Source organism: Cellulomonas fengjieae, assembly GCF_018388465.1.
Taxonomy (GTDB): domain Bacteria; phylum Actinomycetota; class Actinomycetes; order Actinomycetales; family Cellulomonadaceae; genus Cellulomonas; species Cellulomonas fengjieae.
On record NZ_CP074404.1, the window covers coordinates 3,547,818 to 3,601,606 of the forward strand.

Annotated in this window: 59 protein-coding genes (1 of these 59 only partly in view); 35 read left to right on the forward strand and 24 right to left on the reverse strand. The window is 72.8% G+C overall.

What is annotated here, in order from left to right:
• Positions 1 to 7 precede the first annotated feature (7 nt).
• Positions 8 to 586, forward strand: coding sequence for a TetR/AcrR family transcriptional regulator (locus KG102_RS16430; protein WP_208212996.1), 579 nt, complete (start codon positions 8 to 10; stop codon positions 584 to 586).
• Between the two features lie 70 nt (positions 587 to 656).
• Here the strand turns inward: KG102_RS16430 and KG102_RS16435 are convergent, their stop codons facing one another.
• The gene (locus tag KG102_RS16435; RefSeq protein WP_208212997.1) at positions 657 to 1,592 is read right to left on the reverse strand and encodes a CPBP family intramembrane glutamic endopeptidase; all 936 of its coding nucleotides are present in this window, start codon (positions 1,590 to 1,592) and stop codon (positions 657 to 659) included.
• Between the two features lie 310 nt (positions 1,593 to 1,902).
• Here KG102_RS16435 and KG102_RS16440 point away from each other — a divergent pair, with 310 nt between their 5' ends.
• Together KG102_RS16440 and KG102_RS16445 are read left to right on the forward strand one after the other, a co-directional pair.
• The gene (locus KG102_RS16440; RefSeq protein ID WP_208290351.1) at positions 1,903 to 3,321 is read left to right on the forward strand and encodes a cellulase family glycosylhydrolase; all 1,419 of its coding nucleotides are present in this window, start codon (positions 1,903 to 1,905) and stop codon (positions 3,319 to 3,321) included.
• A 96-nt stretch (positions 3,322 to 3,417) separates the two neighbouring features.
• Complete coding sequence (locus tag KG102_RS16445) at positions 3,418 to 3,906, forward strand: tetratricopeptide repeat protein (RefSeq protein WP_243885028.1); 489 nt, start codon at positions 3,418 to 3,420, stop codon at positions 3,904 to 3,906.
• Between the two features lie 38 nt (positions 3,907 to 3,944).
• On the opposite strand, the gene KG102_RS16450 is transcribed toward KG102_RS16445, so the two are convergent.
• Genes KG102_RS16450 through KG102_RS16465 form a run of 4 tightly spaced genes read right to left on the reverse strand, consistent with a single transcriptional unit; the run spans position 3,945 to position 7,080 of the window.
• Positions 3,945 to 4,370 carry a pyridoxamine 5'-phosphate oxidase family protein gene (locus KG102_RS16450; RefSeq protein WP_208290350.1) on the reverse strand — a complete coding sequence of 142 codons (426 nt, stop codon included), beginning with the start codon at positions 4,368 to 4,370 and terminating at the stop codon, positions 3,945 to 3,947.
• Between the two features lie 56 nt (positions 4,371 to 4,426).
• Entirely contained in the window at positions 4,427 to 5,125 is a 699-nt protein-coding gene (locus KG102_RS16455) for a hypothetical protein (RefSeq protein WP_208290349.1), read from the reverse strand.
• Positions 5,126 to 5,134: 9 nt separating this feature from the next.
• Positions 5,135 to 5,827 (reverse strand): response regulator, encoded by a 693-nt coding sequence (locus tag KG102_RS16460; protein WP_208290348.1) that lies wholly within the window; start codon positions 5,825 to 5,827, stop codon positions 5,135 to 5,137.
• On the reverse strand, positions 5,824 to 7,080 hold the full coding sequence (locus tag KG102_RS16465) for a sensor histidine kinase (protein ID WP_208290347.1): 1,257 nt from the start codon (positions 7,078 to 7,080) through the stop codon (positions 5,824 to 5,826). Before KG102_RS16465 ends, KG102_RS16460 begins: the two co-directional genes overlap by 4 nt.
• Positions 7,081 to 7,354: 274 nt before the next feature.
• On the opposite strand from KG102_RS16465, the gene KG102_RS16470 reads away from it, so the two are divergent.
• Together KG102_RS16470 and KG102_RS16475 are read left to right on the forward strand one after the other, a co-directional pair.
• The gene (locus KG102_RS16470) at positions 7,355 to 7,807 is read left to right on the forward strand and encodes a hypothetical protein (RefSeq protein WP_208290346.1); all 453 of its coding nucleotides are present in this window, start codon (positions 7,355 to 7,357) and stop codon (positions 7,805 to 7,807) included.
• Complete coding sequence (locus KG102_RS16475) at positions 7,797 to 8,129, forward strand: transcriptional regulator (RefSeq protein WP_249667367.1); 333 nt, start codon at positions 7,797 to 7,799, stop codon at positions 8,127 to 8,129. The genes KG102_RS16470 and KG102_RS16475 overlap by 11 nt, the downstream gene beginning before the upstream one ends.
• Positions 8,130 to 8,209: 80 nt before the next feature.
• Here the strand turns inward: KG102_RS16475 and bsh are convergent, their stop codons facing one another.
• On the reverse strand, positions 8,210 to 9,157 hold the full coding sequence (gene bsh, locus KG102_RS16480; protein ID WP_208213005.1) for a choloylglycine hydrolase: 948 nt from the start codon (positions 9,155 to 9,157) through the stop codon (positions 8,210 to 8,212).
• A gap of 234 nt (positions 9,158 to 9,391) precedes the next feature.
• Here bsh and KG102_RS16485 point away from each other — a divergent pair, with 234 nt between their 5' ends.
• From KG102_RS16485 to KG102_RS16495, 3 genes are all read left to right on the forward strand, one after another.
• Positions 9,392 to 10,660, forward strand: a complete 1,269-nt coding sequence (locus KG102_RS16485; protein ID WP_208213006.1) for a cellulose binding domain-containing protein — start codon at positions 9,392 to 9,394, stop codon at positions 10,658 to 10,660.
• A gap of 99 nt (positions 10,661 to 10,759) precedes the next feature.
• Positions 10,760 to 11,128 carry a YciI family protein gene (locus KG102_RS16490; RefSeq protein ID WP_208290344.1) on the forward strand — a complete coding sequence of 123 codons (369 nt, stop codon included), beginning with the start codon at positions 10,760 to 10,762 and terminating at the stop codon, positions 11,126 to 11,128.
• Positions 11,129 to 11,227: 99 nt separating this feature from the next.
• Positions 11,228 to 11,806 carry a TMEM175 family protein gene (locus tag KG102_RS16495; RefSeq protein WP_208290343.1) on the forward strand — a complete coding sequence of 193 codons (579 nt, stop codon included), beginning with the start codon at positions 11,228 to 11,230 and terminating at the stop codon, positions 11,804 to 11,806.
• A gap of 46 nt (positions 11,807 to 11,852) precedes the next feature.
• Here the strand turns inward: KG102_RS16495 and KG102_RS16500 are convergent, their stop codons facing one another.
• A complete protein-coding gene (locus KG102_RS16500; protein WP_208213009.1) occupies positions 11,853 to 13,007 on the reverse strand; it encodes an AI-2E family transporter in 1,155 nt (384 codons plus the stop codon).
• Between the two features lie 241 nt (positions 13,008 to 13,248).
• Between KG102_RS16500 and KG102_RS16505 the strand changes: the two genes are divergently transcribed.
• Entirely contained in the window at positions 13,249 to 13,851 is a 603-nt protein-coding gene (locus KG102_RS16505) for a flagellar brake protein (protein WP_208290342.1), read from the forward strand.
• Between the two features lie 292 nt (positions 13,852 to 14,143).
• Positions 14,144 to 15,412: a pectate lyase gene (locus KG102_RS16510; RefSeq protein WP_249667369.1), complete on the forward strand. Its 1,269-nt coding sequence runs from the start codon at positions 14,144 to 14,146 to the stop codon at positions 15,410 to 15,412.
• A 48-nt stretch (positions 15,413 to 15,460) separates the two neighbouring features.
• On the opposite strand, the gene yiaA is transcribed toward KG102_RS16510, so the two are convergent.
• Entirely contained in the window at positions 15,461 to 15,925 is a 465-nt protein-coding gene (gene yiaA / locus KG102_RS16515) for an inner membrane protein YiaA (protein ID WP_208213011.1), read from the reverse strand.
• Between the two features lie 159 nt (positions 15,926 to 16,084).
• Between yiaA and KG102_RS18860 the strand changes: the two genes are divergently transcribed.
• The 3 genes from KG102_RS18860 to KG102_RS16525 all read left to right on the forward strand — a co-directional run bounded on the left by KG102_RS18860 (position 16,085) and on the right by KG102_RS16525 (position 17,831).
• Positions 16,085 to 16,561 (forward strand): hypothetical protein, encoded by a 477-nt coding sequence (locus KG102_RS18860; protein WP_243885026.1) that lies wholly within the window; start codon positions 16,085 to 16,087, stop codon positions 16,559 to 16,561.
• Positions 16,558 to 16,857: a transcriptional regulator gene (locus KG102_RS18865; protein WP_249667370.1), complete on the forward strand. Its 300-nt coding sequence runs from the start codon at positions 16,558 to 16,560 to the stop codon at positions 16,855 to 16,857. Before KG102_RS18860 ends, KG102_RS18865 begins: the two co-directional genes overlap by 4 nt.
• A gap of 131 nt (positions 16,858 to 16,988) precedes the next feature.
• Positions 16,989 to 17,831: an SMP-30/gluconolactonase/LRE family protein gene (locus tag KG102_RS16525; protein WP_208290340.1), complete on the forward strand. Its 843-nt coding sequence runs from the start codon at positions 16,989 to 16,991 to the stop codon at positions 17,829 to 17,831.
• A 6-nt stretch (positions 17,832 to 17,837) separates the two neighbouring features.
• Here the strand turns inward: KG102_RS16525 and KG102_RS16530 are convergent, their stop codons facing one another.
• Genes KG102_RS16530 through KG102_RS16540 form a run of 3 tightly spaced genes read right to left on the reverse strand, consistent with a single transcriptional unit; the run spans position 17,838 to position 20,852 of the window.
• The gene (locus KG102_RS16530) at positions 17,838 to 18,947 is read right to left on the reverse strand and encodes an ABC transporter permease (RefSeq protein WP_208290339.1); all 1,110 of its coding nucleotides are present in this window, start codon (positions 18,945 to 18,947) and stop codon (positions 17,838 to 17,840) included.
• Position 18,948: 1 nt separating this feature from the next.
• A complete protein-coding gene (locus tag KG102_RS16535; protein WP_208290338.1) occupies positions 18,949 to 20,064 on the reverse strand; it encodes an ABC transporter permease in 1,116 nt (371 codons plus the stop codon).
• Positions 20,065 to 20,066: 2 nt separating this feature from the next.
• On the reverse strand, positions 20,067 to 20,852 hold the full coding sequence (locus KG102_RS16540; protein ID WP_208290337.1) for an ABC transporter ATP-binding protein: 786 nt from the start codon (positions 20,850 to 20,852) through the stop codon (positions 20,067 to 20,069).
• Positions 20,853 to 20,918: 66 nt separating this feature from the next.
• Here KG102_RS16540 and KG102_RS16545 point away from each other — a divergent pair, with 66 nt between their 5' ends.
• Complete coding sequence (locus tag KG102_RS16545; RefSeq protein ID WP_208290336.1) at positions 20,919 to 21,503, forward strand: TetR/AcrR family transcriptional regulator; 585 nt, start codon at positions 20,919 to 20,921, stop codon at positions 21,501 to 21,503.
• A 15-nt stretch (positions 21,504 to 21,518) separates the two neighbouring features.
• Here KG102_RS16545 and KG102_RS16550 read toward each other — a convergent pair whose 3' ends face one another.
• Entirely contained in the window at positions 21,519 to 22,442 is a 924-nt protein-coding gene (locus tag KG102_RS16550) for a CPBP family glutamic-type intramembrane protease (RefSeq protein WP_208290335.1), read from the reverse strand.
• A 135-nt stretch (positions 22,443 to 22,577) separates the two neighbouring features.
• Between KG102_RS16550 and KG102_RS16555 the strand changes: the two genes are divergently transcribed.
• Positions 22,578 to 23,060: a GNAT family N-acetyltransferase gene (locus KG102_RS16555; protein WP_243885024.1), complete on the forward strand. Its 483-nt coding sequence runs from the start codon at positions 22,578 to 22,580 to the stop codon at positions 23,058 to 23,060.
• Between the two features lie 5 nt (positions 23,061 to 23,065).
• Entirely contained in the window at positions 23,066 to 23,788 is a 723-nt protein-coding gene (locus KG102_RS16560; RefSeq protein ID WP_208290334.1) for a class I SAM-dependent methyltransferase, read from the forward strand.
• Positions 23,789 to 23,868: 80 nt separating this feature from the next.
• Here KG102_RS16560 and KG102_RS16565 read toward each other — a convergent pair whose 3' ends face one another.
• Positions 23,869 to 24,261, reverse strand: a complete 393-nt coding sequence (locus KG102_RS16565; protein WP_208213020.1) for a cupin domain-containing protein — start codon at positions 24,259 to 24,261, stop codon at positions 23,869 to 23,871.
• A gap of 199 nt (positions 24,262 to 24,460) precedes the next feature.
• Between KG102_RS16565 and KG102_RS16570 the strand changes: the two genes are divergently transcribed.
• Positions 24,461 to 24,961: a nucleotidyltransferase domain-containing protein gene (locus tag KG102_RS16570; RefSeq protein WP_249667371.1), complete on the forward strand. Its 501-nt coding sequence runs from the start codon at positions 24,461 to 24,463 to the stop codon at positions 24,959 to 24,961.
• Positions 24,958 to 25,362, forward strand: a complete 405-nt coding sequence (locus KG102_RS16575; protein WP_208290333.1) for a GNAT family N-acetyltransferase — start codon at positions 24,958 to 24,960, stop codon at positions 25,360 to 25,362. Before KG102_RS16570 ends, KG102_RS16575 begins: the two co-directional genes overlap by 4 nt.
• A 161-nt stretch (positions 25,363 to 25,523) precedes the next feature.
• Here the strand turns inward: KG102_RS16575 and KG102_RS16580 are convergent, their stop codons facing one another.
• The 3 genes from KG102_RS16580 to KG102_RS16590 all read right to left on the reverse strand — a co-directional run bounded on the left by KG102_RS16580 (position 25,524) and on the right by KG102_RS16590 (position 29,243).
• The gene (locus KG102_RS16580; RefSeq protein WP_208290332.1) at positions 25,524 to 26,552 is read right to left on the reverse strand and encodes a hemolysin family protein; all 1,029 of its coding nucleotides are present in this window, start codon (positions 26,550 to 26,552) and stop codon (positions 25,524 to 25,526) included.
• On the reverse strand, positions 26,549 to 27,928 hold the full coding sequence (locus KG102_RS16585; RefSeq protein ID WP_208290331.1) for a hemolysin family protein: 1,380 nt from the start codon (positions 27,926 to 27,928) through the stop codon (positions 26,549 to 26,551). The genes KG102_RS16580 and KG102_RS16585 overlap by 4 nt, the downstream gene beginning before the upstream one ends.
• Positions 27,929 to 28,007: 79 nt before the next feature.
• Positions 28,008 to 29,243, reverse strand: coding sequence for an MFS transporter (locus tag KG102_RS16590; protein WP_208290330.1), 1,236 nt, complete (start codon positions 29,241 to 29,243; stop codon positions 28,008 to 28,010).
• A 252-nt stretch (positions 29,244 to 29,495) separates the two neighbouring features.
• On the opposite strand from KG102_RS16590, the gene KG102_RS16595 reads away from it, so the two are divergent.
• Both KG102_RS16595 and KG102_RS16600 read left to right on the forward strand, forming a co-directional pair.
• Positions 29,496 to 30,395: an ABC transporter ATP-binding protein gene (locus KG102_RS16595; RefSeq protein ID WP_208290329.1), complete on the forward strand. Its 900-nt coding sequence runs from the start codon at positions 29,496 to 29,498 to the stop codon at positions 30,393 to 30,395.
• Complete coding sequence (locus tag KG102_RS16600) at positions 30,392 to 31,993, forward strand: ABC transporter permease (protein ID WP_249667372.1); 1,602 nt, start codon at positions 30,392 to 30,394, stop codon at positions 31,991 to 31,993. The genes KG102_RS16595 and KG102_RS16600 overlap by 4 nt, the downstream gene beginning before the upstream one ends.
• Before the next feature lie 9 nt (positions 31,994 to 32,002).
• Here the strand turns inward: KG102_RS16600 and KG102_RS16605 are convergent, their stop codons facing one another.
• From KG102_RS16605 to KG102_RS16615, 3 genes are read right to left on the reverse strand one after another with little or no spacing between them, the layout of a single operon-like run.
• Complete coding sequence (locus tag KG102_RS16605; RefSeq protein WP_208290328.1) at positions 32,003 to 32,674, reverse strand: nucleoside/nucleotide kinase family protein; 672 nt, start codon at positions 32,672 to 32,674, stop codon at positions 32,003 to 32,005.
• A complete protein-coding gene (locus KG102_RS16610) occupies positions 32,671 to 33,312 on the reverse strand; it encodes a transcriptional regulator (protein ID WP_208290327.1) in 642 nt (213 codons plus the stop codon). Before KG102_RS16610 ends, KG102_RS16605 begins: the two co-directional genes overlap by 4 nt.
• On the reverse strand, positions 33,309 to 33,704 hold the full coding sequence (locus tag KG102_RS16615) for a DNA-binding protein (protein ID WP_208290326.1): 396 nt from the start codon (positions 33,702 to 33,704) through the stop codon (positions 33,309 to 33,311). Before KG102_RS16615 ends, KG102_RS16610 begins: the two co-directional genes overlap by 4 nt.
• A gap of 56 nt (positions 33,705 to 33,760) precedes the next feature.
• Between KG102_RS16615 and KG102_RS16620 the strand changes: the two genes are divergently transcribed.
• Genes KG102_RS16620 through KG102_RS16630 form a run of 3 tightly spaced genes read left to right on the forward strand, consistent with a single transcriptional unit; the run spans position 33,761 to position 36,028 of the window.
• On the forward strand, positions 33,761 to 34,906 hold the full coding sequence (locus KG102_RS16620) for a PEP/pyruvate-binding domain-containing protein (RefSeq protein ID WP_208290325.1): 1,146 nt from the start codon (positions 33,761 to 33,763) through the stop codon (positions 34,904 to 34,906).
• Between the two features lie 9 nt (positions 34,907 to 34,915).
• A complete protein-coding gene (locus KG102_RS16625; protein WP_208290324.1) occupies positions 34,916 to 35,524 on the forward strand; it encodes a histidine phosphatase family protein in 609 nt (202 codons plus the stop codon).
• 48 nt (positions 35,525 to 35,572) lie between these two features.
• Positions 35,573 to 36,028 (forward strand): MarR family winged helix-turn-helix transcriptional regulator, encoded by a 456-nt coding sequence (locus KG102_RS16630; RefSeq protein ID WP_249667373.1) that lies wholly within the window; start codon positions 35,573 to 35,575, stop codon positions 36,026 to 36,028.
• Positions 36,029 to 36,035: 7 nt separating this feature from the next.
• On the opposite strand, the gene KG102_RS16635 is transcribed toward KG102_RS16630, so the two are convergent.
• From KG102_RS16635 to KG102_RS16650, 4 genes are all read right to left on the reverse strand, one after another.
• Entirely contained in the window at positions 36,036 to 37,631 is a 1,596-nt protein-coding gene (locus tag KG102_RS16635; protein ID WP_208290323.1) for a hypothetical protein, read from the reverse strand.
• Entirely contained in the window at positions 37,628 to 38,527 is a 900-nt protein-coding gene (locus KG102_RS16640; protein WP_208213028.1) for an ABC transporter ATP-binding protein, read from the reverse strand. The genes KG102_RS16635 and KG102_RS16640 overlap by 4 nt, the downstream gene beginning before the upstream one ends.
• Entirely contained in the window at positions 38,524 to 39,348 is an 825-nt protein-coding gene (locus tag KG102_RS16645) for a MerR family transcriptional regulator (RefSeq protein WP_208213029.1), read from the reverse strand. The genes KG102_RS16640 and KG102_RS16645 overlap by 4 nt, the downstream gene beginning before the upstream one ends.
• Positions 39,349 to 39,415: 67 nt before the next feature.
• Positions 39,416 to 39,766: a hypothetical protein gene (locus KG102_RS16650; protein ID WP_208213030.1), complete on the reverse strand. Its 351-nt coding sequence runs from the start codon at positions 39,764 to 39,766 to the stop codon at positions 39,416 to 39,418.
• Positions 39,767 to 39,864: 98 nt separating this feature from the next.
• Between KG102_RS16650 and KG102_RS16655 the strand changes: the two genes are divergently transcribed.
• From KG102_RS16655 to KG102_RS19005, 9 genes are all read left to right on the forward strand, one after another.
• A complete protein-coding gene (locus KG102_RS16655) occupies positions 39,865 to 40,305 on the forward strand; it encodes a YciI family protein (protein ID WP_208213031.1) in 441 nt (146 codons plus the stop codon).
• Between the two features lie 26 nt (positions 40,306 to 40,331).
• Complete coding sequence (locus tag KG102_RS16660; protein ID WP_456064434.1) at positions 40,332 to 41,492, forward strand: RNA polymerase sigma factor; 1,161 nt, start codon at positions 40,332 to 40,334, stop codon at positions 41,490 to 41,492.
• Between the two features lie 10 nt (positions 41,493 to 41,502).
• Positions 41,503 to 43,173, forward strand: coding sequence for a glycoside hydrolase family 9 protein (locus KG102_RS16665; RefSeq protein WP_208290322.1), 1,671 nt, complete (start codon positions 41,503 to 41,505; stop codon positions 43,171 to 43,173).
• A gap of 169 nt (positions 43,174 to 43,342) precedes the next feature.
• On the forward strand, positions 43,343 to 44,152 hold the full coding sequence (locus tag KG102_RS16670) for an RAD23 family protein (protein ID WP_208290321.1): 810 nt from the start codon (positions 43,343 to 43,345) through the stop codon (positions 44,150 to 44,152).
• 73 nt (positions 44,153 to 44,225) lie between these two features.
• Complete coding sequence (locus KG102_RS16675; protein ID WP_208290320.1) at positions 44,226 to 44,702, forward strand: DUF2975 domain-containing protein; 477 nt, start codon at positions 44,226 to 44,228, stop codon at positions 44,700 to 44,702.
• Positions 44,702 to 44,905, forward strand: a complete 204-nt coding sequence (locus KG102_RS16680; RefSeq protein ID WP_208213035.1) for a helix-turn-helix domain-containing protein — start codon at positions 44,702 to 44,704, stop codon at positions 44,903 to 44,905. The genes KG102_RS16675 and KG102_RS16680 overlap by 1 nt, the downstream gene beginning before the upstream one ends.
• A gap of 128 nt (positions 44,906 to 45,033) precedes the next feature.
• On the forward strand, positions 45,034 to 46,725 hold the full coding sequence (locus tag KG102_RS16685) for a cellulase family glycosylhydrolase (RefSeq protein ID WP_249667374.1): 1,692 nt from the start codon (positions 45,034 to 45,036) through the stop codon (positions 46,723 to 46,725).
• A gap of 65 nt (positions 46,726 to 46,790) precedes the next feature.
• Entirely contained in the window at positions 46,791 to 47,876 is a 1,086-nt protein-coding gene (locus KG102_RS16690) for a hypothetical protein (RefSeq protein WP_208290318.1), read from the forward strand.
• 197 nt (positions 47,877 to 48,073) lie between these two features.
• Positions 48,074 to 49,366 (forward strand): glycoside hydrolase family 11 protein, encoded by a 1,293-nt coding sequence (locus tag KG102_RS19005; protein ID WP_208213038.1) that lies wholly within the window; start codon positions 48,074 to 48,076, stop codon positions 49,364 to 49,366.
• Between the two features lie 225 nt (positions 49,367 to 49,591).
• Here the strand turns inward: KG102_RS19005 and KG102_RS16700 are convergent, their stop codons facing one another.
• A complete protein-coding gene (locus tag KG102_RS16700) occupies positions 49,592 to 50,368 on the reverse strand; it encodes a TetR/AcrR family transcriptional regulator (RefSeq protein ID WP_208290317.1) in 777 nt (258 codons plus the stop codon).
• 86 nt (positions 50,369 to 50,454) lie between these two features.
• Here KG102_RS16700 and KG102_RS16705 point away from each other — a divergent pair, with 86 nt between their 5' ends.
• The 3 genes in view from KG102_RS16705 to KG102_RS16715 are tightly spaced (at most 6 nt apart) and all read left to right on the forward strand, a layout consistent with a single transcriptional unit that may run on beyond the window.
• Positions 50,455 to 51,396 (forward strand): ATP-binding cassette domain-containing protein, encoded by a 942-nt coding sequence (locus KG102_RS16705; RefSeq protein WP_208290316.1) that lies wholly within the window; start codon positions 50,455 to 50,457, stop codon positions 51,394 to 51,396.
• Positions 51,393 to 52,169, forward strand: a complete 777-nt coding sequence (locus KG102_RS16710) for an ABC transporter permease (RefSeq protein ID WP_208213041.1) — start codon at positions 51,393 to 51,395, stop codon at positions 52,167 to 52,169. Before KG102_RS16705 ends, KG102_RS16710 begins: the two co-directional genes overlap by 4 nt.
• Positions 52,170 to 52,175: 6 nt before the next feature.
• A protein-coding gene (locus KG102_RS16715; protein WP_208290315.1) for an ATP-binding cassette domain-containing protein crosses the window boundary here: on the forward strand, positions 52,176 to 53,789 show its 5' portion. 693 nt of this gene lie beyond the right edge of the window; only the first 1,614 of its 2,307 coding nucleotides appear in the window; the start codon lies at positions 52,176 to 52,178; its stop codon lies beyond the right edge, outside the window.

Sequence of the window (53,789 nt, forward strand, 5' to 3'; positions counted from 1 at the left end):
GTGGATCGTGGCGAACGCGACCGAGACGACGACCGAGACGCGCGAGCGGATCGTCGCGGCGGCCGGAGGGCTGTTCTACGCCCGCGGTTTCAACGCGGTCGGTATGGACGAGGTGCGCACGGCCGCCGGCGTCTCCCTCAAGCGCCTCTACGCCGAGTTCCCCGGCAAGGAACAGCTGGTGCTCGAGGTGCTCGCCGCGCGCCGTCGACGGTGGGAGGACGGGCTGGCGCGGACGGCGGCCGGGCTTGACGACCCGCGCCAGCGTCTCCTCGCCGTGTTCGACTTCCTCGAGGAGTGGTTCCGGGAGGACACCTTCCGCGGCTGCGGCTTCATCAACGCCTTCGGCGAGCTCGGTGCGACCTCACCGGCCGTCGCCGCCGCGGCACGCGAGCAGAAACGGGCCTTCCAGGACCACCTCGCCCGGCTCGCCGTCGAGTCGGGGGCCGACGAGTCCCTCGGGGCGCAGCTGGCACTGCTCGCCGAGGGGGCGCAGACGACGGCGGCCATCGCCGGGTGCGCCGACGCGGTGGGGCAGGCGCGCGGCGCGGCGGAGGTGCTGGTCGACGCCGCGCTCGGGCGGCGCTGAGCGGTCGTCCGCACACGGCCGGCCGCCGGAACGACGCGAGTCGTCCGGCGGCCGCCGCGCGAGGCGCTCGTCATGCGATGCGCGCCGCCTCACGCGGGTAGGTAACCTCGTCGCGGCCGACCTCCGGGTGGTAGCCGAGGCGCCCTCGGGTGCCGACCATGGTCACGATCGCGGCCACCGTCGCGCCGAGCAGCAGCGCGTGCTGGAACAGGCCGGTGTCCAGGCGGGGGAACATCTCGCTCAGGACGCCCGTGGAGTTGTTCACGCTGACGTGCAGCAGCATCGCCATCGGCAGGCTCTGCCCGGTCCGGTTGAACACCCACGTCATGACCAGGTTGAAGGTGATGCAGAACAGCACGAACTCGATCGGCCGGTACCAGGTGGCGGTCGGCCACTCGCCCCACTGGGTGAGGTAGAGCGGCAGGTGCCACACGCCCCAGACGACCCCGATCACCACGGCCGCGCGGGGCGCACCGAGCAGGCGCTGCATGCGGGGCAGCGCGAAGTCGCGCCAGCCCGGCTCCTCGGCGAGGCCGGTGGTCAGCATCTGCATGATCAGGCCGGGCACGAGAGCGACCAGCACGATCGTGGACGGCATCTGCACGTCACCGCCCGAGAAGACGAACGAGGACAGCACCATGGCAGCGGGGACGCCGAGCAGGATGGTGACGTACCAGCGCCAGCCGACCTTCCACCGCCACAGCCTCCCCGCCCAGGCACGCAGCCCCGCGCGCCCGTCGGCGATCGCGGTCACGACGAGCGCGGCCCCGATCGGGCCGAGGTAGGCGCCGGGCAGCATGCCGAGCAGCTGGCCGCCCCCGGGACCACCCGGGAACTCGAAGCCCCAGATGCCGAGACCGTTCTGGGACAGGATGTACGGGATCCACGCGATCCAGCTGGCCGACAGGGCCAGCACGAAGAACGACAGGATCGGGCGGCGCCGGATGACGCCGCGGACGCCGGCTGGCTTCTGCGGCGCCGGGGCCGCAGCGGTGAGGACGCTCATGAGAGGTTCCTTTCGTCGGAGTGGCTGGGATGTGACTCGACGCTAGGAATCCGCGACCCCCTGCCGCGCGGGGCGGAGGGTGGAACCGTTCGGGGTGCATCGAAAGGTGGAGGCGCCGACCGCGGGGGTGCAGGAACCCCAGGGGCCCGCGCTCCTTGGCAGTCGAAACGTTTCGGGGAGTGCCCGGATGCGGCCCCGGCACTACCGTCGCAGGCGCCCACCTCGATGCGGCTCCTCGTTCTGCGACGGGCGTCGACCGGTGGGCGCGGCCGTTCCGCTCACCGGCGGGCCATCACGGAAGAGGACATCCATGTCACAGCGCACCAGGGCTCTCGGGTCCCTGTTCGCGGCCCTGCTGGCCATGACGGGGATCGGCGCGATCGCCGGCACGTCGGCGCAGGCGGCGGCCGGGTGCAAGGTCGACTACGCCGTCACCAACCAGTGGGGCGAGGGCTTCGGCGCCAACGTCACGCTCACCAACCTCGGAGATCCCCTGACCAGCTGGACCGTCGGCTGGACGTTCTCGTCGGGCCAGCGCATCACGCAGGCGTGGAACGGGACCGCGACACAGTCGGGCAACGCGGTCTCGGTGCGGGACGCGGGCCACAACGGCGTCGTCCGCACCGGTGGGACCGCCAGCTTCGGCTTCAACGGCACGTGGAGCGGCAGCAACGCCGTGCCCACCCAGTTCACCGTCAACGGGGTCGCCTGCACGGGGTCCGCGGGATCGACCCCCACCCCCACCCCCACGCCCACCCCCACCTCGACCACCACACCCCCGCCGCCCACGGGCACGACCCCGCTCGCCATCAACGGGCAGCTGAGCGTCTGCGGCGTGAACCTGTGCAACCAGTACGGCAAGCCGATCCAGCTGCGCGGGGCCAGCACGCACGGGCTGCAGTGGTTCCCCGGGTGCTACAACACGAGCTCGCTGAACACCCTGGCGAACGACTGGAAGGCCGACGTCCTGCGGATCGCGATGTACGTCAACGAGGACGGCTACGTCACCGACCCCAGCGGCTTCACCGCACGGGTCAACACGCTGGTCGACCAGGCCGAGTCGAGGGGCATGTACTCGATCATCGACTTCCACACGCTCACGCCGGGTGACCCGAACGTGAACCTGGAGAACGCGAAGACGTTCTTCCGCAACGTCGCCACCCGCAACGCTGCCAAGAAGAACGTCATCTACGAGATCGCGAACGAGCCGAACGGCGTGACCTGGGAGCAGATCCGCACCTACGCCAACCAGGTCATCCCGATCATCAAGGCAGCCGACCCGGACGCCGTGATCATCGTCGGCACGCGCGGCTGGTCGTCGCTCGGCGTGTCCAACGGGTCGAGCTCGGCGGAGATCGTGGCCAACCCCCTGGCGTTCTCGAACATCATGTACGCGTTCCATTTCTACGCAGCGTCGCACCAGGACAACTACCGGGCCGAGGTGCGCAACGCGGCCGCCAAGCTGCCCATCTTCGTGACCGAGTGGGGCACCACGAGCGCGACGGGCGGCGGCACCGTCGACATCGCCAGCTCGACGGCGTGGCTCGACCTGCTCGACTCGCTGAAGATCAGCCACGTCAACTGGACCTACTCGGATGCCAACGAGAGCAGTGCCGCCTTCCGGCCGGGCACCTGCGCGGGGTCGAGCTACGGCACCGGCCAGCTGACACAGTCCGGTCAGTTCGTCCGCAGCAGGATCGTCACGGCGGACAGCTTCCCGACGAGCTGACCAACCGCGCCGCCGCCCCGGGGGCCCCTCCCTCCGGGGCGGCGGAGCTGTCTGCAGGGCCGGTCCTAGGGTCCACAGCATGAGATCCTTCGTCCCATGACTGACGTCGCTGCATGGGACCGCCGGGTCGAGGAGTTCTGGGCGACCGCGGACGGCAGTGACGTCGACGGCGTACTGACCAGCATGAACGCGCTCGTCGCGGAGCGCCCCGCCGGAGACGCCGCGGCGCTCATGGAGTGGGCGGGCGCCCACGACTTCGTCGGCCTGGAGGCGGAGGCGATCCCGCTGTACCGCGAGGCGATCGCGGCCGGCCTCGACCCCGAGCGCGAGGCGCGGGCGGTCCTGCAGCTGGCGAGCTCGCTGCGCAACGTCGGGCAGCCCGACGCGGCGGTCGAGCTGCTGCAGGCCACGGCCGGGCACCCCGCCGTGGGTGCCGCGCGCGACGCCTTCCTGGCCCTGGCGCTCCTCGACGCGGGACAGCCGGGCGCAGCCCTGCGGGTCGCGCTGGAGGCGCTGACACCGACGCTGCCCGCCTACCGCAGCGCCCTGACGCACTACGCCTCCCAGCTGCCGTCGGCCGAGTAGCCCTCCGCCGAGCAGCACGGGTGCCACCCGATCTGGCCTCAGTACGCGTAGCGGGTGACGCGCTCCGGGTGGATCACGAGCCGGACCTGGTCCTCGGCGAGGATCGTCGCGAGGTCCCGCGCGTGCACCGGGTCGGACAGGTCCCAGTAGCGCGCGGCGAGGCGGGCGGCGAGGTCGTGCGCGCCCTGGGTCTCGACGGTGACCGGACCGGACACCGACACCCAGTGCTCGCGCTCGCCCACCGGGGCGGCGACGACGAGCGACGCGCGGGGGTCACGCCGCAGCCGGCGCACCTTGAGGGCGTCGGGCGTGGTGAACAGCTGGACCGTGCCGTCGTCGGCCACCTCGAACCACACCGGCCGCGGCTGCGGCGGCACGGGGCCGGCGGCGACGGTCAGGAAGCCGTGCAGCGCACGACGCAGGAGCTCGAGGTCGTCGGTGGACAGGGACGCGTCAGCACTCATCACGGCTCCTCGGTGCGGGACGGCTCTCGTCGGGTCAACCGCACGACGGGCCTCCTTCATCCCCCGCCCGCTCGACGCGCGTCGGCCGCCGCGAGCGCCGCCCGCATCGACTCCCGCGACGCCGGTTCCCACGGTCCGGAGGTGGCCAGCGGGATCTCGGTCATGAACCGCCGCTCGGCCTCAGGGATCAGCGCGGCGACGCGGTCGGGGTCCGACCCGGCGGTGCCGTACAGGTGCGGGCCGTCCGCGTAGAACAGGTCGAGCACGACGAGCCGCCCGTCCGCCGCGCGCATGACGTTGGTCGGGTTGCGGTCCAGAGGCCCGCACCACGGAAGCTCCCGGCGTGCCAGCGCGTGGACGTCGTGCACGATCGCCGCGAGCTCGGCCAGGTCCGGGCGCGGTTCTGCCAGGGCCTCGTGGAACGCGATCGCCTCGTCGTCCGGGACGGGCGCGAGCCACTCGAGCACCTGCAGGTCGCCCCCGCCCGTCAGGCGTCGGTGCGCGAGCAGGACGGGAACCCGGCGCGTGTGCGCCGCCCGCACGTACAGGGCGGCGGAGTACGGCCCGGTGGGGTCGAACGGGCTGATCCGGGCCGCGGCCGCGCCGTCGGGCGAGCGCAGCGCGATGGCCCAGTCGCCGGCGCCGCACGGTGTCCACCCGTCGCGCAGCAGCACCTCCTCCACCTGCCGGTGGTCCACCGGGCCGGTGAGCAGGTTGCGGCCGACGAGGTACCGGGGCATGTCCTGCAACGCCATGCCCGGAGCCTAGGGACGGACGTCGACGATGCCATTCTGATAAGCCCACACGACCGCCTGCAGCCGCGACTTCACACCCAGCTTCGGCATCGCCCTGGCCAGGTGCGACTTCACGGTCGAGACCTCCAGGAAGAGCTCGCGGGAGATCTCCTCGTTGGACATGCCCTGGGCCAGCAGCAGGAGGATGTCGAGCTCGCGCGGCGTCAGCAGCTCGCTGGCGCGCGCGGCGGTCACCGGCTGCGTCCGGCGGCGCGTGACCACCTCCCGCAGCACCCGCCGGGTCAGCGCGTTGGCCAGCATGCCGTGGCCCGCTGCCACCGACCGGACGGCCTCGACGAGCGTCTCCGGCTCGGCGTCCTTGAGCAGGAAGCCGGACGCGCCCGCCTCGAGCGCGCCGAACAGGTACTCGTCGACGTCGAACGTGGTCAGGACGAGGACCGGGATCGGGTCCACGACGTCGGGGCCGCACAGCTCCCGCGTCGCGGTGATCCCGTCCTTGCCCGGCATGCGGATGTCCATGCAGACCACGTCGGGCCGCAGGGCGCGGGCCAGGGCCACGGCGGTCGCCCCGTCGGCGGCCTGCCCGACCACCTCGATGCCCGGCTCTGTCGTCAGCATGGTGGACAGGCCGGCGCGCACGAGCGGCTGGTCGTCGGCGACGACGACCCGCAGGTTCGGGGTACCGCTCGGGACGTCGCTCATCGGAGCTCCTCGGTGGGTGTGGTCGGGATCGCGAGCGAGACCTGCCACCCGCCGTCGAGGGTGGGTCCGTACTGGAGCGTCGCGCCGGTCAGCTCGGCGCGCTCCTGCATGCCGACCAACCCGTAGCCCGGGTCGTGGTCGGTCAGCGCCTCACCGGGACCGGGTGCGGTGTTGCGGACCCGCAGCTCGACGTGGTCGTCGGCCCGGACGTCGATCCGGACCGTGCAGCGCGCCCCGTGCGCGTGCCGGGCCGCGTTGGCCAGCGCCTCCTGGACCACCCGGTACGCCGCGAGCTGCGCGAGCGGACCGATCACGCCCGAGGCGGCCACCTCGTCGACCGGGCCCGAGGTCTCCAGGTCGACCTCCAGCCCCGACGCCCGCGCCTGCGCGACCAGGTCGGCGATGCCGGCCAGCGTCTCCATCCGTACCGGGCCGTCCGGGTCGGGCGGGTCCTCGGTGTCGCGCAGCAGCACCACGAGGTTGCGCAGGTCGCGCAGCATCGCCGTGCTCTGCTCCCGGACCTGCGCGACGGCCCGCTTGGCGCCCTCGGGGTCCACGTCGATCTGGCGGCCGACGGCGGCGCTCATCACGGCGATGCCGGACAGGTGGTGCGCCGCGATGTCGTGCAGCTCGCGCGCCATCGCCGTCCGCTCCCGCTCGACGGCGACCCGGACCAGGGCGTCGCGCTCGCGGCCCTGCGCCTCGACCGTGCGGGCGACGGCGGCCACGGCGTCCTGCCGTGCGCCCACGACGCTCGCGAGCACGAAGGGCAGCCCGACCGCCGCGACCGCCTGCAGGGCACCGGCGATGACGACGGTCCACCCCTCGCCGCCGCTCCGGATCTCGGCGGCGGCCACGCCGACGGCCACCAGGGCACCGGCCCCGAGCAGGGTCGGCGCGAGGCGCCGGACGGGCCGCGCGAGAACCACCCGGTACGTCGCGACGATCACCACGATGAGGCCGGCGCCGACGGCCTCGCCGAGCCACTGCAGGGCGGGCATCGCCGCGGCGACTGCGAGCACCGTGGCGCGCGGGTGCCCCCGCCACACGCCGAGCACGACCGCCTGCGCCGTGAGCACGGCGATAGCGCCCCACCACGCCGCGTCGCCGAACTCCGGGACGCCGCGCGCGGCGGACGGGTCGGCCTGGTTCAGCCCGAGGGAGGCGGCGAGCAGCCCGACCGACAGCAGCCAGCAGACCGCCGGGACGAGGTACGTCGCCCGGCGGCCGTGCTGAGCGGGGTGCTCGATCACCGACGTCACGATAGACGCGCCGCCTCGAGCCCGTGGTCGGCAGCCGGTGGTGGCGGTGCCTGCGCGGTGATGGCGCTCATCCGAGTGTCCCTTCGTCGACGTCGGTCTGACGTGACTCGACGTTAGGAGCCGGGGACCTCGTGCCGCGCCGGGCCGAGGATGGAACGTCGGCGGTTGCATCCAAAGGTGGAGCCGGTCGAAGGTCCGCCTCGGAGCCTCGGCACGATCCTCAATCGGTTGCCGAATAGGCAACACACAACGTAGCGTTGTGTGCATGAGCAACGAGCGTCAGACCACCGTCGCCCCGGACGCGTACCTGTCGGCCATCGAGGCCGACCGCACCGCGCTGGACCAGCGTGCTCGCCAGCCGGCGTGGCTCGCACCCGCACTCGGCGCCGTGACCGCCACCTGGGTCGCGACCGGCGACACCGCCCGCTCGGACGGGACGAGCCCCTGGTTCTTCCTGTTCATCGTGGCGATGGGCCTCGTCCTCGTGGCGACCCGATCCACGGGGGTCAAGCTCAAGGGCATCGGGACCCGTGGCTGGGTCGCCTACCTCGCCCTCGTCGCGGTGGGCCTGCTGCTGTACAGCGCCGGGCTCGCCCTGTTCTCCCTCGACCTGGACTGGTGGGTGGCCGTGCCGGCCGTGCTGATGTTCGGCGCCACGGTCGCGACGGTGCGGGTCGTCGATGCCTCTGCGCGCAGGTCCTTGCACCGTGACCGTTGAGGCGCGGCCGGACGAGATCGTCCACAACATAGTGCGCCTGCGGATCTGCGGGCTGCTGCGCCCCGTCGACGCCCTGACGTTCTCGACTCTCGCAGCAACGCTCGAGCTGACCAAGCCGGCACTCTCCAAGCACCTGCGCATCCTGACCGACGCCGGCTACACGACGATGAGCCGCTCCTCCTCCGACGAGCGGACCGACCGCCGGCAGATCACCTGGGTGCGCCTGACGCGCGAGGGTCGGCGAGCGTTCGACGGACACGTCGCGGCGCTCCGTCAGATCACCGAGATCGAGGCCGACCGGCCCGGCCCTGCCACCGTCTGACGTGACTCGACGACAGGGAATCGGGGACTCGTGCCGCGCGGGCGTGAGGGGATGGACGCACGCCCGCGCGGGCGCACCAGCTACACGACGACGATCTGCGACCCCTCGGGCGAGTGGTCCGCCAGCGCGACGCTCCGGATGGCCGGGTCGTCGTAGGTGTTCCAGTAGTAGGTCGTCGTCCTGGACGAGAAGAGTCCGGTGTAGATGGTCTTCTCGAACTCACCCGAGCCCATCGCGGCGGCGCCGTCCACCATCGCGACCTGCTGCAGGGTGTGGAACGCGCGGCTGACGTTCTCCTCCTCGCTCGCCTTCGTCGGGTAGTGCTCGTTGACGTACGCGGCGCGGACGAACCTGGACGGCGAGTAGTAGTCGCCGGGGATGCCTCGCATGTGCGACCCCGAGCCGAACGGGGTGAGCGTCGCCCTGCCCAGCACGGTCTCCTTGGGGAAGTCGGGCGCGGTGTTCAGGTAGTTGCGCAGGTTCTCGTGGTGCCATCCGAACCCGGGCTGATTGGCCAGGACGTCCACGTCGTCGTCGAAGACGTGCATGCCGTCGCTCGTGTACTCGACCACGATCGCCCGGGTCGCGTCGCCGATGACCCAGTGGAGCAGCGAGCTCGGGTACTTCTCGTTGATCGGCTTGTCCACGATCGCCACGTCCTGCAGCGCCGCCTCGACGTCATCGACGGTGGTGAACTGCGAGGCGACCCAGAGCGGAAACTCGAACGCGGCGACGTTGGTCGCGCCCTCCACCGGACCCGGCGCGTACGCCGCGTACCCCGGGAAGTTGAGTCCCGCCACGGCCAGCCCCGCGTCGTTCCCGCAGTCGAAGTAGAGCGGTGTGTCCTCCTCGACGATCCCCATGCCGATGGTCGCGTGCTGGATGCTCCCCACCGCCCCGAACGGCGACTTCGGGGCGTACCCCGTGGGCGTGACCACCACCCTCTCCCCGTAGCCGCTCGTCCAGTCGAGGTTCCGTGCGAGGTAGAGGTTGTCGCTACCGTCGGTGAACCTGATTCCCGTGCACATGTGGTGCCCCCTGTCTTCGGCAAGCCGCGTGACGTCGGAGGGCCCGGTCGGCGCCCCCGCTCCATCGTGCGCCCGCGGGCGGACTCCTGCACTGCGGCGACGACCGCGCGTGCTGAACCGTTTCGGACCGCTCCCCGAGCCGACGGGTTGTGGATAGGTTCGCCGGGCGGCGTAATTCGTCCGCCGTCGCCGTCCCGGGCACCGACGCCCGGGACCCGCTGGAGGGAGCGACACGTGAGACAGGCCAAACCGTCCCGGAACCGACTCGTCCTGCTGGTGGCCGCGGCCGCCGCCCTCGTGCTGGGCGGCCTGATCGCGCCGGCCTCGGCGCTCACCGGAGGTCCCGTCCAGACGGCCGCGACCGCCGGGTGCGGCCGGCCCGCGGGCCTGGCGACCGGCACCCACACGCTCACCAGCGGCGGGGTGTCGCGCACCTACCGCCTGGACGTGCCGTCCGGCTACGACCCGAACCGGCAATACCGCCTCGTGGTGGGGCTGCACTGGTGGCACGGCACGGCCGCCGACGTGGTGAACCAGAACTTCTACGGGTTGAAGCCGCTCGCCGGCAACAGCACCGTGTTCGTGGCGCCGCAGGGCATCGACAACGCCTGGCCCAACACCAACGGCCGGGACGTCACGTTCGTCGACGACGTGCTGCGCGCCGTCGAGTCCGCGCTGTGCATCGACACCACCCAGCGGTTCGCGACCGGCTTCAGCTACGGCGGCGGCATGAGCAACGCGCTGGCGTGCGCCCGGGCCGACGTGTTCCGTGCGGTCGCGGTGCTCAACGGTGCGCAGCTGTCCGGGTGCGCCGGCGGCACCCAACCCATCGCCTACCTCGGCTCGCACGGTGTGGTCGACGACGTCCTGAACATCTCGCAGGGCCGCGCGCTGCGGGACCGTGCGCTGCGCAACAACGGGTGCCAGGCCCAGCAGGCCCCCGAACCCGCCGCGGGCAGCGGCACCCACGTGCGCACGGAGTACACCTGCCGTGACGGCTACCCGGTCGTGTGGATCGCCTCCGACAGCGGCCACCAGTGGGACGCCCGGGACCGCGGGCAGCAGCAGTCCTGGGTGCCCGGCGAGATCTGGCGGTTCTTCACGTCGCTGACCTCGACGACGACCCCGCCGCCGACGGACAACCCGACGACCCCCGTGCCGACGACTCCGCCGCCGACGACCCCGCCGCCGACGGACCCGACGACGCCGCCTCCCGGGGCGTGCACCGCCACCTACCGCACCGTGAACTCCTGGCCCGGCGGCTTCCAGGGCGAGGTCACCGTGCGCGCCGGTTCCGCGTCGACGTCCTGGAACGTGAGCTGGCGCCCCGCCGGCGAGCGCGTGGACCAGGTGTGGAACGGCACCGTGACGTCGCAGGGCGGCCTCGTGACCGTCGGCAACGTGGCGTGGAACGGCCGGCTCGCGGCCGGTGGGACCACCACCTTCGGCCTGCTCGGCAGCGGCACGCCGCCGACCCCGGCCCTCACCTGCACCAGCGCCTGAGAGGGTGGACGAACGGCCGGCCGCGTCGGATCCGCGGCCGGCCGTTCGTTGCAGTGGTGAGAGGCCGCCAGCGGGGTGGCCGGACCAGGGAGTCGTGAGATGGCGCGGTACGTGATCTCGTTCGACGACGGCGCGATGGACCACATCAGCGATGCGGACCTGCCTGACGTGGGCAAGGCCGCGCACGCGGTGATCCAGGAGGCCGTGGACGCGGGCGTCTGGGTCTTCGGCGGAGGGCTGGGCAGGCAGCAGGCCAGCATCGTGGCCACGGACGGGACCGTCACCGACGGCCCGTTCCCGGAGACCAAGGAGGTCATCGGCGGACTCGTGGTCGTCGAGGTGCCCTCCCGCCAGGAGGCGCTGGGGTGGGCCGCCAAGTTCGCCGCCGCGTGCACCTCCGCGCAGGAGGTCCGCGAGCTCCTGCCCGACCCGGAGCTGGACGCGATGCTCGGGGCGCGGCAGCGCTGACGCCGACGGCGAGCGGCTCCACGCGGAGCCGCTCGCCTCGGCACGTCAGTCGTCGAGGACGCTCGACGGACCTCCTACAGTGGCGAGCAGGAGGCGCGCATGCCGGGTATCCGGACCGACCGTGGGCTCGACCGCCTGGTCAACTTCACGGACGCATCGGTCGCGATCGCGATCACGCTGCTCGTCCTGCCCCTGATCGACCTCGTCACGGACGGCACCGAGCGCTCGGCCGGGAGCCTGCTCACGCAGGAGGGCGGGACGTTCCTCGCGTTCGGCATCAGCTTCGTCGTGATCGCGAGCTTCTGGGTGGGGCACCACCGGGTCTTCGAGCACCTGCAGGACTACTCGAAGGCCATGCTCTGGGCCAACTTCCTGTGGCTCGCGAGCATCGTGTTCATCCCCTTCACCACCCAGCTGCTCGCCGACGAGGGCACCGACGACCCCGCCGTCAACGCCCTCTACATCTCGACGATGGTGGTGACCACAGGCAGCCTGGCGCTGATCGAGTGGCTGGCGGTCCGCGACACCGAGCTCCAGCGGCCCGAGGTGCGGGGCACCCTCAGCCCCGCGGTGCCCTGGTGGCGCTGGGGCTCCTGCTCGTCGCGCTCGTGCTCGCCGTGGTCGTACCGGCCGTCGGGATGTTCTGGCTGTTCCTGCTGTTCCTGTCCACGCCACTGAACCGACTGGCCCGGCGCCGCACCCGTGGCGAGCGCGACCAGACGTCCTAGACCGCTTCCCGCCGCTTCTGCCGCGCGAAGCGTGCCGGCACGTCCGGGCCGTCCCACACCTGGACCGCGCGCCAGAGCGACGCCGCGATCGGCACCGCCAGCACCGCCCCGGTCAGGCCCGCGAGGACGGTGCCCGCCGTCAGCGCGATGAGGATCACCAGCGGGTGCAGCCGCAGCGCGCGCCCCATCACGACGGGCTGGAGGAAGTCGCCCTCCAGCTGGTTCACCGCGACGACGATCGCCACCACGATCAGCGCCTCGACCGGTCCGACCGCCACGAACGCGACCAGGGCGGCCAGGATCCCCGCGACCGTGGCGCCGACGAGCGGGATGAACGCGAGCAGGAACACCAGCACGGACAGCGGGATCACGAGGGGCACCCCGACGATCGCCAGCCCGATGCCGATGGCCACCGCATCCACCGCCGCCACGATGGCGGTGCCGCGCACGTACCCGCCGAGGGTGCGCACCGTCGTGTCACCGATGCGCTTCCCGCGCTCGTAGCGGTGGCCGTCGAACGGGCGCAGGAGGAACTCCCAGATCTTCGGGCCGTCCTTGAGGAAGAAGAACAGCACCACGATCATGATGAAGAAGCCGGCGACGACGTCCACCGTCTGGGAGACCCCGGCGAGGGCGCCCGAGCCCACCGCGTCGGACGTCAGCAGCCCGGTCACGGACTCCCGGAGTGAGCCGATCTGCTCCTCGGTGATGTCGAACGGCAGGCGCTGGATGTAGGCCTGGAGCTCGTCGAAACCCTCGAGCGCCTGGTCGCTCAGCTCGTCCCACTGGCTCACCACGGCGCGCACGACCAGCCACACGATCGCCGAGAGCAGGGCGACGAGCGTGAGCAGGGCGATCCAGGTGGCCAGCATCGAGGGCAGGCCCTTGCGGCGCAGGAACGACACCAGCGGCGAGATGGCCGCGGCGAGCACCAGGGCGATCAGGACCGGGATGACGATGAGGGTCAGCTGCGTCACCACGAGCACGAAGACGGCCACCACCGCGAGCACGGCCAGCACCTGCACGGACCTGGTCCCCGCGCGCCCGAAGCCGTCGGACCACAGCGAGGTCTGGCTGCGCTCGGTCACCGGGGGGACCTCGCGCGGTGGCGGGGCGACCTGCGGACGCGAGCGGCGGGCGAACAGACCCATGGGGCTCCTTCGAGTTCCGGGACCGGCGGCGGAGCCCCGACCGTACTAGGCAGCGATCGAGCGTGCCCGTCACACTCCCCCGTTCGTCTCCCCGGGTGCGGCCTCTCGGGATCACCCGTTCGCCACGCAGCCGGCGCGCGTCGACCCTCATCCCTCGGCCGCGATCCGCCGATCAGACCGGGACGGGACCAGCACCACCTCGCCGACAGGGGGCGACGGGGTCGACCGGACGGACTGAACCATGCACGACCTCGCGCCCTGCGCCCTCTCGGCCGGCGACCGCGCGCTCAGCGGCTACGTCGCCGAGTTCGCCGACGGGACCATGACGATCGGCATCGACGCCGACGGCTTCGGCACCTTCCGGGCCGGCGACGACGTCCAGCTCCTCGTGCTCGACGAGGTGCGCGGCGAGGTCCGGTACGACGGCTGGGTCGCCCAGGCCGGTGCGACGACGGTGCGGGTGGCCGAGCTCGAGCTCACGTCGACCCTGCAGAAGCGGCAGGTGGCGCGGGTGCGCATCGCACAGCCCTGCGTGGGGACCGTGGAGCTGCCGGACGGCGACGGCCGGGCGATCACCTTCGTCGTGCTCGACATCAGCGCGCACGGCATGCGCATCTCCACGACCGCGCCCCTCGCGGAGCACGAACGGGTCTCGTTCGGGTTCCCGATCGGCGACCGCGACGTCGCGCTCGTCGCCGAGGTGCTGCGCTCGCAGCAGACCGACAGCGGGACGACCCTGTGCGGCTGCCGCTTCGTCGGTCTGCACGAGCGCGACGCGGACACGCTGTTCCGGTTCGTCATGCAGACGCAGGGCGCGCAACGGCGCACGCGACTGCAGGCGTGAGGCCCTACTCGACGCCCTCGAACCGGTAGCCCGTCTCGACGCGCTCCCCGGCCAGGCCGCTCCGGCCGAGCGTGACGGGCGCGCCCGCGCGCAGCTGGTCCGGGCTGACGGCCACGAACCGGTAGTGCGTCTCGTCTGCGCGCTCACACCTCCGTGACGGGCACCCGCGGCGCCCTGGCCTGGTCGGTGATGTCCCGGGTCTCTGCCCGTGGAAACGCTTCACACCCTGTTGCGAGGGCGCGGGTGCGTGGTTCGGTCCTCCGGAAAGCGCTTACAACCGAGAGGAACGCTCGTGTCCCCACCGTCCCTGGTACAACCGCGACGCCCGTTGCGCGTCGTCCTGGCAAGCGCCCTGGTCCTCGTCCTCGGCGGCCTGCTCGGCATCTCCTCCGCCCTGACCGCGAGCGCGGCCAGCGTCGACACCAGCGCCTGGTACCTGCTCGTCAACCGCCAGTCCGGCAAGGTCCTGGACGTGGCCGGCACGTCGACCGACGACGGCACCGTCATCCAGCAGTGGTCGCGCAACGACGGACCCTGGCAGCAGTGGCAGTTCGTGAGCGCCGGCGACGGCTACTACAAGCTCAAGGCGAAGCACTCCGGCAAGGTCCTCGACCTGTGGGCCTGGAGCACCGCGGACGGCGGCGAGTTCCGCCAGTACACCGACCTGTCCGGCTGGAACCAGCAGTTCAGGCTCGGCGACTCCGAGGGCGGCCGCATCCGGCTGTTCAACCGGCACAGCGGCAAGGTCCTCGAGATCAAGGACCGGTCGACCTCCGACGGCGCCTGGGCCGTGCAGGCCACCGACAGCAACGCCTACAACCAGCAGTGGGAGCTGATCAAGGTCGGGTCGGGGGGCAGCACGACGCCCCCGCCGGCGGGCTCGTTCCCGTCGTGGCCGTCGGCGACCGGCCAGCAGAAGGTGTCCTCGACCATCAACGTCTCGGGCACCCGCGACGGTGGGAACGTCCGGTACTACGGCATCTCGTCGGGCGACCAGGACGAGTCCCAGCCGCCGATCTTCCAGCTCTCCGACGGGGCCGTCCTGAAGAACGTCATCATCGGCACCGGCGCCGGCGACGGCGTGCACTGCACGGGCACCTGCACGCTGGAGAACGTGTGGTGGGAGGACGTCGGCGAGGATGCCGCGACCCTCAAGGGCTCGTCGACCTCGCAGGTCATGACCGTCAACGGCGGGGGCGCCAGGAGCGCGTCCGACAAGGTCTTCCAGCACAACGGCCCCGGCACGTTCGTCATCAAGAACTTCCAGGTGTCGGACTTCGGCAAGCTCTACCGCTCGTGCGGCAACTGCTCGAAGCAGTACGCACGCACCGTGGTGATCCAGAACGTGCAGATCACCGCCCCGGGCAAGTCGCTGGTCGGGATCAACTCCAACTACGGCGACAGGGCCACGCTCTCGGGCGTGACGATCCTGAACGACTCCTCCAAGAAGATCGTGATCTGCGAGGAGTACAAGGGCGTGACGTCGGGCGAGCCGTCCAAGATCGGCTCCGGACCGTCGTCCGCGTGCGGGTACTCGAGCTCGTCGATCACGTACCGGTGACGTCGCGGCCCACCGCGCCCGCCCCGGGCGCGGTGGGCCGTCCGACGGTCACTGCCAGACGGTCGCGTGCGGGTCCGGCTCGGCGGGGACCGACGGCGCGACGGGCGCCGGTCCGGCCGCGGCCAGGTCGCGCACGTTCTTCTGGACGGCGACGACCGAGAACAGCGCCATGGTGAAGGCCAGCGCGAAGAACCCCTTCTCCGACAGCTCCACGGTCGCGTTGGTCAGGCCGACGGACACCAGCAGGATGGAGACGAGCACCATGCTCCAGGAGAGGCCCAGGAAGATGCCGGTCACGGGGATGCCCTCGGCGCGGTCCCGGACCGACTTCTGCAGCGCGATCGCGGAGAACAGGCCCAGCAGCAGCAGGGTGCCGTAGAAGCCCTTCTCCGACAGGAGCATCTCCGCATTCCACAGCCCGATGGCGAACGCGCTGATGGCGATGACGAGGGCGACCCAGGACGCGCCGATGAAGGCGGCGGTCGGGCGTGCCGGGACGGGGTGCTGCGACATGGGGGCGCTCCGGAGGTCGAGCCGCCGGCACCGTGCCAGCTGCGGCCCCGATGGTGGCGGTCCGGAGGGGCCTGCGCAAGCATCCCGGCCGACGGGTGCCCGGTCGGGCTAGTGCCGCGCCGACTTGCCACATCGGAAAGTGGCCATTAGCTTTCCATCATGGAAAGCAGCCCGCGGGCCACCCCCGACGCCGCCCGGACCGCCCTGCAGGGGGTCGACGACGCCCGTCGACGACTCGCCACGCAGATCTCCACGCCGTGGTGGTACCGCGTGGGGTCCGCGTCGTGCACCGCCTCGATGTTCGTCGGTACCGGTCTCCTCGTGGGGCGCCCCGAGGCCGGCGGCGCGACCGAGTCGACCGCGATGATGCTGGTCGTGTTCGGGGCGATCCTCGCGCCGATGGTGCTGCTGTGGGCGCTGAAGCGCTCCACGGGGGTGTCGGTGGAGCGCTATGCGCAGGGCCTGGGCGCCTGGTACGTCGTCGTCTTCTCACTGTTCGCGCTCGGCTTCGCGCTGCAGGCCTTCGCCGGCGTGCCGTGGGCACTGCTGGCCGCCGGAGCCGTCGGCTTCGTCGCGACCCTGCTCAGCGAGCGGCGCATCGACGGCCTGCTGCGTCGGCGGGTCCGCGCAGCGTGACGACGCCGGTCTTCGACGAGATCATCCACGCCGCCAACCGGCTGCAGGTCTGCGCGATGCTCGCGGCGGTGGACCAGCTGGAGTTCTCGACCGTGCGCGAGACGCTGTCGGTCAGTGACTCGGTGCTGAGCAAGCACGTCAAGGTCCTGGCCGACGCGGGCTACGTCGAGGTCTCCAAGGTTCCGCGGGGGTCGCGGACCCGCACGTGGCTGTCCCTGACCGACGCCGGACGCGCCGCCCTCGACGGGCACCTGGCCGAGCTGCGCCGCATCGCCGCCATGGCCGTCGCTCCCTGACGAACGTCGCGCGAGCACGCCTGCCCGAAGACCTGGTCGCACCATGGAGGACGAACTCTTCGGGCTGATCTGCAGGCGGTCGGTGCGCCGCTCCGGCGGCCGACACGCGCGTGCAGTGCGACGATCGCCCGATGACCCGCGCCGAACAGCTCACCGACCCCCTGGCGTACCACGCGGAGGGCCCGTGCTGGTCCCCCACCTGGGGCGGCCTGCGCTGGGTCGACATGCTCGCCGGTGACCTGCTCACGCTGCGTGGCGACGGCGGGGTCGACCGGCTGCACGTCGGGGCCGTCGCGGCGTTCGTCCGGCCCCGCGCCGCCGGCGGCTACGTCGTCGGGCTCGAGCGGGGCATCGCGCTGGCCGACGGGCCCGACGACGTCCCGGTCGCCCGCCCCGAGCTGTGGACCGACCCCGGTGTCCGGATGAACGAGGGTGGCTGCGACGCGGCCGGCAACCTCTTCGCCGGGTCGATGGCCTACGACAAGACGCCCGGTGCCGCCACCCTCTACCGGATCACCCCCGCGGGTGAGGTGAGCGTCGCCCTCGCCGGCGTGACGGTCTCCAACGGGATCGACTTCTCCCCCGACGGCACGCGCGCCTACTACGACGACACCGCGACCGGCCGCACCGACGTGTTCCGGGTCGAGGACGGCGTGCTGACCGACCGTCGTCCCTTCCACGACGGCGGCGGCAGCAACCCGGACGGCCTGTGCGTGGACTCGGCGGGCAACGTCTGGGTCGCGCACAACGGCGCCGGCCGCGTGCGGTGCTACTCGCCCGACGCCGAGGTGCTCGCCGAGGTCACCGTGCCCGTCCGCCTGACGACGGCGTGCACGCTCGGTGGCGACGACGGCCGGGACCTGTTCATCACGACCTCGCGCGAGGACCTCGACGACCCCGAGCCGGAGGCCGGTGCGGTCTTCCGGACACGGGTGGACGTCCCGGGGCGCCCGGTGCTCCCGTACGGCGGCTGACCCGCCCTACTGACCCTGGGCGTGCGGGCGCCGCAGGTCCCGCTGCGCGGCACGGGCGGCCAGGACCACGCCGAGGGCCGCAGCGGCGCCGACCGCCACGAGCGCAACCGCCGACGGCGCGTCGCGGAAGCCGTGCAGCACCGGGTTGGCCCACTCGAACACGTACGACGGCGGCCACCAGGTCGCCAGCGCGCGCGCCAGGGGCGGCAGGCCGGGGACGGGGACGAAGCCGCCGCTCGCGAAGTAGCTGCCGATGGCGACGAGGATGATCGTCGGCTGGATCGCGCGGTGCACGCGCAGCCGGGCGGCCACCCACACGCCCACGCCCGCGGCCCCGAGGGTCGCGGGCGCCACGGCCAGCGCCGCCAGCAGCACCTGGCGCGCGTCGACCCGCGTGCCCAGCGCGAGCGCGACCAGGGCGGTCGGGACCGCCGTGGCCCACGTGAGCACCCAGCCGGTCAGGGCGGCGCCGACGCCCGCGACGTGGTGGCCGAGCGGTGACAGCGCGAGCTCCTTGGTGGTGCGATGCTCGGTCTCGACCGCGTACACGTTGGCGCTCAGGAGCGCGGCGCCCAGCAGGAGCGCCAGGATCACCGCCGACGCGCCCATGAACGCGGTCCGCGTGACGTCCTGCGCCTTCGCCTTGTCGATCGTGGCGCGCACGTCGGTGTCGGCCTGCGCGTCCACGGCGTTGGCGGCGGCGCTCAGGCGGAGGCGGACGTTCTTCATCGCGTCGGTGTTGATGTTGAACGTCGTCGTCTCCAGCGTCCGCGACGTGTCGAACTCCGCGGGGATCGTCACGACCAGGTGCAGGCGACCGTCCTCGACCAGCCGCCCGGCCCGCGCGGGGTCGGTCTCGACCACGCGGAAGTACGGGCCCGTGGCGCCGCTGACCTCCTCGATCGCGGCGACCACGCGGTGCGAGGCCGGGCTGTCGGCACGGTCCACCACGGCGACGGGCCAGGCGTCGGTCGCGCCGAAGATGACGCTCGCGAGGCCGACGACGACCACCGGGACGGCCATCGTCTGCACCAGGAGGTCGGGCCGGCGACGGGCGATGCGCAGGTTGCGGCCGACGAGCGCGCCGACGCCGCGGAGCTGGGCGAGCAGGCTCATGTCACTGTCCTTGGGTGAGGTTCTGCGGGCGTCGGAGCAGCCAGCCGGCGAGGGCGACCAGTGCCGCGGCGAGGGTGAGCGTGCCGAGCACCGCGGCGGTGGCCGGCGGCGGCACGAGGCCGGCCGCCTCGAACCGGACGGCGTCGAAGAGCGTGGCGAGCGGGACGCTGTGGGTCGCGCGCCAGAGGGGCTCGACGGCGCCGCCGTGCGCGAAGCCCCGCAGGTACGACTCGTACCCGCTCACCAGGAAGTGGCCGACGGCCAGGACGACCGCGACGGGCACCAGGGGCAGCGCCTTGCGCAGCGAGACGCCGAGCGCCGAGCCCAGCGCGGCCCCGTACGCCCAGACCACGGCGAGCACCGCGACGGACCCCGGACCGAGGCTGCCCACCGGGTAGCCGAGCACGCCGCCGATGACCGCCAGCGCGAGCGCCACGGCGACCACCGAGCTCATGGCGCCCGACGCCCACGTGGCCGCGAGCAGCACCCGTCGCCCGTCCGGTGCCATGAGCAGCGGCTTGACGGTCCGGTCCTCCCACTCACGGGCGATCCCCGTGCCCACCGTGACGATGCCCGCGTAGAGCGCCGCGAAGACCAGCAGCGCCGAGCCCAGGTAGACGGACACCGGGATGTCGTGGTCGAGCACGGTGGTCTCGGCGATCACGAGCTGCCCCGGTGCGGAACCGAACGTGCGCAGCGCCTCCTCGATCCGCAGGTGCTGGTTCTTGGTGCCGTCGGCGTTGATGTTGACCAGCGACAGGGTGACGGCAGGCCGGTCCCCCGCGTCGACGCGCTCCCCGAAGCCGTCCGGGATGGTCAGCAGCGCCCCGACGTCACCGTCGGCGTACATCGCCCGGGCGGTCCCGCCGTCGGTGGTCCGGACCTCGTAGTAGCTGCCGTCGTCGTTGTGCAGCCCCGCCAGGACGGCCACGAGCGCGGCGGACTGCGGTGAGCGGTCGTCGTCGGCCACGGCCAGCGGCGCCGTCGTCGAGACGTGGATGACGACCGCGTACAGGAGCGTGAACGCGGCCGGGACCAGCACGCTGATCACCGCGAAGAGCGGGGCGCGCAGCACCACCAGCAGGTCCTTGCGCACGAGTGCAGCGAGGGCGCCCACGGTCAGTCCCTCAGCCCGCGGCCGGTGAAGTGCAGGAAGACGTCCTGCAGGCTGACCCGCGGTACCTCGGCACGCTGTGGCGCCTCGGGCACCTGCGCGGTGAGCTCGGCGAGCGTGCCGCCCACGACCGTGGCGCCGCGGTCGATGATCGTGATCCGGTCGCCGAGCCGCTGCGCCTCCTCCATGTAGTTGGTGGTCAGCAGCACGGCCCGCCCGGAGTCGGCGACGTCCTCGATCCGCGCCCAGATCGCCTCGCGGGACTGCACGTCCACGCCGAGCGTCGGCTCGTCGAGCAGCAGCAGCTCGGGCTCCATCATCAGCGCCTTGGCCAGGGCGAGGCGGCGCTGCATGCCGCCCGAGAAGGTCCCGGCGCGGTCGTCGGCGCGCGACGTCAGCTGCACGAGCTCGAGCGCGTCGTCGATGCGCCGGGCACGGTCGCGCGGCGGGACCCCGTAGTAGCCGGCGTGGAAGGCGAGGTTCTCCCGCGCCGTCAGCTCGGGGTAGACGGACGTCTCCTGCGGCACCAGGGCGAGGCGGCGCAGCAGCGCACGGCGCTCGCCCACCGGGTCCAGCCCCAGCACCGACGCGCGGCCGGCGGTCGCGCCGAGCAGACCGGTGAGCACGTTGAGCAGGGTGGTCTTGCCGGAGCCGTTGGGGCCGAGCAGGCACGTGATGCGCCCCGCCGGGACGTGCAGGTCGAGGGCGTCGAGCGCGCGGAACGGCTCTCGACGCCGTCCCCGTGCGAACTCGACGGTGAGGTCGTCGACCTCCACCGCTGCGACTGCCATGGCGGACCTCCTTGGGACGGATCGTCCAGCGAGTGTTCGCTCGTCGGCGCGATAAACTCAACAGCGATGAATAAGTCACGAGGGCGTCCGGCCGGTGGCACGTCCGACGGTCGCGAGCGCCTCCTCGCAGCCGCCCGTGAGCTGTTCGCGGTGCACGGCTACGACGGCACCACGCTGCGCATGCTCGGCGCCCGGGCGGGGTGCGACCCCGCGCTCGTCGCGTACCACTTCGGCAGCAAGAAGGGCCTGTTCGCGCAGGCCATGGCGCTCACCCTCGGCCCGTCGGCCGTGCTGGAGAAGGCGCTCGAGGGAGACCCGGCCACCCTCGCCGAGCGGCTCGCCGCCTACGTCATCCAGGCGTGGGACCGGCCCGAGGTCGGCGCCTCGCTCACCGAGCTGGTCCGGACCGCGATGACACACCCCGAGGTGCTGCGCGCGTTCCGCGAGTACGTCGAGGCGGAGATCCTGGGCCGGCTCGTTGAATATCTGGGCGGCGGCCCGGCCGCCACGGAGCAGGCCACCGCCCTCGTCACCGTCGTGATCGGCATCGTCTTCGGGCGGTACGTGCTGGGCATCGAGCCGCTGAGCACCATGTCCCCGCAGCGGTACCGCCACGCCCTGCGCCCGATGCTCCGCACGCTCGGCGCCTGACCGGGGAGCCTCGGATCACGCCCCGTGCGGCACCAGGGCCTCGCGACTCGCAGTCGCACGGCGCCGCTCGGTCGCGCGACGGATCAGCACGAACACGAGGCCGCTGACGGCGAGGTGGACCAGCACCAGCAGGATCACGTCGGGCTCGGCCAGGGTCACGTCGGCGCCGGTCGACAGCCAGCCCGTGCCGCCGAGCACCAACCGGTTCACGGTCAGCTGGGCGACGTGGAACGCGATCGCGACCAGCAGCGCGCCACGCACGGGGATGCGCCGCGCCGCGACGAGCACGAGCCCGAAGACCACGAGCTGCACGGCGTACTCGACGGGATCGCTGCCGGCCGGGAAGACCGTCGGTGCGCTCGGTCCCGATCCGAGCAGCGTGGCCGCCACCCACCTCGTCGCGCTGATGACCGCGCTCGTGAGCGGGAACAGCGCCGTGGTGATCAGCGTCGCGGCGGCGACCCGCCAGCCGTCGCGGATCGTCGTCCACGTGTAGCCGCGCAGCGCCAGCTCCTCCGGGAGCGCCTCGAACAGCAGCAGCACGAGGGTGTTCAGCACCAGGAACCAGGCGAGCTCGCGCACGTCGACGGCCCCGACCTCGACCCAGCCGAGCAGCCACGCCGGGCCCCAGACGAGCGCGCCGACGCCGAGACCCACGCCGAGGCCCAGGGCGATCGGCAGGCCCACCGGCCGGGCGAGGCCGAGGCCGAGGCCGGCCAGGGTCCGGTGGTCGACGCGCGTGCGCAGCAGCACGATGGCCGGCACCACGAGCACCGTGGCGAGCACCGCCTGCAGGAGCATCGCAGCGGTCGTCCCGAGCGACAGCCACCGCTGCACCGCCTCGGCCACCCCGATCGCGAGGCCGATGCCGACCCCGAGCACGAGCCAGCCGAGCACCCCGCGCGCCACGGCTCGCCCGCGCCCGTCCCCGTTCCGCATCGATCGTCCCCTCGCGTCACCGACCCCACCGTGCTCCCCCATGGTCCTGACGACCAGGCGTACCCGCGTCAGACGAAAGGCTGATGGCGCATCTTCATTACGTCGTGCCTGGTCACGGCGTGTGAGGATCGCTCCATGATCACCCTGCGCGAGGCGACGACCGACGACCTCGACCTGCTGTACGACCTCCTGCTCGAGGCGTTCAACTGGGACGGCACCCCGCGCTTCACCCGCGACGAGGTCGTCGCGGACACTCACACGGCCCGCTACCTCGGCGGCTGGCGTCGCCCGGACGACTTCGGCCTCGTGGCCGTCGACGGCACGGTCGCCCTCGGTGCGATCTGGGCGCGTGCTCTGCCGGCGGCCACGCCCGGCTACGGGTACGTCGCCGACGACATTCCGGAGATCGGCATGGCCGTGGCTCGACCCGATCGGGGACGGGGTGTGGGCTCTGCCCTGCTGGCCGGCTGCGTCGAGCAGGCCCGTGGCCTGGGTTGGCGCGCGCTGAGCCTCAGCGTCGAGGACGGCAACACCGCCGCCCGGGACCTCTACGAGCGGCACGGGTTCGCGGTCGTGGGCCGCAACGGCGGATCCGACACGATGCTGCGGGAGCTGTGAGACCCGTGACCGACTACGACGCACGGCTCGTCGACCTCTACGACGAGGACAACCCCGACGGCCCCGACCACGACTACTTTCGCGCCCTGGCCGACCAGCTGGACGCACGCTCGATCCTGGACCTCGGGTGCGGTACCGGCATCCTCACCGTGACCCTCGCGCGCCCCGGCCGCACCGTCGTGGGCATCGACCCGTCGCCGGCGATGCTCGCGTACGCCGCGGGCCGGCCGGGCGCCGCGGACGTCGACTGGGTCCTGGGCGACAGCCGCGACATCCCCGGCGGGCCGTTCGACTACGCCGTGATGACGGGCAATGTCGCGCAGCACATCCCCGACCCGGCGTGGGAGCACACGCTGCGCGACCTCGGCACCGCGCTCCGGCCCGGTGGCGTCCTGACGTTCGAGAGCCGCAACCCGCGCGCCCGCGCCTGGGAGTCGTGGGCCGACGAGGAGCCGACGGTCCGCTCGACCCCGCACGGTCCGCTGCGCGAGTGGCTCGAGCTCGGCGAGTCCGAGCCCGGGCGCGTCGTGATCACCTTCCACAACGTCTTCGAGGACACGGGCGAGGACGTCGTCGACGAGCTGACGCTCGCCTTCCGCGAGCGCGCGCTGATCGAGCGGCAGCTGGTCGACGCGGGCTTCGTGGTCGACGGCGTGTGGGCCGACTGGGACCGCACCCCGTGCGCGGACGACTCACCCCTGATGGTCTTCCAGGCGCACCGCGCGTAGCCCACCGGCCGGCACGTCAGCGCGCGGCGGCCGCGGGGCGCGCGCGGTCGCTCCGCGACCGGCGCGCGCCCCGTCGGGCGTCACTCGGTCGGCGGCTCGTCCTTGCCGGACTCCTCGGCGGCGTCGGCCTCCTCCTTGGTGCGGTGCACGGCGCCGTCGGCGTGCTCGGGCGGGCCGTACACCGTGTAGAGGATCAGCGGGTTCTCGCCCGTGTTGACGAAGTTGTGCTTCCGGCCGGCGGGAACCACGACGAGGTCGCCCTGTGCCACGTTCCTCTCCTGGCCCGAGACGATCGCCTTGCCCGTGCCGGACACGAACGTGAGGACCTGGTCCGTGTCCTCGTGGACCTCCTCGCCGATCTCGCCACCCGGCGGGATGGTCATGATGACCAGCTGTGTGTGCTTACCGGTCCACAGCACGCGCCGGAAGTCCGGGCTCTGCTCGGCTGCGGTCGCGATCGTCCAGTGCTCCATGGGGATCTCACCTCTCGGTCGGGGACGGTGTCGTGCACGATCCTGCAGTGACACAGCCGTCCCCGCCTGCGGAGTCACCCACGCGACGGCGCGGTCACCAGTCGTGTGCCGCGGCGAGCCCCGCGGCAACCAGCGCGATCGCGCCGCGCGCAGGCCTGGCCTCGGCCGCTCATCAATGTCCACGCGCACCGCGCACGTCATGGCTAGCGTGTCCGCCGTGGACGCCGGCCCGATGACCCCTGAGCTGGCGCTCGACCTCCTCGACGCGTTCGAGCGCGCCGGCATCGACGTGTGGGTCGCCGGTGGGTGGGGCATCGACGCCCTCGTCGGACGCCAGACGCGCGACCACCGCGACCTCGACGTGCTGTACCGGATCGAGGACGACGCACCGATCCGCGCGGTGCTGACCGCCGCCGGGTACGTCCCCGAGACCGACTGGTGGCCGGTCCGCGTCGAGCTCCGCGGCCCGTCCTACGTCGACATCCACCCCCTGGCCTTCGCTCCCGACGGCAGCGCCACGCAGTCAGGGCTCGACGGAACCACCTTCGACTACCCCGCCTCGGCCTTCACCCGGGGCACGATCGCGGACCGTACCGTCGCTTGCCTGTCCGCCGCGCAGCAGCGCCTCTTCCACTCCGGCTACGAGCTGCGCGAGATCGACCGCCACGACCTCGCCGCGCTCGACGGGGCGGGGCGATGAACGCCGGGACCGAGCTGCACGCCAGGGGTGAGGTGACCGACAGCGAGGTCGAGTCGCTGCACGCCGCCGCGTTCGACCATGCGCCGACCGAGACCCCGTGGCGGCAGCGCCTGACCGACCACAGCCTCACGTGGATCACCGCCCGGCTGGACGGTCGGCTCGTGGGATTCGTCAACGTCGTCGGCGACGGCGGCGTCCACGCGATCCTGCTCGACACCTGCGTGGCCCCCGACCTGCAGGGACGAGGCATCGGTCGGGCCCTCGTCGCGGCCGCTGCCGCCGAGGCGCGACGCGCGGGCTGCCACTGGCTGCACGCCGACTACGAGACCCGCGCGGCCGACTTCTACGAGGAGGCCTGCGGTATGGCGCACACCGAGGCGGGTCTCCTGCGGCTGCAGTGACTGCCCTCGTGGGTGGTCGCTGCCGTCGACCCTGCCGCTGCGGTTCGTCGGCGGAGCCGACGCCATGGCGGGCGTCGAGGCCCACCTGGCGACCATCCGGCTCCAGATCGAGGCCTGCCCCGACCTGTCCGCGTCCCTGAGCTACCCCGGCTGAGCGAGGCTCAGGCGGGCTCGGCCACCCCCGTGGCGGTCCGGGGGAAGAGCCGCGTGAGCAGGTCGGCCAGGGTGATGACGCCGACCACGCGGTCCTCGTCGTGCACGACGGCGAGGTGGTTCTGCGTCTCACGCATCGTGGTCAGCGCGTGGTAGACCGCGGTATCGGCCTGCAGCGTCAGCACCGGCCGCATGAGGTCCGCGGCGGGCCGGTCGGCGGGCTCGATGAGCGCGTCCCGCACGTGCACCACACCCACCGCGGGCGACCCGGCGGCGCCGACCAGGATGCGCAGGTGCCCCGAGGTACGGGTCGCCTCGCGCACGTCGGCGACGGTGGCGCCCGCGGGAACTGCCGTCAGGCGGGCGTCGGGGCGCACCAGGTCGGCGACCGTCAGGGTCTGCAGCTCCAGGGCGCCGGTGAGCTGCGCGGAGTAGCTGGCGTCCAGCGCCCCGACGTTCGTCGAGTGCTCCACCAGGTGACGCAGGTCGTCCGGGTTCTGCCCGGTGGCCAGCTCGTTCGACGGCTCGACGCCGACCTTGCGCAGGCACCAGTTCGCCATCTCGTTCAGCGTCCGCAGGATCGGCCGGGTCAGGAACATGAAGGCGCGCATCGGAACGGCGAGGAGCGTCGCGGAGGTCTCGGGGTGGGCGATCGCCCAGGACTTGGGCGCCATCTCGCCGACGACCAGGTGCAGGAACGTGACGATGGCGAGTGCGAGGACGAAGCCCGACGCGTCCGCCAGCCATGCCGCCAGGCCCCACGTCTCGAAGAGCGGGGTCAGCCAGTGGTGCACGGCCGGTTTGGTGACCGCACCCAGGGCCAGCGTGCACACCGTGATGCCGAGCTGGGACCCGGCCAGCAGGACCGTGAGCTCGGTCGAGCTGCGCAGGGCGGCGCGTGCGGAGCGGCTGGTGGGGGCCGCGTCCTCGAGCCGATGACGCTTGGCGGCAAGGGAGGCGAACTCCACCGCGACGAAGAACGCGCTGAGTGCGATGAGCGCGACGGTGACGGCGACGACGACCACGGGATCGCTCATCGGTCGCTCACCTCGCCCTGTGCCGGCGGGGCCGGCTCGGCGACGGTGATGCGGACGGTGGACGGCACGTGGCGCTCGATCTCCAGGACCTCGATGTGCAGGCGGGTGGGCGGTGGGTCGTCGTACAGGGCGAGGTCGGCGGGGTCGGGCGGCAGCTCGAGGTCGATGACGGTCCCCACCTCGGGGAACCCGCCGTGCTCGGCGATGACCAGGCCGGCGATCGTCTCGTAGTCGCCGCGCGGCAGGTCCTGCCCGACGGCACGTTCCACCTCGTCGATGTGGACGTCGCCCGCCATGACCCAGGTGCCGTCGTCCTGCACCGGGATGTAGGCGGGCCGGGCCGGGTCGTGCTCGTCGGTGATCTCCCCGACCAGCTCCTCGGCCAGGTCCTCGAGCGTCACGACGCCCGCGAACCCGCCGTACTCGTCGATCACGCACGCCATGGGGTTCCTGCCCTCGGTCAGCGAGGTCAGCACGTCGGGCAGCGGCATCGACGTCGGCACCACGATCGGCGGCCGCATCAGCCTGGTCACCAGGGCGGTGCCCGGCTCGTCGGTCACCAGGACGTCCTGCAGGTGGATGACGCCGACCACCTGGTCCTCGTCGCCCAGGACCGGGTAGCGCGAGTGGCCCTGGCTCATCTCCTCGCGGACCTCGCCGAGGGTGTCGTCGGTGTGCACCACGCCCACCCGGGCGCGCGGGATCATCGCGTGCTCGGCGTCGCGCTCGGGGAAGTCGAGGATGCGGTCCAGGAGGACGGACAGCTCCTCGGGCAGGTCACCGCTCTGGCGGGAGTCCGCGACGATGTGCTCGAGGTCGCGCGCGGACGCCGAGTGCTCCACGTCGTGCACCGGTTCGATGCGCAGCAGGCGCAGCAGGGCGTTGGAGGCGGCGTCGAAGACGCGGATCAGCCAGCCGAAGAGCCGCAGGTACCAGATGGTCGAGCCGGCCAGGCGCAGCGCGACCGACTCGGGACGGGCGATCGCGAGGTTCTTGGGGAACAGCTCGCCGAACAGCATCTGGACGAAGGTCGAGAACGCCAGCGCCAGGACCGTTCCCACGGCGATCCCCACACCCGTGGGGATGCCGACGCCGCCGAGCGCCTCACCGAGGGACTCGCCGATCAGCGGTTCCGCGACGTAGCCGACGAGCAGCCCCGTGACGGTGATGCCGAGCTGGGCGCCGGAGAGCATGAACGACGTGCGGCGGGTGACCGACAGCGCGCTCTTGGCGCCGGCGTCGCCGGAGGACGCCCGGGCGTTGAGCCGCGAGCGGTCCACGGCCATGAACGCGAACTCCTGGGCCACGAAGTACCCCGTGGCGACCGTGATCAGCAGGACCACCACGACCCCCAGGAGCAGGGACAGCAGCCACATCAGCAGCCTCCCCCTCTCGCCGCATCGGTGCTGCGCAGCTCAAGGGGGTTCGTACTGTCGCTATCCATCTCTCTCCAACTCAGGGGGAACGTCCACGCCGACAACGCACGGCACGCGTGGAGGGTTCCGGCGTTGCGCCACAGCGGGCGAGCACCAGCGCCGCTGCCGCACCGGCTGCGCTGACGACCGCGAACGGCAGGGCGGGTGCCGCCCGGAACAGGCCGGTGAACAGGATCGGTCCCACGAGCTCGGCCAGCACGAACGAGTACTGGAAGACCGCGAGGTAGCGTCCGCGGGCGGACCCGGCCAGCGTGTTCACCAGCGCGGCGGACGACGGCGCGTGCAGGACCTCGGCGGCACTCAGCAGCGCCATGGCCACGAGGAGCAGCACGGCGGCCGCCACCAACCCGAGCGACGTGGCGACCGCCACCAGGGCGAAGGCGCCGCACCACAGCGCGCCGGCCCTGGTGAGGACGCTCACCTGGGAGTGCGTTCGGGCGGCCGCGGCGCCGCGTGCGGAGAACATCGCCACGAGCAGTGCGTTGACCACGAGGAGGGCAGACGTGAGCCACCCCGGTCCCTGCAGGCCGGACCGGACCACGGTCGGCAGCGAGAGCCCGACGAAGACGATGCACAGGGCGAACACGCTGTTGACGAGAAGGAGAACGACGAACGCCCGGTCCCTGCCCATCACGGCGAGTCCGGCCAGCACGGCGCCTCCCTCCGTCGACGGCGAGTGCCGCACCCGCACGCCGGTGATCAGTACGGCTGCGACGGCGGTCGATGCCGCAGCCGCCCAGGCCAGCGCCACGTAGGCCGCCGTCAGGTCGAGGGAGATCACCACGCCGGTGATCAGGCCGCCGCCCACGATCCCGACGGTGCGCGCGGCGTTGAGTCGACCGAACCAGCCCTCCGTCGAGAGCGTGCTGCCGGCCTCGGCGTAGTCGGCAAGCAGGGAGAACACCGACGACCAGAACAGCCGTGTCCCGACGACCATGACGGTGGACGCCGCGAACACCGCCACGGGCCCACGTGCCACGACGAACGCCGAGTAGGCGGCGACCTGACAGACCAGCCCGAGGATCACGACGGGACGGGCGCCGACGCGATCGACGAGGACGCCCGCCAGGAGAGGGAGCGGGAGGCCGACGAGGACGCTCGCGCTCACGATGGCGCCGAGGACGGGCAGCGCGATGTCGGTCAGGACGGTGAAGTAGACCAGGGACAGCGGCAGGAAGAGCCCGCCCGCCAGCGAGGCGAGGGCGAGCGACAGGCTGAGGGTGAGGTCAGGGCGAGACGATGCGGAGAGGGGCACGGGTGTCGTCACTTCCGGATGGGAAACAGACAGGGCTGAGTGGCCCGACGAGCTCGTTGCTCGGCGGGCGGTTCAGCTGGGTCTGACGTCCATCACGGGGCGACGCTAGGGGCGTCGCCCCGGCACGGGCAAGGCGTTATGCCGCCCGCGGCAGGGGCGACCATCCGCAGTGACCCTCCGTCGAGAGTTCTGCAGCGTGGAGTTAACTGGCCAGGCGCCCCGCCACGGGCGCGGGACGAGAAGGAAGAGCCGATGAGCGCTCCGGACGCCGTGATCGACATCCAGGGACTGACCAAGTCGTTCGGCAGGTTCCCGGCGCTCAGGGGTGTCGACCTGCACGTCGAACGGGGTCAGGTGCACGGGTTCCTCGGCCCCAACGGCGCGGGCAAGTCCACGACGATCCGCGTCCTGCTGGGCCTGCTCAGGGCGGACGGCGGCACGGTCCGGCTGCTCGGCGGTGACCCGTGGGCGGACGTCGTCAGCCTGCACCGGCGACTCGCCTACGTGCCGGGCGACGTGTCGCTGTGGCCGGGGATGACCGGTGGCGAGGCGATCGACCTGCTGGGCGAGCTGCGCGGCGGGATCGACGAGCCGCGCCGGGCCGAGCTGGTCGAGCGGTTCGAGCTGGACCCGACCAAGCGGGGGCGGCAGTACTCCAAGGGCAACCGGCAGAAGGTCGCGATCGTCGCCGCCCTGGCCTCGGACGTCGAGCTGCTCGTCCTGGACGAGCCCACCAGTGGGCTCGACCCCCTGATGGAGAACGTCTTCCAGGAGGTCATCGGCGAGGCGACGGCACGCGGGACCACCGTGCTGCTGTCCAGCCACGTCCTGGCGGAGGTCGAGACCCTCGCCGACCGGCTCAGCATCATCCGCGACGGGGTGATCGTGCAGGCCGGCACGCTCACCGAGCTGCGCGGGCAGACCCGCACGACGATCCACGCCACGCTCGAGCGCGCACCCGACCCGCAGGCTCTGACGGTATTCAGCGACGTGCACATCGACGGCGATCGGTTCTCCGGGACGGTCGAGTCCGGCCGGATCGGTGCGGCCATGGACGCGCTGACCCCGTCCGGGTTCACGTCGCTGACCGTGGCTCCGCCGTCCCTCGAGAGCCTGTTCCTGCGGCTGTACGGCGACGAGGCGGATCGGTGATCGCGTTGACCGTGTCCCTGACCGGGACGCGACCGCTGCTGCGCACGTCGTTGCGGCACGACGGGCGCCTGTTCGCTCCGTGGGCCGCGATCGTGACGTTGCTGTCGGCGTCGTCGATCGTCGTGTACCCGCTGGTGTTCCCCTCGCTGGCGTCGCGGCAGGCACTGGCGGGTGCGATCGGCGCGAACCCCGCGCTCGGGCTGATCTTCGGCCCGGCCTACGACCTGACCACCGCCGACGGGTTCAACGCGTGGCGCAGCCTTGCGCTCGGCGGGCTCCTCGTCGCACTCGGCGCGATCTTCGCCGTCACCCGCGCGACCCGGGCCCAGGAGGACTCCGGTCAGGCCGAGCTGCTCGCGTCCGGCGTGATGGGCCGCTCGACCCGGCTCATGGCGGGTGTGGGGGTCGCCCTGGTCGGCTCGCTCGTCGCCGGTCTCGTGGCCGGCGCCGTCACCGGGCTCTGCGGTGGTGACTGGCGGGCGTCGATGCTGCTGGGCGCCACGTTCACGGCGAGCGGCTGGATGTTCGCCGGGGTGGCGGCGCTCACCGCGCAGGTCGGTTCGGATGCCCGCACCGCGAGCTCGCTCGCGGTGGGGACTCTCGGGGTCCTCTTCCTGCTGCGCGGGTTCTGCTCCTCTCTCGACGCACCCGCGTGGACCCTCTGGGTCAACCCCCTCGGCTGGACGCTCGAGACCAGGCCCGCCACCGGCGATCACTGGGCCCCGCTGCTGCTCGCCGTGGCGCTCACGCTCGTGCTGGTCGCGGTCGCGTTCGCGCTGCAGGGACGGCGCGACTTCGGTCAGGGACTCATCCCCCCGCGACCCGGCCCCGCCCGCGGCACCACGCGCAGCACGTGGCGGCTCGCCGTCCGCGTCAACCGCGCACCACTGATCACCTGGACCATCGCCTTCGTCGCCCTCGGAGTCGTCTTCGGGTACTTCACGACCTCGCTCACCGACCTCCTGTCGGGCGACTCGGCGGTCCAGCGGATCCTGGCCTCGGGTGCAGCCCGACCCGAGGAGCTGACCGCCGCGTTCGTGCGCACCGTGCTGAGCCTCGTCGGGATCCTGGCCGCGATCCCGGGTGTCCAGGTCCTGCTCAAGGTCCGCTCCGAAGAGCTCGACGACCGCGTCGAACCCGTCCTGGCGGGCGCCGTCGCCCGCCCGCGGTACTACGCCAGCCACGTCCTGCTCGCGCTTGCCACTGTGACGTCGTACGTCCTGATCGCCGGCAGTCTCGTCGCCGCACTCGCCTCCGGCGCCGACATCGGCGTCAGCTACGGCGACGTGTTCGTCCAAGGGCTCGCCACCGTGCCGGCCGTGTGGACCGTGGTGGCCCTGTCCGTCGCCGTCGTCGGCGCCCGCCCCGCCGTGAGCATCGCCGCGTGGGCCGGGGTGCTCGCCTCGTTCATGCTCACCCTCCTGGGCCCGACGTTCGGCCTCGACGACTGGGTGCTCGGGATCAGCCCGTTCTGGCACGTCCCCGACGTCGCCGCCGGCGCGCCCGACTGGTCCGGCCTCGGCTGGATCACGCTGGTCACCCTCGGACTCCTGCTCGTCGGCTTCGCGGGCTTCCGCCGCCGCGACCTCGCGCGCTGACCGGCCGCGTCAGGTCGGCCACACGCGCGCCGCGGCCGATGCCGCGTCGATGATCCGGGGACCGTCGACCGCGGAGTTGTCGACGACGAGCGAGGCCCGCTGCCACGGCACCGCCCGCGCGAAGTACAGGCGTTGCGCCCCCACGTACCGGTGCATCAGTCCGTGCTCGGGGTCGGGGTCCAGGCCGTCGCGCAGCGCCATGCGCCGGACCATCACCTCCAGCGGGACGTCGACGAAGACCGAGTAGTCCCAGAACCCGACCAACTCGTCGCGAAGCAGGAACGTGCCCTCGACCAGCACCAACGCGTCGTGGGGCGCCTGGACCGCAGCCGGCCGCCACGTCTGCCCGGTGGCCCGGTCGAACGACGAGCCGCGGTAGAGACCGTCCCCGTCGGCACGCAGCGGCGTCAGCGCCCACGAGGTGAGCGTGGCGTAGTCGTAGGTTTCGAGCCAGAAGCCCTCCGGCGACAGGCGCCCGCGCGCGTGCCGGACGACCGCGGGCTGGAAGAAGTCGTCAGCGTGCAGCACCACCACCGGGCGGGCGTCGATCCGCTGCGCGAGCGCCGCGGCCAGGGCGCTCTTGCCGCTGGCCCCCACCCCGTCGATCGCCACCAGGGCGCGACGCCCGCGCGGCACGGCACCGACGATCCGCGCGACGACCTCCCCCATGCCGTCGGTCATGTACCGAGCGCCGCCCGGCGGTCGATGCCGAGCGTGGCGATGAGGTCCTCGTGCAGCTCGAACCAGACCCGGTGGCAGGAGTCGATGTCGGTGCCGTCGACCCATCGCCCCTCCCCGGCGCGGGCTCGCCGCCGCGCCCGGGCGAACCGCGCGGCGTACCCGTCGAACCGGGTCAGGAGGCGGGCCAGCCGGTCGACGAGCGGGGCGAGGCCGCGCTCGACGGTCGCGAGCTCGTCGAGGACACCGTCGTCCCAGGCGGCGTCGGTGTGGTCGTTGGGCGCCAGCCGGTCCCCCGCGGTCGCCCGCAGCTGCCAGTGCGTGCACGCCTGCTGCAGGCGGGCGTTGAGCGGGAGGAAGGCGCGGTGGACGTCGCGGACCTCGTCGTGACCGCCGATCGCGTCGAGCTCGGCTGCGAGCAGCCGCTCGTCCTGCGCCCGGCCGGACTCGGTCAACGACCAGCCGCTGAGGTCGGCGAAGGTCGCGCGCCCCACCCACCCGCGGGCCTCGGCGTCGAGCAGCGTCTCCTGCGTCTGGGCCGGGTCCAGGGCGAAGCGGCGGGCGAGCGCGGCGGTGTCGGCGAACCCGACGATCCGCACGGCGTGCAGCGCGAGCAGCTCGGGCGCGGAGTCCCGCGTCACGGGGCCGTCGCCTGCCGGGCGGCGAGCCGCGCGTAGTGCTGCTGGCACGCCTGCGGGGAGTTGAAGCCCATGGCCTGCGCCATCTGCGCCCACGTCAGGCCCGCGCTGCGGGCGATGAACAACAGCCCGTCCTCGAGCCCGTCGACCTCGGCGCGCGCCGCCGGGAGCAGGGCGAGCGCGCTCGCGATGTCCTCGGGAGCCAGGTCCGCGGAGCGCCAGAGCGCGAACTGCACGAGGTCCACCGCAGACGGCGGGACGGGGCCGGGGCGCCACGGACGGTCGCCGATGCCGTCGGCTCCCCGGCGGAGCAGCCGCTCGCGCGCCTCGTGCTCCCGGTGGGCCTGCGCCTGGTCGGCGCGTGCCGCTCCGGCGGGGTCGTCCTTGCTCTCCATGCCCCGAGCGTGCAGACTCACGAGAATCTTGTCAACGATTCGTTGAAGGGTGCCCGATGCTGGTTCCGTTGCGGGACGCCGACGTCGCCGCGTGCGGCGGCAAGGCCGGTGCGCTCGGTCGCCTGGCGCGCGCAGGCCTACCGGTCCCGGACGGCTTCGTCGTGCCCTTCGCCGCCTACCGCACCGATCTGGACCTGCGCCCCGGCCTGAGCGACGCGCTCGCCCGGGAGCTCGCCGCGCTCGGCGACCCGCCCGTCGCCGTGCGCTCCTCGGCCGGCGACGAGGACACCGCCCTGGCGTCCGCCGCCGGTCAGCACGAGACCGTGCTCGGCGTGCGGGGCGTCGACCAGGTGGCCGACGCCGTCCGTGCCTGCTGGGCGTCGCTCCACTCGCCGACCGCGCTCGCCTACCGGGCCGCGACGCCGCACCGGCCCGCGGACCCGGTGATGGCGGTCCTCGTCCAGCGCCTCGTGGACGCAGAGGTGTCCGGGGTGATGTTCACCCCGGCCGGCTCGGACGGCGTGACGCGGATCGAGGCGTCGTGGGGGCTCGGCACCAGCGTCGTCGGGGGCACCGTCACCCCGGACGCCTACCGGGTAGAGCCCGGCGGGACGGTCCGTCGGCGGATCGCCGACAAGCGGACCCGCGTGGACCGGGCGGGGACACGCGTCGTGACGAGCGAGGTCGCCGAACTCGACCGGGGCAGACCCGCGCTCGACGAGGCGACGGCGCTGCGGCTCGCCGACCTCGGGCGCCGCGTCGGTACGGTCCTCGGCGGCGCGCTGGACATCGAGTGGGCGGTGGTCGACGGCGAGCTCTGGGTGCTGCAGGCCCGGCCGGTCACCGCGGACCTCCCTGCACCGGCACCGCCCACGCTGGCTCTGCTCACCGGGACACCAGGCAGCCGGGGCAGCGCCACCGGCACCGCGCGGATCGTCCGCGGCCCCGGCGACTTCACGCGGACGCGGGCCGGCGACATCCTCGTCTGCCCGTGGACGGACCCGGGCTGGACGCCCCTGCTGCGCCTCGTGGCCGGCGTGGTCACCGAGACCGGCGGGGCGCTCTCGCACGCCGCCATCGTGGCTCGCGAGCGAGGGATACCCGCCGTCCTCGGAGTCCCGGGCGCGACGACGACGCTGCGCGACGGCACCACGATCACGATCGACGGCGACGCCGGCACGGTCACCAGCAACCACCCCTGAGGACGGCACATGGCAACACGGCACCTCTACGTGGCCCGGCACGGCGACGCCGACGCGTTCGGCGAGCTCACGGACACCGGTCGCCGGCAGGCGGGTCTCCTGGGTGAACGCCTCGCGCACCTCCCCATCGACGCCGTCTGGCACTCGCCCCTCCCACGCGCCGCCGACAGCGCGCACGAGCTCGCCCGACACCTGCCCGGCGTGCCCGTCGCCGCGGCTCCGGAGCTCATCGACCACGTCCCGCACGTCCCCGCCCCGGCCGAGACGCCACCGCCCCTGCGCGGGTTCTTCGACGGGTACGACGAGGCCGAGGCCGCCGCGGGGACCCGGCTCGCCGACGCACTGACCGCCCGGTTCGCCGCCGACCCGGATCCGGCCGCGCAGGCCCGCGACACGCACGAGGTGCTCGTGACGCACGCCTACCAGGTCGCGTGGCTGGTGCGGCACGCGCTGGACGCGCCCGCGTCCCGCTGGCTCGGCCTGAACAGCGGCAACACCGCCCTGACGGTCCTCACCTACCGCCCGGGCCTGCCGCCGACGCTGGTGATGTTCAACGACATGAGCCACCTGCCCGCCGAGCTGCGCTGGACGGGGTTCCCCACGACCGCCAGAGCGTGACACGCGGGTGCATGGTGCACCGGCGTCGCGCGTCCCTAGGGTGGGGGCGTGAGCAGCGACCCCGTGGCACGCCTCGAGTACGAGTCCATGGTCTTCGCGCGGCACCTTGCCGGGAGCACCCGCCGCTCCGGCGGAGAGCTCGACCAGAGCGCGTACGTGCTGCTCACCCTCCTGCAGGCCTGCGGGCCGTCGAGCATCGGCGACCTCGCCGCCACCACGGGCCTCGACGCCTCCACGCTCAACCGGCAGACCGCCGCGCTCCTGCGCAACGGCCACGCCGAGCGGATCACCGACCCCGACGGCGGCGTCGCGCGCAAGTTCCGGCTGACCCCGGACGGCGAGCGCGCGCTCAACGAGGAACGGTCCGCGAGCACCGCGGCGCTCGACGCGATCACCGCCGACTGGGCCGACGACGACCGCGCCGCCCTGGCCACCCTGCTCGGCAACCTCAACATGTCGATCGAGGCGCGCGTCGGGCGCAGCTGGCCCCGGCCGGAGCTGTAGGGCTCGTTCAGGAGCTGGCGACGTCGCGGCGCGCGATGGCCCACACCCCCAGCAACGCTCCTGCCACGCCGACGGCCGCCAGCAGGACGAGAGGCCCGACCTGTGGGTCGGGTACGGCGACGTCCGGCACGTGACCGAAGATCGCCAGGTCCTGGATGCGTTCGCCGACACCGAGCAGGCCACCCAGCAGGACGAGTGCGGAGCTGAGGACCAAGGGGACCCACGTGAGCCACCCGCGTCGCGGCCAGCGGCCGACGACGAAGGCGCCCCAGCCGATCAGCGCCAGCACGGCGGGCCACTGGCCCACCGCGGAGGCGAGCGCGCGCCTGGCGACGTCGTCCCCGTCCATCACCTGCGGGGTGACGACCGCGGCAAGCGCCCCGGTGACCAGCAGCAGGACCAGGCTCGCCGCGCCGGTCACGACGACCCGCCACGCCAGCGGGGCCCACCTGCGCGTGCCCGTGGACAGGACGAGGTCGGTGCGACCCGCCGTCTCGTCGCGGGAGACGGTCAGGATGCTCAGCAGTGCGAACGCGCACGTGCCGATGGCCACGAGCGTGCCGACGTAGCCGAGGAACCCGGCGACCGGGTCCAGAGTTCCGACCTGTGTGCCCAGGAACCCGCCGAGCTGGTCGCGCCGGGCCTGTTCGACCGCACCGGAACCCATCGCGTCGAACGCGGTGCCGAGGCACGCCACTGCGACGGTCCACCGCGCGGCCTGCGCGGAGACAAGTCGCGCCGTCAGGCCGAGTCCGGACCCGATGATCCGCCGCGGCATCCGGCGCTCGCCGCGCGCCACGAGCCCGGCACCGTGCTCCCGGCGGCGGGCCAGCCACACGCTCAGTCCGCCGAGACCAGCCGCGACGGCCACCGCCACGAGCGCCGCCCACGCCCGGTTGCCGTCGAACGGGCGGACGGAGGCGCGCAGGCCGAGGACGCTGAGGTGGTTCAGCCACGGGATGTCCTGCACGTCGGCGGTGGCCCGCAGCAGGAACGCCCCCGCGAGCAGGGTGAAGCCCAGGCTGCGGGCACCCGTCGCCGTCGGTGCCACCTGGGCCACGACCACCGTCAGGTACGCGGTCAGCAGGAACGTCGTGCCGACCGCGGTACCGAACAGCAGCGCGCCCGGCCAGGTGATCCCGTCGACCCGCCCCGTCGAGAGAGCCACCGCGGCGCCACAGCCCAGGGCGACCACCGACGCGACCGCGGCGAGCGCGAGCAGCGCGGCGTGCAGGGGCGCGGCCGGTGGCACGCCGGAGCCGCGCAGCAGCTCCACCGTGCCGTCGTCCTCCCCGGCGCGCGTCATGGCCACCGCCGTCACCACGGCCATGATGCCCGCGAGGATCGTCGCGAAGGCGCCGATCTCCCAGACGAACATGTGCGCGGGCTGCTCCCCGGCGAGCACGCCGTACAGCACCGTCGACGCGGCGTTGTGCTGTGCCAGCTCGGTCGCCGCGCGTCGCTGCTCGGCCGTGGCGTACGTGGTCTGGTAGGCCGAGGTGGTGGCGCCGGTCAGCACGACGAGGAGCCCGGTCCACGCCGAGAGCTGGCCCCGGTGCCGCCGCAGCAGCAGCCGGACCAGACGAGGCTCGGGCCGGCTCATCGTGCCCGCACCTCGTAGTGCCGGCGGAACAGGTCCTCCAGCCGCGTGGGGGTGCAGGTGATGTCCAGCGCCCCACCGCCCGCGAGCGCCGACAGGACGGCGGGCACCTGGGCGCGCGGGACGTCGAGCCGCAGGTCCGGACCCGGCCCGGGGTCCGCGATGCCCGCCCGCCGCAGGCCGGCCGCCACGGCCACGGCCTGCTCGGGAGCCACGGTCGCCGTCACCTGCGAGCCGCCGAGCAGGCGCATCTGCGCGACCGGGCCGGACTCGACCAGGCGGCCGTCCTTGACGATGGTCACGGCCTCGCACAGCGCCTCGACCTCCGCCAGGACGTGGCTGGAGAGCAGCACGGTGCGTCCCTGCGCGACCGCCTCGCGCACGCAGCGCTGGAACAGCTCCTCCATCAGTGGGTCGAGGCCCGTCGTGGGCTCGTCCAGCACGAGCAGCTCCGTCCGCGCGGCGAACGCGGCGACGAGGACCACCTTCTGCCGGTTGCCCTTCGAGTAGGTGCGCACCTGCCTGCGGGTGTCGAGCGCGAACGCGTCCACCAGCCGGCGCTCCGCCGCGCGGTCGCGCGTGCCCCGCAGCGCGGCCAGCGCGTCGAGAACCTCCTGCCCCGTCAGCGTCGGCCACAGCGCCACGTCCCCCGGCACGTAGGAGATGCGGCGGGTCAGCTCGGCCGGTCGCCGCGCGGGATCGAGCCCCAGCACGCGCACGCGGCCCGCGGTCGCGCGGTAGAGCCCCAGGAGCACCCGGATCGTCGTCGACTTGCCGGCCCCGTTCGGGCCGAGGAAGCCGTGCACCTCTCCCGCCCCGACGTGCAGGTCCAGCCCGTCGACGGCCGCGAACCGGCCGAACGTCTTGACGAGCCCGTCCACCTCGACCACCGCGCTCATGAGCGGGCCGCCTCGACGGCACCCACCACGGCGTCCGCCACGGCGCGGTTGCGCCGTCGGTCCTGACGCCTGCCCACCTGCACGTAGAGATCCGCCGCGCGGCGCGCCAGCTCGAGGTCGACGGACCTGGCCAGCGGCTCGAACGCCGGGCCGAGCTGGTTGTGGATACGCGCGACGACCGCGGCGGCGATCTCCTCGAGCTCCTGCTCGGAGGGAACCGCACCGGGTGAGCGGTCGGCCATGCGATCGAAGACCGCCATGCTCTCGGAGCGGCGCGACTCCTCGAACGTCTCGTAGACGAGAGCCGCCTCGGGCGGAATGTCACCGCGGTAGAAGGCGAGCTCCATGAAGTCGCGCTCGTGCCGGACCGCGCGCCGCGTCCCGTCGTCGTCGGCCCGGCGCTCCATGTCGTCGTAGAAGGACGTCACGGCAGCCGGCATCGGTGACAGGTGCTCCCCGCGGGCGGCGACCGCGAGCAGCCGCACCACCTGCTTGCGCTGCTCCTGCAGGCGCTCGAGCTGCTCGTCCAGCGTGCTCACGGTCGCCTGGAGGTCGGCGACCACGGACGCGTGCTGCACCCCCTCGGACTCGGCCCAGCCGTCGTGGCCGCCGGGCTGCGCGTCGAGCATCCCGGAGATCCTGGACAGCGGCACTCCCGCCTGCGCCAGCCAGCGGATGCGGCTCAGCCGCGCCACGTGGCGCAGGTCGTAGTCGCGCCTGCCGTCCCGGACGACCGGCACCGGGAGCAGCCCGGCGTGGTGGTAGTGGCGCACTGCGCGCACCGTCGTCCCTGCCAGCTCTGCGAGCTCCTTGACCTGCATGCGCCCAGTCTGGAGGTGTGACCCTGCGTCGCAGTCAAGCCCTCGCCCGGCGTCGGTCGGGGCCGGATCACGCCCCGCCGCGGCGCCAGCTCAGCATCACGAACAGGTCCCGCTCACCGGCCACGCCCTCGAGCACCGCTCGCGCCACGGCCCGCTCGCCTGCCTGCTCGCAGCACCACAGCTCGAAGTCGACCACTCGCGACCACGGCTCGGGCAGGTACCCGAGCACCGCGTCGCCGTCGACGACCTTGACCACGTCGTGCTGGCTGCGGGCCAGCCCGACGGGGAACCGACGTCCGGACGGCAGGGCGCCCGGCGGGGCGTCGGCCTCGACGAACCCGCGCACGCGCACGGGCACGTGGCCCCCACCGGCGGGCACCAGCCGACCGGGGAGGCGGATCGAGGACGTCGGGTCCATGCGCGGAAACTACTCCGGCTGGGCGCGTAGAGAAACGCCTTCCCGCTCCGTTCCCGAAGTGATGGTGCCAATCTGGGCACGACGAAGGAGGAGCAATCATGGCCAGGTACCTGCTGATCACGGACTTCCAGAGCGGTCCGGACGAGTCGCCGATGTCCGCGTGGACCGACCAGGAGGTCGCCGACCACCTCAGCTACTACGGACGCCTCAACCGCGAGCTCGTCGCCAGCGGGGAGCTCGTCGGCGGCGAGATCCTCACCGGGCCGGACCTGGCCAAGATCGTCACGTCCGACGGCACGGCGCCGGTGATCACCGACGGCCCCTTCCAGGAGTTCAAGGAGTGGGTCGCGGGCTACCAGATCGTCGACGTGGAGACCGAGGAGCGCGCGCTCGAGATCGCCGCGCGGGTCTCCGCGGTACCCGGCCGCGGAGGCGTCCCGACGCAGCAGCCCATCCAGGTGCGCCGGATCATGGATGCCGGACCGTCGAACGTGGAGGAGATGAACGCATTCCTCGAGACGGCGAGCGACGCGCGCTGAACGTCCCGGTCGAGGTCGAGGACCTGCTGCGCGAGCTCGCGCCTCAGGTTCTCGGCACGCTCGCGCGACGGTGGGGCGACTTCGCCGCCGCGGAGGACGCGGTGCAGGAGGCGCTGATCGCCGCCGTACGCCGCTGGCCCGCCGACGGTGTCCCGGAGCAGCCCCGCGGGTGGCTCCTGCAGGCGGCGTCGCGACGGATGGTCGACCAGTGGCGCAGCGACAGAGCCCGCCGCGAGCGCGAGGCCCGGGTGGCAGCGGAACCCGCGGAGGGTGAGGCCGCGCAGGGCGACGACACCCTGACGGTGCTCTTCCTGTGCTGCCACCCCGTCCTGACCCCCGCGTCGGCGGTCGCGCTGACGCTGCGCGCGGTCGGTGGGCTGACGACCGCGGAGATCGCCCGCGCGTTCCTGGTCTCCGAGGCGACCATGGCGCAGCGCATCAGCCGCGCCAAGCAGCGCATCGGAGGCGAGCGCTTCTCGATGCCGTCACCCGACGAGCACCCCGCACGGCTGCGCACTGTGCTGCGGGTGCTCTACCTGATGTTCAACGAGGGGTACGTCGGCAGCGCCGGCACCGACCTCACGCGCGCGGACCTCTCCGACGAGGCGATCCGGCTCATGCGGCTCGTGCACGCGGCCGACGACGACGCCGAGGCCGCCGGGCTGCTCGCCCTCATGCTGCTGACCGATGCCCGCCGACCCGCACGTACGGACGCGGCCGGCGACCCCGTGCCGCTCGCGGAGCAGGACCGGACGCGCTGGGACCGTGCCCGGATCGCGGAGGGCACCGCGCTTCTCGACCGGGCGATCGGCAGCGGAGCCGTCGGCGAGTACCAGCTGCAGGCCGCGATCGCGGCCCTGCACGACCGCGCGGCGAGCGCGGACGCCACGGACTGGTCGCAGATCCTCGCGCTGTACGGGCTGCTGGAGCAGATGACGGGCAACAAGGTGGTGACGCTCAACCGCGCGGTCGCCGCGTCGATGGTCGACGGGCCGGCCGCCGGGCTGGCGATCCTGGACGGCGTCGACGAGTCACTCCCCCGCCTCGACCAGCTCCGCGCGCACCTCTACGAGCTGGCGGGCGACCGGGACCGCTCGCTCGTCCACTACCGACGGGCGGCGGGCCGGGCCACCAACCTCGCCGAACGCCGGTACCTGGACGCGCAGGTCGCCCGGCTGGGGTCATAGGCTGCCTCGCGTGAGCTGGCCGGTGTGGTCCGTCGACGACGTCGTCGCCGAGCGCCCCGCCGTCCGGGTCAACCAGCTCGGGTACCTCCCGGGTCGGCCGATGCGGGCGACGCTCGTCTCCACCGCGACCGACCCCGTCCCGTTCACCGTCGTGCGCGACGACGGGCTCGTCGCCCAGGAAGGCCTGTCGCACCCCTGGCCGGTGCGCCCCGAGCCGACCTCAGGGCTGCCGGTGCACGTCCTCGACCTCGGCGACCTCCACGAGGGCACGTTCCGGGTCGTCGCGTCGTCGTCGCACAGCCATCCGTTCCGGGTCGCTGCCCGCCTGCACGCGGATCTGCGCGACGACGCCCTGCGCTTCTTCTCCCTCATGCGCTCGAGCACCGAGATCACCGCTCCCGGCTACGACCGGCCGGCGGGCCACCCGGACACGGGCGTCCCCGCCTGGACGGGTACCGACGCGGAGCGGCTGTACCCCGGCTGGCACGACGACGGGACCTACGACGTGTCGGGCGGCTGGTACGACGCGGGCGACTACGGCAAGTACGTGACCAGCGGCGCGATCGCGGTCTGGCAGCTGCTCGCCGCCCTCGACCTCGTGCCGGACGACGCGCGGCTTGCCGACGAGTGCCGGTGGCAGCTCAGCTGGCTGCTGCGGATGCAGGTGCCGGCCGGGCGCCCGCTGGCGGGCCTGGCGTTCCACCGCGTCCATGGCACCGCCTGGTCACCGCTGCCCGGCCAGCCGCACCTCGACCCCACCGAGCGCGTCCTGCACCGCCCGTCGACCACCGCGGCGCTGCACCTGGCCGCCGCCGCAGCGGCCGGGGCGCGACATTTCCGCGCGACCGACCCGGCCTACGCGCACCGGCTGGAGGCGGCCGCGCGGTCCGCGTACGACGCCGCCCGACTGCACCCCGACCTCCTGCCCCCGGACGACCACGCGCGTTACGGCGGCGGCCCCTACGACGACAGCGCGGTGGGCGACGACTTCTACTGGGCAGCCGCGGAGCTGTGGCTGGCCACCGGCGACCACGCGTACGAGCGGGAGATCCTGCGCGCCCCCGAGCACTCCGCCGACCCCTTCGACGACGCCGGCTTCGACTTCCACGCCGTCGGCGCCCCCGCCCAGCTGGACCTGGCGCTGCACGGCAGCGGACTCGCCGATCACGACCGGGTGGTCGACAGCCTGCGTGCCGGCGCCGACCGGCTGCTCGACGTCCAGACCCGCCAACCCTGGGGTCAGCCGTATGCCCCGGCCGGTGGCTGGTCCTGGGGCTCCAACGGCCGCATCCTCAACAACCTCGTCGTGCTCGGCACGGCTCACCTGGTCGCCGGGGACACCGCCTACCGCGACGCCGTCGCCACCGGGACGGACTACCTGCTGGGCCGCAACGCGCTGGGCCAGAGCTACGTCACCGGGTACGGCATCGACCACAGCCACCGCCAGCGCACCCGGCAGTTCGGCCACGCGCTCGACCCCGCACTTCCCCCGCCCCCGCCGGGCGCGCTGGCAGGCGGGGCGAACTCGGTGCCCGCCCCCGACTTCCCCTACGACCAGCGCCTGGTCGGACTACCGCCCCAGTGCTGCTACCTCGACGAGCCCACGTCGGAGGTCACCAACGACGTCTGCATCCGCTGGAACGCGCCCCTGGTGTGGGTGAGCACCTACCTCTCCCGCTGACCGGTCCCGGTGGGCATCGGCGCCGCGTGGGCCCTGGGGTCGGCGCACAAAGGGCGCAGAACGCCCCCGCCGCGACCACCTCCGCTGCCACCATGGAGGGGTCGGCCGGTGCGCCGCTCGCCGACCCCCGGGGCACTCGCCCACGACGCGGCCACCCTGAGGAGGACCCGTGCGTCACCGCCTGACCGCCATCCCCGTCGTCATCGTCGTCGCCGCCGGGCTCGCGGCCTGCAGCACGGACAACCCGAGCGCGAGCCCGTCGCCGACCGCGACGACGGCCTCCCCGACGGCGAGCGCGACGCCCACCCCCACGCCCACCGTCGCCGAGCTCAGCGCCGCCAACTTCGTCGAGCGTGTGAGCGCCGCGGAAGCCGCGGTCACCAGCTACGACATCGCCGTGTCGGTCGCCGGACCGGTCGCCATGGACCTGACCGGCTCGGCCGACCTCGCGGGCGGCAAGCGCAACGTCGCGATGACGATGAGCGATCCCGACATGGGCAGCATCGAGCTCCGGATGGTCGACAGCATCCTCTACCTCAACCTCGGCGAGGCCAGTGGTGGTCTGTTCCTGCAGCTCGACCCGAACGACGCGGGCAACCCCCTGGCGTCGTCGTTCGCCGGCTTCGAGGACCAGATCCTCGAGAACGGGTTGGCCGGCATGGACCAGGCCGTCGTCAGCGTGACCAAGGTCGGCGCGCCCGAGGCGCTGGACGGCACCGCCGTGCAGGCGTACGAGGTCGTGTTCGACACGGCCAAGATCGCTCCCGACGCCGCCCAGAAGCTGCTCGAGAACGAGGGCGTCCCGGCTCTGCCGCCGACGATGACGATCACCTACTGGCTCGACGCGCAGGACGTCGCGCGCAAGACCGTCTACCAGCTGGAGGGCACCACGACCACCACGCACGTGACGAACCTGGGCGCCGGGGCGCCGGTCACCGCGCCGCCGGCCGACCAGGTCACCACCGAGATGCCGTTCTGACCGGGTTGCCCCGCGGGGATGATTACCGATAGGTTTCTATCGTTAATCAATAGATACCCCAAGGAGCTGCGCCATGGGACGACTCGCCATCCTCGCCCTGAGGGCGGTGATCGTGCTGATGTTCGCCGGCCTGCTGGTGGTGCAGGGCCTGATCATCCCCGCGCTCGGCCGCGACATCGACGACGGCGGTGCCGAGGTCGCCTACCTCCGCTGGCCCGTGGTGATCACCATGTTCCTGGGCGTGCTGGCCGTGCAGGTCGTCCTGGTCTGTGTCTGGCAGCTGCTCACCATGGTCCGGCGGGACACGGTGTTCAGCCGGGCCGCCTTCCGCTACGTCGACGTCATCATCGGCGCGGCGGTCGCGATGACCGTCCTGGCGATGATCCTGTCGTTCGTCCTGGCGCCCGGCGAGGTGATCGCGCCCGGGATCGTCCTGCTCGTCGTCATCGGCGGCACGGGCACCGCCGGCATCGCGCTCCTGGTTCTCGTCCTGCGCTTCCTGCTGGCCAAGGCGACCACCCTGCGCGCCGAGCTCGACGAGGTGATCTGATGCCGATCGTCGTGGACGTCGACGTGATGCTCGCCCGGCGCAAGATGTCGGTCGGCGAGCTGGCCGACCGGGTCGGGATCACGCCGGCCAACCTCGCGGTGCTCAAGAACGGGCGCGCGAAGGCGGTCAGGTTCAGCACGCTCGAGGCGCTGTGCGAGGCGCTGGACTGTCAGCCGGGTGACCTGCTGCGCCGGGAACCCTGAGGCAATTCGTTTCGCCCCCTTCCTCCACGCCCGCTGCGTCTGTACAGTCCGGTCGAAGCGCTTCGATGGCGAGCGCCGACGCCGGGGGCACCGACGCCCTTCGCGTGACCGCAAGGAAGGGCACACCTGTGAAACGACCCCTCTGGACCTGCCTCACGGCACTCGCGGCGACCGCCGCACTCACGGCCGGCCTCGCCGGGCCCGCGTACGCCGGCGACCGGGGCGCACCGAAGTCGGCCGCCAAGGTCGTCGCCGCGATGCAGCCGGGTTGGAACCTGGGCAACACGCTCGACGCCGTCGGCGCCGACGAGACGGCCTGGGGAAACCCGCGGGTGACCAAGAAGCTGCTGAGCGAGGTGGAGAAGAACGGCTTCCGCAGCGTCCGCATCCCGGTCACGCTCGGGCAGCACGAGGGCCCCGCCCCCGACTACACGATCGACCCCGTCGTGCTGGACCGCGTGGAGGAGGTCGTCGACTGGGCGCTGGACGAGGACCTGTACGTCCTGCTCGACCTGCACCACGACTCGTGGATGTGGACCAACGCGATGCCCACGCAGCACGACGAGGTGCTCGCCCAGTTCACCAGGACCTGGGAGCAGCTGGCCCAGCGGTTCCGTGACCACCCGCGCACCCTGCTGTTCGAGAGCATCAACGAGCCGCAGTTCGCCGGCTCGACGGGGGAGGCCCAGGAGTACGCGCTCCTCGACGAGCTCAACGACACGTTCCACCAGGTGGTCCGCTCCTCGGGCGGGAAGAACGCCGATCGCGTCCTGGTCCTGCCCACGCTGCACACCGACTCCGGCCAGGCACGCCTCGACGAGCTCGTCACCACGTTCACGGAGCTGGCGGACCCCAACCTCGCCGCGACGTTCCACTACTACGGCTACTGGCCGTTCAGCGTGAACGTCGCCGGCGGCACCCGGTTCGACGCGACCGCCCAGCAGGACGTGACGGACGCGTTCGCGCGGGTGCACGACACGCTGGTGGCACGCGGCATCCCCGTCATCCTCGGCGAGTACGGGCTGCTCGGCTTCGACCGGCACACGGGCACCATCGAGCAGGGCGAGAAGCTCAAGTTCTTCGAGTACCTCGGCTACCAGGCGCGCACGACGGGCGTCACGACGATGCTCTGGGACAACGGTCAGCACCTCGACCGCACCGCGTACACGTGGCGGGACCCCGAGCTGTTCGCCCAGATCTCCTCGAGCTGGAAGAAGCGCTCCGGCACCGCGTCGACCGACCAGGTCTTCGTCCGCCCCGGCGCCGTCACCGAGCAGACCGTGACCCTGAACCTCAACGGCACGAAGTTCCGCGACCTGTCCCTGGGCAAGCACAAGCTCAAGCAGGGCAAGGACTACCAGCTCGCCGGCTCCACGCTGACGCTGCCCGCCGCACTCCTGCAGCGGCTGTCCGGCACGGGGGCCTACGGCACGAGCGCCGAGCTGGTGGCGCGGTTCTCCCAGGGCGTGCCGTGGACGATCGAGATCGTCAACGCGGACACCCCGGTGCTCGCGGACGCGACCGGGACCACTGACGCGTTCGCCGTGCCCACGCAGTTCCGCGGTGACCGGCTGGCCACGATGGAGGCGCGCTACCTCGACGGGTCGAACGCCGGGCCGCACTCGTGGACGTCGTTCAAGGAGTTCGACGTGACGTTCGCGCCCGACCAGGCGACCGGCACGATCCTGCTGCGTCCGGCCTTCTTCGCGGAGGTCACCGACGGAGCGCCCGTGGTCCTGACGTTCCACTTCTGGAGCGGCGCGGTGCTGCAGTACACGGTGGTCCGCAGCGGTACAGCGGTCACCGGCACCGTCGGCTGATCCCCAGCCCGGTGTGCGCCGCGGTTTCCCGGACGCGGCGCACACCGGGCTGCTACGTTCCGCCGATGGCGATCCGGAAGCACCGCGCGCTCCTGACCGCACTCGGCCTGGGGGTCGTCCTGTGGTTCGGCTCGGCGGTCGTGCACGCCGCCTGGACCCGCGCGGGCGGCCCCACCGGCCTGGTCGGGCTGGTCGCACCGACCACGCCCGCCGTGTCGCTGGTCCGCGGCGCCGGGAGCGCAGGCGGCTCGCAGGTGCTCGCCACGATCGCCTTCCTCGCCGTCCTGGCCGCGCTCGTCCTGCCGGCGGTCCGCGCCACCCGCACCGGCGCTGCCGCCCGGGTCCTCGCGGCGTGGTTCGCGGTCATCGTCGCCGGCTGGGCCGCCGCCACCCTGCAGACCCTCGCGACCATCGGCATGTTTCGCGGCTATGCGATCCGGGACCTGCTCGCCCTGGGCGTCGGCGAGCCCGTCCGCACCGGGTGGGCGTGGGGCGTCAGCTACGGCTGGGTGGTCGCGCTGGCCACCGTGGCGGTCGCCCGCCGCAGCGAGCAGCAGGCCGGCGGCGAGCAGCAGGCCGGCAGCGGACCCGCGCTCGGCGCCCCCGCGGCAGCCGTCACCGCCGGAGTCGTGGCCGCGATCGGCTGGCTGGTGGCCGCTCTCGCGCACGTCGCGGTGGACGACACCGTGAACCAGTACGTGACCACCGCACGCTCGCAGTTCGCCCTGTCCGTCCGGGTGGCCGCCGACTGGCTGCTCCCCGTCACCACCGCCGGAGGTGCCCCGGGTGGGGTGGTGCTGCTCGGCGCGCTCCTGGTCGGCGCCGTCGTCGGGACCCTGGCCTGGCTCGCCGCCCGCACCACGGTGCTGCAGGGCGGTCGACTCGTGCTCTTCCTCGGCGTGTGGGCGGCCGCGATCGTCGGCGCGGTCGTCGGCGGCCTGCCGACCGCCCTGGCCTCGACCGGGCTGGACCCCGAGGGCGACGGTCGGTGGGCGATCGGTCAGGGCCAGCTCTACGGCCCCAGCGACGGCGGCGCAGCCGGTGCGTTCTACGGCTGGATCCCGGCGCTTCTCGTCGTCGGCCTGCTGGTCTGGACGCAGCGGCGGGTGCCCGCGGTGGAGCCTTCCGCGGACACCGCCGCCCACGCCTGACCGATACTTTCGACCCCGCGCCACATCGGGGCGGCTTAAACGGTTCGGGACGGCCCCCGACTGTTCCTGGGCTCCGACGGGCGCTGCACACTGGCGTCGATAACGTTATCGACCCGCGCACCAGTGGCCGCGTCGAGACGCGCGTCGGCACCGCACGCAGCGGCCGTCGCAACACCCCAGGCACAAAGGAGTGCAGGATGTTCGAAAGTTTCGCTCTACGGCGTCGCGCCCCCGGCCGACGTCCGGCGCTGCGGGCCCTGGTGGGCGCGGGCGCAGCAGTCGCGATGGCCGTCACGGGCGTCGCACTCGCCACCCCCGCCAGCGCCATCTCCTCGAACGGGACCGGCACCAACAACGGGTTCTTCTACTCGTTCTGGACCGACTCCCCCGGCACCGTCTCCATGGACCTCGGTTCGGGCGGCAACTACTCCACGCGATGGAGCAACACCGGGAACTTCGTGGCCGGCAAGGGCTGGCAGACCGGCGGGCGCAGGACCGTCAACTACTCCGGCTCGTTCAACCCGTCCGGCAACGCGTACCTGACCCTCTACGGCTGGACCAAGAACCCGCTGATCGAGTACTACATCGTCGACAACTGGGGCACCTACCGGCCCACGGGCACGCACATGGGCACGGTCACCAGCGACGGCGGGACGTACGACATCTACCGCACCCAGCGCGTGAACCAGCCGTCCATCGAGGGCGACCGCTCCACGTTCTACCAGTACTGGAGCGTGCGGCAGCAGAAGAAGACCGGCGGCACCATCACGTCCGGCAACCACTTCGACGCGTGGGCCAGCAAGGGCATGAACCTCGGCACGCACGACTACATGATCATGGCGACCGAGGGCTACCAGAGCTCGGGCAACTCGAACATCACCGTGAGCGAGGGCTCGGGCGGCGGCGGCAACCCCACGACGCCTCCCCCGACCGGCGGGGGCAACACCGGCGGCTGCTCCATCACGGCGACCCGCGGTGAGGAGTGGTCGGACCGGTTCAACGTGAGCTACACGGTCAGCGGCGCCAGCTCCTGGACGGCCACCCTCAACCTCAACGGCAGCCAGACCGTCCAGAACAGCTGGAACGCGAACGTCAACGGGCGGACCGTCACCTCGACGGGCTCCAACACGTTCGGCGTCACCGTCATGAAGAACGGCAACAACACGACGCCGTCGGCCACCTGCGGCACGAGCGGCGGCGGCACGACCACCCCGCCGCCCACCGGCGGTTCCTGCACGGTGACCGCCGCGCGTGCCGACGAATGGTCGGACCGGTTCAACGTGACCTACACCGTCAGCGGGAGCAGCAGCTGGGTGGTCACGCTCAACCTGTCGGGCAGCCAGAGCGTCCAGAACAGCTGGAACGCCGCGCTGTCCGGCAGCGGTAGCACCCGGCAGGCCCGACCGAACGGCGCCGGCAACAGCTTCGGCATCACCGTCATGAAGAACGGGAGCACGACGACGCCGAGCGCCACCTGCGCGACCGGCTGACACCCGGTCGGCCGTCACCTCGGACGGCAGCTCGTCGCGGGAACGCCGGTTCGTCCCGGCGCTCTCGTGGCGGGCTGCCGTCGTCGCGCGCGGCGAGGGACGTCAGGCCTTGGCGACGATCGCCATGGTCCAGTCGATCCCGGTGCGGCCCTTGCCCAGGACGAGGTGGGCGAGCGCGCCGAACGAGGATCAGTCCGATGAGGAGCATGAGCCGACACTCGGGGTTTATGCCGGGTTTACGCCCTCGACGAGCACCGCGACGCCGTCGAGCAGGCGGGCGAGGCCGAACTCGAACGCACGACGCGGGTCGTACGACGCCTGCTGCGCCTCGCCCGCGACCGGCCCGACGCGGGTGACCGTGGGGAACCGCTCGGGGTCGAACACCTGGTCGAAGACGGGCGCGGTGGCCTCCCACCACTCCGTCTCGCTGATCCCCGTGGCCCGCTCGGCGGCGACCTGCTCGACGACGCCCCGCGCGGTCCCCGCCACGAACCCCGTGACCAGCGTGACCACGGCGTCCATCGCGACCTCGTCGAGCCCGGTGCCGTCCACCGCCTGCAGGGACAGCTCGTACTGCGTGAGGACCCCGGGACCGAGGGGCGGCCGCCCCGACGCGGCCACCTGCAGGAGCCACGGGTGGCGCTCGTAGAGGGACCAGCTCGCCCGCGCGACGGCCTCGAGCCGCGCGCGCCACTCGTCGGCGGCCGGGGCGTACAGCGACGGGAACTCGCCGAGCGCGCTGTCGACCATCAGGTCGAGCAGCTCGGCCTTGCCCGGGACGTAGGTGTACAGCGTCATCGCGCCGACGCCGAGGTCGGCGGCCAGGCGGCGCATCGACAGCGCGGCAAGCCCCTCCGCGTCCGCGAGCGCGATCGCGGCGCCCACCACCCGGTCGACGGACAGGCCCACCTCGGCCCCGCGACCCCGCGGCGCCGGCTCGGCGAGCCGCCACAGCAGGGACAGGCTGCGGGCCGGGTCGCCGGTGCCGGTGATCTCCGTCATGGCGCCCATCCTCTCCCGCGGGGAACAACCACGTGACGTCCGGCGCTACTTGTCGTACAGTGTACGACTAGCCTTCAGGAGGACACATGGCGATCCGCACCAGAGCACTGACCCGCCGGTACGGCGAGGCCACGGTGCTCGACGGCCTCGACCTGGACGTTCTGCCCGGCACCGTCCACGGTCTGCTCGGGCCCAACGGCGCCGGCAAGACCACCGCGGTGCGGATCCTGTCCACGCTGCTGGACCCGCACGGCGGCACGGCGAGCGTCGCCGGGTTCGACGTGGTTCGGGAGCCCGCCCAGGTCCGGCGGCACCTCGGCCTCGTCGGGCAGCACGCGGCCGTCGACGAGATCCTGGGCGGCCGGGACAACCTCGTGATGTTCGGTCGGCTCTCGCACCTGGGCACCGGGCGGGCACGCCGACGGGCGGCCGAGCTGCTCGAGCAGTTCGACCTCGTGGACGCGGCCGACCGACCGGTGTCCACCTACTCCGGGGGGATGCGGCGCCGGTTGGACCTCGCGGCGGGCCTCGTCCTGGACCCGGCGGTGCTGCTGCTCGACGAGCCGACGACCGGCCTGGACCCGGCGGGGCGCCGCGAGGTCTGGCGGGCGGTCCGCGCCCTGGTGGCGGGCGGCGCCGCCGTGCTGCTGACCACGCAGTACCTGGAGGAGGTCGACCAGCTCGCCTCCCAGGTCACGGTGCTCAACCACGGCCGGGTCGCCGCGGAGGGCACCCCGGACGCGCTCAAGGCGTCGATCGGGCAGGACCGCCTCGACGTCGTCGTCCGCGACGAGGCCGACCTGCCGGCCGCGCGATCGGCGCTGCGGTCCGTGGCGCAGGACGCCGACGTGGACCTCGACGGCCGCAGGGTGACCGCGACCGTGACGGACCGCGTCGCGGCGCTCACCCACGTGGTCCGCACGCTCGACGACGCCGGGATCGTCGTCGACGACGTCATCCTGCGCCGGCCCACCCTCGACGAGGTGTTCCTGCACCTCACCACCTCGACCCTCGAGGAGGCCTCATGACCTGGGCGCTGCGCGACTCCTGGACCGTGACCCTGCGCGACCTCGGGCACTGGCGCCGCCAGCCGTGGGGCCTGCTGATCGGGCTCGCCTTCCCCATCCTGCTGCTGCTGATGTTCGGCTACCTGCTCGGCGGGGCGATCGAGGTCCCCGGCGGCTACATCGACTTCCTGTTCCCCGGCATGCTCGCCGTGACCATGGCGTTCGGGCTGGAGACCACCATGACCGCCGTGTCGGAGGACGTGCAGCGGGGGGTGACCGACCGGTTCCGGTCCCTGCCGATGTCCCGCGCCTCGGTGCTGCTGGGCCGGTCGACCGCGGACATGCTCGCGAGCGTGGTCAGCCTCGCGGTCCTGCTGGTCGCCGGGCTCGCGATCGGGTGGCGGGTCCACGAGGGCGTCGGCAAGGCCCTGGCCGGCGTCGCCCTGCTGCTGCTCCTGCGGTTCGCGTTCCTGTGGGTCGGCATCTACCTCGGCCTGCTGTTCCGCGGGCAGGGTGGCGTGATGGCCGTCCAGATCCTGGTGTGGCCGTTCGTCTTCCTCTCGAACGCGTTCGTGCCGATCTCCACGATGCCGGGCTGGCTGCAGGCCCTGTCGGCCTGGAACCCCGTCACGGCGACCGTCGCGGCCACGCGTGAGCTCTTCGGCAACCCGACCGTCGCGGCGAGCGGATGGGCCGCCGAGAACGTGGTCCTGCTCGCCGTGCTGTGGCCGGTCGTGCTGTCGGTGGTCTTTGCCACACTGGCCGTGCGCCGCTGGTCGCGGCTCGGTAGGTAGCAGTCGATGACGAAGGAGACATTCGTGCACGACGCGATCCGGATCCGCGGTGGTCGGGAGAACAACCTCAAGGCCGTGGACGTCGACGTCCCCAAGCGCCAGATCACCGTGTTCACGGGCGTGTCCGGCTCCGGCAAGTCGTCGCTGGCGTTCGACACCATCGCGGCCGAGAGCCAGCGGCTGCTGAACGAGACGCACTCCGCGTTCATCCAGAACTTCCTGCCGCAGTCGCCGCAGCCCGAGGCCGACGAGCTCACCGGGCTGACCGCGTCGATCGTCGTGGACCAGCAGCCGATGGGCGGCTCGTCGCGTTCGACGGTCGGCACCGCGACGGACACCTACGCCGGGATGCGCCGCGTGTGGGCGCGGATGGGGGTGCCGAACCTGGGGACGCCCATCGCGTTCTCGTTCAACGACCCCCGCGGCATGTGTCTCGACTGCGAGGGCATCGGCTCGGTCGCCGCCATCGACGAGGACGCCCTGGTCGACCCGGCGAAGTCGCTGCTGGAGGGGGCGATCGACTTCCCGAACTTCCAGGTCGACTCCTGGTACTGGAAGGTCTACGCCGAGTGCGGCTTCTACCCGGCCGACCAGCCGGTCGGGACGTTCACACCCGAGCAGCGTCGGATGCTGCTCTACGGTCCCGACGAGGCGCCGAAGAAGGGCACCAAGGTCGCCGTCTCCGGGATGTCGCTGACCTACGAGGCGCTCGTCCCCAAGCTGAAGCGGCTCGTCCTGACCAAGAACCCGGAGCAGCTGCAGCCGCACGCGCGGGCCGCGGTCGAGCGCATCTCGACCCGCGGTCCGTGCCCTGCGTGCGGCGGCTCCCGGCTGAACGAGGCCGCGCGCGACTCCCTGGTGGGCGGCCGGTCCATCGCCGAGTGCGCGGACATGCAGGTCAGCGACCTCGCGCCGGTCATCCGCGGTCTGGAGTCCCCCGAGCACCGGCCCATGCTCGACGACCTGGCGGACCGGCTCGACGCGCTGGTGCACATCGGGCTCGGCTACCTCTCGCTCAGCCGGGAGTCCACCAGCCTGTCGGGCGGGGAGTCGCAGCGCGTGAAGATGGTGCGGCACCTCGGCTCGGCACTGACCGACATCACGTACGTGTTCGACGAGCCGTCGGTGGGGCTCCACCCGCACGACGTGCACCGGATGAACGAGCTGCTGGTCGCGCTGCGGGCCAAGGGCAACACCGTCCTCGTGGTGGAGCACAAGCCCGAGGTCATCGAGATCGCCGACCACATCATCGACCTGGGCCCCGGCGCCGGCGGCGCGGGCGGTGAGGTGGTCTACGCCGGCGACCTCGAGGGCCTGCGGACGTCGGGCACCCTGACCGGGAACCACCTGACCAGCCATCAGCCGCTGAAGACGGACGTGCGCTCCCCCACCGGTGTCCTGTCCGTGCAGGGCGCAACCCTGCACAACCTGCAGGACGTGTCGGTCGACATCCCGCGCGGCGTCCTCACCGTCGTCACCGGCGTGGCGGGCTCGGGCAAGAGCTCGTTGATCCGGGGCGTCCTGCCGAAGCGGTTCCCGGAGGTCGTCGTGGTCGACCAGGCCACCACCCGGGGGTCCCGCCGGTCCAACTCCGCGACGTACACGGGCATGCTCGACACC

Excerpts from the sequence above, each read along its gene's own strand:
- KG102_RS16435 (WP_208212997.1), bottom strand. The coding sequence starts at position 1,592 with ATGAGCGTCCTCACCGCTGCGGCCCCGGCGCCGCAGAAGCCAGCCGGC.
- KG102_RS16440 (WP_208290351.1), top strand. The coding sequence starts at position 1,903 with ATGTCACAGCGCACCAGGGCTCTCGGGTCCCTGTTCGCGGCCCTGCTG.
- KG102_RS16445 (WP_243885028.1), top strand. The coding sequence starts at position 3,418 with ATGACTGACGTCGCTGCATGGGACCGCCGGGTCGAGGAGTTCTGGGCG.
- KG102_RS16450 (WP_208290350.1), bottom strand. The coding sequence starts at position 4,370 with ATGAGTGCTGACGCGTCCCTGTCCACCGACGACCTCGAGCTCCTGCGT.
- KG102_RS16455 (WP_208290349.1), bottom strand. The coding sequence starts at position 5,125 with ATGGCGTTGCAGGACATGCCCCGGTACCTCGTCGGCCGCAACCTGCTC.
- KG102_RS16460 (WP_208290348.1), bottom strand. The coding sequence starts at position 5,827 with ATGAGCGACGTCCCGAGCGGTACCCCGAACCTGCGGGTCGTCGTCGCC.
- KG102_RS16470 (WP_208290346.1), top strand. The coding sequence starts at position 7,355 with ATGAGCAACGAGCGTCAGACCACCGTCGCCCCGGACGCGTACCTGTCG.
- bsh (WP_208213005.1), bottom strand. The coding sequence starts at position 9,157 with ATGTGCACGGGAATCAGGTTCACCGACGGTAGCGACAACCTCTACCTC.
- KG102_RS16490 (WP_208290344.1), top strand. The coding sequence starts at position 10,760 with ATGGCGCGGTACGTGATCTCGTTCGACGACGGCGCGATGGACCACATC.
- KG102_RS16495 (WP_208290343.1), top strand. The coding sequence starts at position 11,228 with ATGCCGGGTATCCGGACCGACCGTGGGCTCGACCGCCTGGTCAACTTC.
- KG102_RS16500 (WP_208213009.1), bottom strand. The coding sequence starts at position 13,007 with ATGGGTCTGTTCGCCCGCCGCTCGCGTCCGCAGGTCGCCCCGCCACCG.
- KG102_RS16505 (WP_208290342.1), top strand. The coding sequence starts at position 13,249 with ATGCACGACCTCGCGCCCTGCGCCCTCTCGGCCGGCGACCGCGCGCTC.
- yiaA (WP_208213011.1), bottom strand. The coding sequence starts at position 15,925 with ATGTCGCAGCACCCCGTCCCGGCACGCCCGACCGCCGCCTTCATCGGC.
- KG102_RS18860 (WP_243885026.1), top strand. The coding sequence starts at position 16,085 with ATGGAAAGCAGCCCGCGGGCCACCCCCGACGCCGCCCGGACCGCCCTG.
- KG102_RS16525 (WP_208290340.1), top strand. The coding sequence starts at position 16,989 with ATGACCCGCGCCGAACAGCTCACCGACCCCCTGGCGTACCACGCGGAG.
- KG102_RS16530 (WP_208290339.1), bottom strand. The coding sequence starts at position 18,947 with ATGAGCCTGCTCGCCCAGCTCCGCGGCGTCGGCGCGCTCGTCGGCCGC.
- KG102_RS16540 (WP_208290337.1), bottom strand. The coding sequence starts at position 20,852 with ATGGCAGTCGCAGCGGTGGAGGTCGACGACCTCACCGTCGAGTTCGCA.
- KG102_RS16545 (WP_208290336.1), top strand. The coding sequence starts at position 20,919 with ATGAATAAGTCACGAGGGCGTCCGGCCGGTGGCACGTCCGACGGTCGC.
- KG102_RS16550 (WP_208290335.1), bottom strand. The coding sequence starts at position 22,442 with ATGCGGAACGGGGACGGGCGCGGGCGAGCCGTGGCGCGCGGGGTGCTC.
- KG102_RS16555 (WP_243885024.1), top strand. The coding sequence starts at position 22,578 with ATGATCACCCTGCGCGAGGCGACGACCGACGACCTCGACCTGCTGTAC.
- KG102_RS16565 (WP_208213020.1), bottom strand. The coding sequence starts at position 24,261 with ATGGAGCACTGGACGATCGCGACCGCAGCCGAGCAGAGCCCGGACTTC.
- KG102_RS16570 (WP_249667371.1), top strand. The coding sequence starts at position 24,461 with ATGGCTAGCGTGTCCGCCGTGGACGCCGGCCCGATGACCCCTGAGCTG.
- KG102_RS16575 (WP_208290333.1), top strand. The coding sequence starts at position 24,958 with ATGAACGCCGGGACCGAGCTGCACGCCAGGGGTGAGGTGACCGACAGC.
- KG102_RS16580 (WP_208290332.1), bottom strand. The coding sequence starts at position 26,552 with ATGAGCGATCCCGTGGTCGTCGTCGCCGTCACCGTCGCGCTCATCGCA.
- KG102_RS16585 (WP_208290331.1), bottom strand. The coding sequence starts at position 27,928 with ATGTGGCTGCTGTCCCTGCTCCTGGGGGTCGTGGTGGTCCTGCTGATC.
- KG102_RS16595 (WP_208290329.1), top strand. The coding sequence starts at position 29,496 with ATGAGCGCTCCGGACGCCGTGATCGACATCCAGGGACTGACCAAGTCG.
- KG102_RS16605 (WP_208290328.1), bottom strand. The coding sequence starts at position 32,674 with ATGACCGACGGCATGGGGGAGGTCGTCGCGCGGATCGTCGGTGCCGTG.
- KG102_RS16615 (WP_208290326.1), bottom strand. The coding sequence starts at position 33,704 with ATGGAGAGCAAGGACGACCCCGCCGGAGCGGCACGCGCCGACCAGGCG.
- KG102_RS16620 (WP_208290325.1), top strand. The coding sequence starts at position 33,761 with ATGCTGGTTCCGTTGCGGGACGCCGACGTCGCCGCGTGCGGCGGCAAG.
- KG102_RS16625 (WP_208290324.1), top strand. The coding sequence starts at position 34,916 with ATGGCAACACGGCACCTCTACGTGGCCCGGCACGGCGACGCCGACGCG.
- KG102_RS16635 (WP_208290323.1), bottom strand. The coding sequence starts at position 37,631 with ATGAGCCGGCCCGAGCCTCGTCTGGTCCGGCTGCTGCTGCGGCGGCAC.
- KG102_RS16640 (WP_208213028.1), bottom strand. The coding sequence starts at position 38,527 with ATGAGCGCGGTGGTCGAGGTGGACGGGCTCGTCAAGACGTTCGGCCGG.
- KG102_RS16645 (WP_208213029.1), bottom strand. The coding sequence starts at position 39,348 with ATGCAGGTCAAGGAGCTCGCAGAGCTGGCAGGGACGACGGTGCGCGCA.
- KG102_RS16650 (WP_208213030.1), bottom strand. The coding sequence starts at position 39,766 with ATGGACCCGACGTCCTCGATCCGCCTCCCCGGTCGGCTGGTGCCCGCC.
- KG102_RS16655 (WP_208213031.1), top strand. The coding sequence starts at position 39,865 with ATGGCCAGGTACCTGCTGATCACGGACTTCCAGAGCGGTCCGGACGAG.
- KG102_RS16675 (WP_208290320.1), top strand. The coding sequence starts at position 44,226 with ATGGGACGACTCGCCATCCTCGCCCTGAGGGCGGTGATCGTGCTGATG.
- KG102_RS16680 (WP_208213035.1), top strand. The coding sequence starts at position 44,702 with ATGCCGATCGTCGTGGACGTCGACGTGATGCTCGCCCGGCGCAAGATG.
- KG102_RS16690 (WP_208290318.1), top strand. The coding sequence starts at position 46,791 with ATGGCGATCCGGAAGCACCGCGCGCTCCTGACCGCACTCGGCCTGGGG.
- KG102_RS19005 (WP_208213038.1), top strand. The coding sequence starts at position 48,074 with ATGTTCGAAAGTTTCGCTCTACGGCGTCGCGCCCCCGGCCGACGTCCG.
- KG102_RS16700 (WP_208290317.1), bottom strand. The coding sequence starts at position 50,368 with ATGACGGAGATCACCGGCACCGGCGACCCGGCCCGCAGCCTGTCCCTG.
- KG102_RS16705 (WP_208290316.1), top strand. The coding sequence starts at position 50,455 with ATGGCGATCCGCACCAGAGCACTGACCCGCCGGTACGGCGAGGCCACG.
- KG102_RS16710 (WP_208213041.1), top strand. The coding sequence starts at position 51,393 with ATGACCTGGGCGCTGCGCGACTCCTGGACCGTGACCCTGCGCGACCTC.